Raw genomic sequence first — 56533 nt, 5'->3', positions numbered from 1 at the left:
GATAGACCGGTGCGCCCGACGCGCGAGCGAGGATCATCGGGTCGAGGAAATCCGGCCCGCACTTGAACACCCGTACCCGCTTGCCTTGTCGGGTGTGCAGGCGTGCGAGCGCGGCGGTGACCGTGGTCTTGCCCTGGCCGGAAGCGGGGGCGGCGATCAGCAGGGCGGGACATTGTCTCCCCTCTCCCGCTGGGAGAGGAGTGAGGGATTTCGCGTCAGGCATGGGTGGCCCTCTCCCCGGCCCTCTCCCTGAAGGGAGAGGGGGTAAAAGCAGCGACGGTGCCCGACATCAGAACTCCACGCCCTTCTGGGCCTTAACGCCGGCCTTGAAGGCGTGCTTGACCAGGCTCATCTCAGTGACGGTGTCGGCGGCGTCGATCAGGCCCTGGGGCGCGCCCCGGCCGGTCGCGACCACGTGCTGGTGTTCAGGACGGGACTCAATGTCGCGCAGCACCTCGTCCAGCTCCAGGTAGCCGTGCTTAAGGGCGATGTTCAGCTCGTCCAGCACCACCAGGCCGATCTGCGGGTCGTCCAGCAGGCTGCGGGCTACGGCCCAGGCGGCACGGGCCTTCTCGATGTCGCGCTGGCGGTCCTGGGTGTCCCAGGTGTAGCCCTCGCCCATCACGTGGTAGCTGACCTCTTCGGGGAAGCGGCGGAAGAAGCTCTCTTCACCGGTGGACATGCCGCCCTTGATGAACTGCACCACCCCCACCTTGAGGCCGTGCCCCAAGGCGCGGGCGACCATGCCAAAGGCCGAGCTGCTCTTGCCCTTGCCGTTGCCGGTATGAACCAGCAGCAGGCCGTATTCGTCCTGGGCCTGGGCGATCTTCTCGTCGACCACGGCCTTCTTGCGTTGCATGCGGGCCTTGTGGCGGACATCGCGATCTGCGGATTCGGTCATGGGTGATCCCCTCAAAGCGCTTGATAGCGAACGGTGAAAAACACTGCCTGCCCCGGCTGGTTGTAGTCCAGAGCGGTTTCATAGTCGGCGTCCAGCAGGTTGGTCACCTTGGCCTGCAGGCGCCATTCCTCGGCCAGCCAGTACTCGCCGCGCAGGTCGACGGTAGCGTAGCCGGCCACGCGTTCGCGGTTGGCCAGGTCGTTGTAGCTGCGACCCTCGGCATGCAGCGTGGCGCCGATGCCGAAGCGGCCGATGCGTCGGTCCAGGTCCAGATTGAACACCTCGCGCGCACGACGCGGCAGATCGTTGCCCGAATTGGCGCCGGACTCGCGATTCTGCGGATCGAGGAAGGTGGCGTTGGCGTTCCAGTCCCAGCCCAGCCACTGGCTACCGAGGACCAGCTCCAGGCCGTCGATGCGCGCCTTGCCGATGTTGTTGGGGCCGCCATAGAGGCCGAGGGTGGAGTCGTAGGCGATCAGGTCGTCCACATGGGTACGGTAGGCGTTGATCGACCAGCGGCCCCAGTCGTGTTGACCGGCAAGGCCAGCTTCGAAGCTTTCCGAGGTTTCCGCGTCCAGGTCGGGGTTGCCGTAGCCCGGGTAGTACAGCTCGTTGAAGCTGGGCGCCTTGAAGGCGGTGCCGTAGCTCAGGCTGAAGCGCACGGCGTCGGTCAGGGCGTAGCCCCAGGCGGCATTGCCGGTGTCGTGGGTGCCGAACTGCTCGTTGTCGTCGCGACGCAGACTGAGTTGCCAGTCCTGGCGCCCGTGCTCGCCCAGATACTGGGCGAACCAGCCTCTGTTCAGTCGTGAGTCTCTGCCAAAAGTCTTAGTGCTGCTGACTTGCTCATGCTGCCAATCCACGCCCGCCGTCAGGACATGACCATCGGCGAGGGTGAAATCGTTCAGCCACGCCGCACTGTCGCGGCGTGTATCGATACGAGTATCAAAGGCCCCATCGCGATAATCCTTGGACTTGTCATCGTTCCGGCCGACTTGAAGCGTGACGGTCCAGGGCTCCAACGGCGAGTACCGGGCACGACCGCCCAGCACGGTCTGTTCCACATCCGAATTGGAGCGAAAACCGACTCTGCGGCCGGTATCCCACTCGTCGTAGATTCCGTCGTAATCGTTGTGCGCCTGGGATCTCAGCGCTGTGCCATCCAGCTCTAGACCGTTATCGAATCGATAGCCCGCGCGTAAATTGCCAGAGTTATTCCGGTACCCATCGCTGTCGGGCTCATAGATGGTGGGATCGAATCTTTCCGGTTTCTTGGCGTTGATGCCGTCGGTGTCCTGGCTGCTAACGCCGAGGCTGTACCAGGCTTTGCCATCGCCACCGGACACGCCAGCGCTGCCTTCATAACTGTCGTGAGTGCCGTAGCCTGCGGAGAACCAAGGCTTGGCCCCTTCCTTGCCGCCTTTGCGGGTGAATATCTGGATCACGCCGCCAATGGCTTCGGAGCCATAAAGACTGGAGCGCGGCCCACGGACGACTTCGATGCGTTCGATCAGCTCGACAGGCAGGTCCTGGAAGGCCGTCAGGCCGGCGCTCACCGAGCCAACCTTGACGCCATTGATCAGCACCAACACGTGATCGGACTCTGTGCCGCGCATGAACAGCGTGGTGTTCTTGCCCGGCCCGCCGTTGTTGCTGAGGGTGACGCCCGGCACCTTGCGCAGCAGGTCGGGGACGGATTGTGCCTGGCTGCGCTCGATCTCTTCGCGGTCGATCACGGTGGTGGCAGCAAGACTGGCGCGCACCGGCTGCTCGCTGCGGGTAGCGGTGACGACCTGCTCATCCAGCGTCAGGGGCGCTGCGGCCAGGAAAGGGGAAACGGACGTACCGCCGAGCAGCGCAAGCGCCGCCGGCCTGATGAAAGGCTTGCGAATCAAGGTTGGATCTCCGTCGTGCCACCCGCGCGACATCTGTAGGGGGTACTGCATGCGGAAGGCTCCGCGATGCCCAGGTTGCGACAGGCCGGTCTCCGGGCTTGCGAGTGGAGCTGAGCTCCTGTGCCGCGCCTTCCCATGCGTTAGCACAGTGGCCGATTGCGACTTCTACTCGCCTACCGTTGCGGGGGCAGCGCCGGATTCTTCATCGGAATGGACCGGCTTCCCTGTTTCACCCCGTAGTTCAGATCCACGGGGCACCTGAGGCAGCGGCGAAGGTTAGAGGGTTGGCGGATGAGCGTCAAACCTGACAGATCAACCAGAGTGGACATCGCCTTTCGTGTCCACCAACCCCTACCCTCGGCTCACGCCATAGCTGCCGCCGAGCGAAAACTCGCAAGACAAGCGGAAGCCAGGGGCGAATTTGCCGTTTGCCACCAGTCTGTATTCGGACTATAAACGGCCCACCCCATTCATTCTCTCTGGGGCGCTTCATCCCGCCGGGATGCCTCGCCCACACCACCTAGGAGTCGCTATGAAAATCCAGACCATCAGTTACCTGAAGCAGCATGCTGCCTCGTTGGACCTCAGCGAGCCCATGGTGATTACCCAGAACGGTGTGCCGGCCTATGTGGTCGAGTCCTACGCCGAGCGCCAGCGCCGTGACGAAGCGTTGGCGCTGATCAAGCTGTTGTCCTTCGCCGACTGCGATGCAGCCGAAGGCCGCTTGATCTCGGGTGACACCCTGTTGGAACGCCTCAAGCAGCGCAGCCCCACTGCCCAGGGAACACCAGGAGATGCCCGGGATGAGCAGGACGATTGAGATCGCCTACGCCTCGACAGCCGAAGAAAGCCTGATTGCCCAGGTCCACCACCTCACGCCCTATCACGGCGTCGACGAAGCCCAGGCGCGGCTGATCGAGCTGGTCAGGCGCGCCGAGAAGCACTTGAAGTCACACCCGTTGGCCGCTCCGGTGTGCGAGCAGGCCGCCCTTCTGGGGATTCGCCACTACCGGGAGCTGCATATCGGCGAGTACCGCATCCTCTATCGCCACCTTGAGCCCGAGGCGCAGGTGGTGGTGGCACTGTTCCTGCGCCAGCGGCAGAGCATCGAGGAGCAACTCATCAATTATTGCCTGATGCGTTGAAGTCAATCGCGAGGCATACCGCAGATTAGTGCAGGCGGCGCTCCGTTAAAGCGGTGCGAAACCCAACGCATCATTGATGGGTTTCGCTTCGGTCAACCGCACCCTACGTCCCGGCCCCGTCTGCAAGCAGACACGTGCCATTCAATGCCTCGGACTGAAGCCGGCGGGTTTGCCCGCCAGCCAGTCGACGAAGGTGCGCAGGCGCTCGTCACCCAACAGGGCCTCCCGGCTGTTGTAGTTCAGGGCCAGCTCCTTTTCGCTGAACAGCTTGTGGATCTGGTTGTGGCAGGGCCTGCACACCCAGAGGGTGGCGGTGATGCGCTCGTTTTTCGCGTAGCGCTTCTGCACGTAGGGCTTGTCGTGCAGGGCCTTGGGAATCAGGTGATGACGGGTGAGCGCGGCAGGCCGGCCACACAACTCGCAGGCATCGGGCTGGGGCGGCAGGCGTATCGGTTCGGGCATGCCCGTCAGCGCTTGCGGCAGAGCGTCAGCCCATCGCCCACGGGCAGCAGCGACAGGTCGATGCGTTCATCAGTCTTCAGGGTCAGGTTCAGGGCCTGAATGGCGCGGGTGTCGTCGTTGTCCGGCTCGGCTTCCAGCACGCGACCGCTCCAGAGCACGTTATCGAAGAGGATCAGCCCGCCCTGGCGCACCAGGCGCAGGGCCTCTTCCAGGTAGGCCGGATAGTTGGCCTTGTCGGCGTCGATGAAGATCAGGTCGAGGCTGCCATCTTCCAGGCTCGCCAGGGTATCCAGTGCCGGCGCCAGGCGCAGCTCGATGCGTTCGGCCAGCCCCGCCTCCCGCCAATAGCGACGGGCGATGGCGTTGTAGTCGCCGGGCAGGTCACAGCAGATCATCCGGCCGTCAGCCGGCAGTTCCGCCGCCATGCACAGGGCGCTGTAGCCGGTGAAGGTGCCCACTTCGAGGATGCGACGAGCGCCGGTGAGCTTGACCAGCAAGGCCATGAACTGGCCCTGCTCCGGGGCGATCTGCCAGCGCGCCATGGGCATGGCGGCGGTTTCGGCGCGCAGCCGCTGCAACAGCGGCGTGTCCCGTAGCGAAACATCGAGGAGGTAGCCGTAGAGGGCGTCGTCGAGGTTCAGCGTGCGGTTGGTCATGACAACCTCAGTGGGATTGGGCCAGGCGTGGATCGAAGATTACGCGCTTGGCGCTGAGATAGCTGCGTTGCCAATAGCTGTTCGACAGGCTGTCCAGACGCACCGTTCCGCCGGTGCGCGGCGCGTGGACGAAACGCCCCTCGCCTACATAGATACCGGCATGGCTGACCTGCCCGCCGCCATTGGTGGCGAAGAACACCAGGTCGCCGCTTTGCAGGGCATTGAGGCTAATGCTGGGTGTACGCATGGAGATCAGTTCGCGCGTCGAGCGCGGCAGGGCGATACCCGCGGCGTCACGGTAGACGTAGCCGATCAGGCCACTGCAGTCGAACCCGCTGTCAGGGGTGTTGCCGCCCCAGCGATAGGGCGTGCCCACCAGGCCCAGGGCACGGAACAACACGTCTTCGGCTACGGGCGAGAACGAGTGGGCAGGGCTGGTGACAGCGGGAGGGGAATAAGGCGGCGGTGACTTGCCCGCACAAGCGGTGAGCAGCGCAGCCAGGGTGATGATGGCGAGGCGGTTCAGTGCGAGCATGGCAAGTCAGTCCTGACTTGAGGAATGCACGCTAATTTGCTGATCTCACAGTGATATTGCAAGCGAAAGCTGCACGACCGGGCAGAAAAAAGCCGAGGCGGCCACTTAGGGCCGCCTCGGCTTGTCGTCTCGCGCCGGCTGGATCAGCGATGCAGCAGGTGGCGAGTCGGGGTATTCATGGCCAGGACGCGCTTGGCTTCCATGTAGCTGGCCTTCCAGTAGCGGTCGTCGAGGCTGTCGACGCGCACACCACCGCTGCGGCTGCTGCTGGAGTGGATGAAGCGATCATCGCCGATATAGATGCCGGCGTGACTGACGCGGCCGCGGCCACGATTGTTGAAGAACACGATGTCGCCGGGCTTCAGCTCGCTACGAGCGATCACCGGAGCATCCAGGTTGATCATTTCGCGAGTGGAACGCGGCAGCTGGATACCAGCCTCTTCCTTGAACAGGTAACCGACGAAACCGCTGCAATCGAAGCCGGTCTTCATGGAACGGCCACCGAAGCGATATGGAGTACCCACCAGCTCGAAACCGCGCTCCAGCAGGCCATCGGCCAGGGACGGCATCTGGTAGGGCTCATCGTCGGTGAGGTTGGCAAGATCCAGGGCGGTGGGCCCACGATCCGCCAGCAGCGAATCGGGTGCGCCGTCGGCTACGGGAGCCTGGGCCTGGGATTGCGGTTGCTGCTGCACATTGCCTGCGCAAGCGGCGAGAAACAGAGCGAAGGTGAGAGGCACGAGGGGTGCGAAGCGCTTCAGCATGGGCACGACCGTGTCGAATGGTTTCTGATGAAGGCGCGACTATGCCCGCTATCAAATCCATTTGCAAATTTAATCGCCCGAAATGTGACTCAGCAGTCCTTGCAAAACATCTAAGGCCTTTCCTCTGAGGTGAACATCGACGACGGGGCTGAGGTCGGTGAGCGCCGGATTGATTTCCACGGTGAAACCGCCTGCTTGGCGGGTGCGGATGACGGGCTCGATGATGTAAGGAAAGCTCGCCGTGGTTCCCACCGAGATCACCGCATCGAATCCCTTGCGTAGCTCGGCGTAGAGGCTGTCGATGGCCTGCTCTGGGAGCATTTCTTCGAACAGCACCACGGGTGGGCGGAGAATACCACCACATTCATGGCATTTGGGAGGCATTTCTCCTGCCAGATGTCGGGCAAGGTCAGAACTTTCCGCCCCGCAGGACTGGCAGTAGAGCGGCGACAACTCGCCATGGATCTCGATCAGCCGCTCCGGCGGCGAGCCCGCCTGGCGGTGGTAGCCATCGATGTTCTGGGTCAGCACCCAACATTCGGGCTTGAGCCGCTGCAGCTGGGCGATTGCTTCATGACCGGCGTTCGGCCGGGCGCCCAGACAGGCGCGGCCGAGTTGGGCGAGGTACTTCCAGCAGAGCGTCGGGTTGCGCCGCAGCATCGGCCCGGAGAGTGCCTCTTCTATAGGCAACCCCTCCTCCGTCACGCCGTTGTAGAGCCCACCCAATCCGCGATAGGTGGGCAACCCCGAATCAGCCGACAGCCCGGCCCCGGTGATGACCAGGATTCGCTCGGCCGCCTTGATGGCTGATGCCACGCGCTGGATATCCGACATGCTCCCCTCCTCTGCCGGCCGGCGCCGAGCGCCCGTCGCGGCTCAGTGATTGACGGTATGGGCCAGCATCACGGACAGCTGGCACAGCGGGCGGCCGCTTTCGGCATGCCACTGGTTGAAGGCCGCCTGGACCTGGGCCAGATCTTTCTGGCTGGTGGGCGCCTTGTCGATAATGTCCTGGGCCTTGAGGGCCGCAACCATGTCATCGGTCGGAATGAAGGTGTCCTTGCCGACCATGCGCAGGAAGCGCGGCGCCGACAACCCGCCCAACTGGTTGCCATGCTTGGCCAGGTACTTCCACAGGCCGACGATGTCGGTCACCGGCCAGTCGGCGATCAGCGCGCCGAAGCTGCCTTTCTCCCGGGCCACGTCCAGCACGAACTGCGCATTGCGCGGCACACTCTTGAGCTTGCCCAGGTGGCGGATCAGTCGCGCGTCCTGCATCAGACGCTCCAGATGCTCGGCGCCCATCAGCACCACTTTCTCCGGGTCGAAGCCGAAGAACACCTCTTCGAAGGCGGGCCACTTGGCGTCCACCAGGCTGTGCTTGAGGCCTGCACGGAACACCCGCAAGGCCATCAGCGACAGATAACGGTCGTCACTCAGTGCGCGCAGCTCGGCTTCGCTGCGCGGTTGCGGCAGACGTGCTTCCAGGGCCTCGGCGGAGCCGAAGCGGTTCAGGCAGTACTCGTGGAGCCAACGGTAGTCGCGCATGCAGTGTCCTTTCGATGCGGAAACGATTCCCTTTAGGAGCCAGCTTGCTGGCGAGCCTTCGCGAGCAAGCTCGCTCCTACAAGGGCAGGTCAGATATTGACCACGTCGAGGGTACGCGGCGCCGCGGTTTCGTCGATGCGCAGGTTGGCGAAGTCGAACAGGTTGCGGTCGGCCAGCTGCGAGGGCACCACGTTCTGCAGGGCGCGGAACATGATCTCGGTACGGCCCGGGGACTTTCGCTCCCAGTCGTTGAGCATTTCCTTGACCACCTGGCGCTGCAGGTTTTCCTGGGAGCCGCAGAGGTTGCACGGGATGATCGGGAACTCCTTGAGGATGGAGTACGCCTCGATGTCGGCCTCGTTGCAGTAGGCCAGCGGACGAATCACCACGTTGCGGCCGTCGTCGGCACGCAGCTTCGGGGGCATGGCCTTGAGGGTGCCGCCGTAGAACATGTTGAGGAAGAAGGTTTCCAGGATGTCGTCGCGGTGGTGACCCAGGGCCATCTTGGTCGCGCCGATTTCGTCGGCGAAGGTGTAGAGGGTGCCGCGGCGCAGGCGCGAGCAGAGCGAGCAAGTGGTCTTGCCTTCCGGGATCTTCTCCTTCACCACCGAGTAGGTGTCCTTCTCGATGATGTGGTACGGAACGCCAATGGATTCCAGATAGGCCGGCAGGACGTGTTCCGGGAAGCCGGGCTGCTTCTGGTCCATGTTCACTGCGACGATCTCGAATTTGATCGGCGCAACCTTCTGCAGGTACAGCAGCACGTCCAGCATGGTGTAGCTGTCCTTGCCGCCGGACAGGCAGACCATGACCTTGTCGCCATCCTCGATCATGTTGAAGTCGGCGATGGCTTCGCCGGCCAGGCGGCGGATGCGTTTCTGCAGTTTGTTCTGGTTGACCGAAAGGGTGCCCATGGTGCTCTGAAATCCGGGGGAGATGCGAAAAGCTGGCTATTTTACGCACAAAGCGCGCGCGGCCCCAGCCCCATTATCAGCCTGTGCTAGGCTCCCGCCGATGAGCCACGACCTCGACCCCAACCAAGACCTGAGCGATCAGCTCCACGAACTATTGCGCGGGGCGCCCGAGGGCCTGAGCGAGTATCAACTGATCCAGGCACTCAAGGCTCACCACTCCACCCACATTCCCCATCTGGAACTCACCGACAGGCTGGTGCTGTTCCGCACCCACTTCCTGGTGTTCAACGCCCTCTACCGACTGCGCGACCACCTCAACGCTGCGGGCCAGGCGCAGCTCGCCATCAGCCCCTTGTGCGTGCAGCTACTGCCATACAAGCCCGGCACCACTTCCTCCCTAAGCGAGCTGGACCCGCTGCGCGACTATTACCTGGACCTGAAGAACCTGCGGGACACGACCGAAGAAGACGTGGAACGCCTGCTGGCCAGCTTCTGGACCCGCATGCAGGGCAGCGAGGAGAAGCTCGCGGCGCTGGAATTGTTCGGCCTGCACAACGGCAGCCAGCCCCTCAGCCTGGCCGTGATCAAGCAGCGCTACCGGCAACTGGTGAGCCAGCACCACCCTGATCGCGGTGGCAGCACGTCGCGCCTGCAATCGATCAACAAGGCCATGGAAATACTTCAACGCTATTACAGCTGAGGCTGAATCTTCGATTCGCTCTAAGGCGACGCCGATCAGCCTGCCTATACTGCGACATAAGGTCGCATAGGTCGGCCGGGCACCGGGTGGCGCTGGCTACGCACCCCCGGCGCTTGTCTGGGGGGCGACCTCATAATAATGAGGAGGTGTTCAGCATGATCCACCACGTTTGGGGGCTCTTCACCCATCCCGATCAAGAGTGGCAAGAGATCCGTGGCGAAGAGGAAAGCGTCAGCCACATGTACCTCACCCACGTCCTGATCCTTGCTGCAATTCCCGTGATTTCTGCCTATATCGGCACCACCCAGGTCGGCTGGGTACTGGGCAAGGGCGATCCCGTGATGCTCACCCAGGCCAGCGCGTTGCAGATGTCCATCATGTCCTACCTGGCGATGCTCGCCGGCGTGGCAGTGATGGGCGGATTCATCCACTGGATGGCGCGCACCTACGACGCCAATCCGAGCGTTACCGAGTGCATCGTGTTTGCCGCTTACTGCGCGACCCCGCTGTTCATCGGCGGTCTCGCGGCGCTCTACCCGCACCTCTGGTTCGGCGCAACGGTAGGCACATTAGCCATCTGCTACACGGTCTACCTGCTTTATGTGGGCATACCGACTTTCATGAACATTCCGAAGGACGAAGGTTTCCTGTTCTCCAGCTCGGTGCTGGCAGTGGGCCTGGTGGTGCTGGTGGCGATGATCGCCTCCGCCGTAATCCTCTGGGGCTTCGGCCTGGGGCCGGTGTACACCAGCTGAAAACTCTCGCTGACCAGGAGGCCGCCTGCGGGCGGCCTCTTGTTTTGGCCGGGAATGACCGCTCGGCGTCACCACCTTTGGGCAGCAACCGCTTTGCGGCATAATTCCGCGCCAACGGAGTGCCCTATGCCCGAGCAGCTACTTGCCCGCGTCGAGGCCTGCTACCAACAGGCCGAAGCCTTTTTCAAATGCCGGTTCCCCCGCCCCGAAGTGAGCTTCAAGCTGCGTGGGCAGAAGGCCGGCGTCGCCCATCTGGACGAGAACAAGCTGCGCTTCAACCCGCAGCTCTACCGCGAAAACCAGGAAGACTTCCTGCGCCAGACAGTGGCGCACGAAGTCGCGCACCTGGTGGCCCACCAACTGTTCGGCCCACGCATCCAGCCCCATGGCGAGGAGTGGCAGCTGATCATGCGCGGGGTCTACGAACTGCCGCCCAATCGCTGCCACACCTATGAGGTGAAACGGCGGCAGGTGACACGCTACCTCTACCGCTGCGCCTGTCCCGACGGCCACCCCTTCTCGGCCCAGCGCCACGCCCTGGTCGCACGCGGCCGCCGCTACTACTGCAGGCGTTGCCGGGTAACGCTGGTGTTCAGCGGGGAACAGAGCCGGGTTTAAGAGGGCTGTAGGATGGGTTGAGACACGAAACCCATGCGGCCCGGATCGATGGGTATCGCAAGCTCCACCCATCCTACGAGTCGAGTTTTTTCCTGTGGGAGCGAATTCATTCGCCCCCACAGGACTCCCGCATTCCCTACCCCACCACCTTCGCGGCTTTCAGTGCCTCGATCTGCTCTGCGCTCAACCCCAGCCCAGCTAGCACTTCGGCGGTATGCGACCCCACGGCCCCGCCGGTATGGCGCGGTGCAGGCAGCCCTGCGGAGAATTTGATCGGGCAGGCGATCTGCTTCTGCGGCGCAAGGCCGTCGCGCGGCACCTCCACCACCAGGTTGCGGGCCTTGATCTGCGGGTGCTCCACCGCCTCGGACAGCGGCAGCATCGGCTCAACGCAGGCGTCCAGGGCGGCGAAGACCTCCGCCCACTCGGCAAAGTCGCGCTTCTCGAACTCGATCTCGATGGCCCGTTTCAGTTCGCGCTGGTCTTCGGGCTTGGGTGACAGGCCCTTGGCTGCCAGTTCAGGCTGGCCGATAGCAGCACAGAACTGCTGCATGAACTGCGGTTCCAGGCTGCCCACCGAGAACCAGCGGCCATCTCGGGTGCGGTAGTAGTCGTAGAAACTTCCGCCATTGAGCGCCTGGTTCTCCATGTCCGGCTCCACGCCGGCACCCAGGTAGCCCGCCCCTGCCATGCCGTGCAGGGCGAAGGCGCAGTCGGTCATGCTCACGTCGACGTGCTGCCCTTCCCCTGTCGCCTGGCGATGGATCACCGCTGCCAACAGCCCCATCACCCCATGCAGGGAGCCGCCGCCGATGTCCGCCAATTGCACGCCCAAGGGCAGCGGCCCGCTGTCGCGGCGCCCGGTGTAACTGGCAATGCCGGCCAGGGCCAGGTAGTTGATGTCGTGCCCGGCGCGGTCGCGGTAAGGGCCGGTCTGGCCGTAGCCGGTGATCGATACGTAGATCAGCTTCGGATTGACCGCTTTCAGCGCCTCATAGCCAAGGCCCAAACGTTCCATCACGCCGGGGCGAAACTGCTCCAGCACGATGTCGTAGTCGCTCACCAGCTGCTTGACCAACTCCACCGCCTCGGGCCGCTTCAGGTCCAGGGCGATGCTGCGCTTGTTGCGGTTGAGATACGCATGGCTGGTGGACTGGCCGCCGTCGTGGGGCGGCAGCACGCGCACCAGGTCCATCCGCGTGGGCGACTCCACCCGCAGCACATCAGCCCCCATGTCCGCCAGCAACAACGAGGCGAAGGGCCCTGGCAACAGAGTGGAAAAGTCGAGGATTTTCAGCGAAGACAGCGGGCCTTTCATGGCAACTCCTGATGCGTGTGTTCTGGCGGTCATTCCCAATGCAGCGCCTGGCGCGCATCGAGGCGGTCGACCGCTGGGGCGTAACGAGCTTCCAGCACGTTACGGCGAATCTTCATGGTGGGGGTCATGGAACCGTTATCCACCGTCCAGGGCTCTCGAACCAGCAATAGGTGGCTGACGCGCTCGTGAGGCAATAGTTTGCCGTTGAGCTGCTCGAGGGTGGCCAAGAGGTCAGCCTCGACCTCAGCGCGAGCCTGCCCGCGGGCGGCGGGGCTCAGCTCGATCAATGCCAGGGGTTGATCCAGGCCGCTGCCCATCAGGCACACCTGCTCCACCCAGAGGTTCTTGGCGATCTCGCCTTCGATGGGCGCCGGCGCCACGTACTTGCCCTTGCTGGTCTTGAAGATGTCCTTCACCCGGCCGGTGATACGCAGGTAGCCATCGGCGTCGATCTGCCCCTTGTCACCCGTGTGCAGCCAGCCATCGCGCAGGGTCTCGGCGGTCTTTTCCGGCTCCAGGTAGTAGCCGGTCATCAATGACGGGCTGCGGTAGAGAATCTCGCCATCCTCGGCCAGGCGCAGTTCGTTGTCCGGCATCACCCGGCCCACCGTGCCGAAACGCACCTGCCCCGGCCGGTTGAAGTTGCCGTAGGCGAAGTTCTCGGTCATGCCGTAACCCTCGCAGATGGTCAGACCGATGCGCCGGTACCATTCCAGAAGCGCCACGGGAATGGGCGCGGCGCCGCTCACCAGCACCCGCGCGCGGTCGAGCCCCAAGCCTCGGCGTATTTTCCGCGCCACCAGGGCGCCCAGCAGCGGAACCGCCAGGAGGCGGTCGAGTCGACGCTGCGGCAGCTTCTCCAGAACCCCCTGCTGGAAGCGCGTCCACAAACGCGGCACGGAGAAGAACTGGGTCGGGCGGATTTCCCGCAGGTCTTCGGCGAAGGTCTCCAGAGACTCGGCGAAGCCGATGCCGCACCCACAATAGAGGCTGTTGGTTTCCACCAGGAAGCGCTCGGCGGCATGGGACAGCGGCAGGTACGAGAAGAATTGGTCGCCTTCTCCCAGCCCCATCTCCCTCACCGAGCGGCTGGAGGCGAAGGCGAACGCTCGCGCCGTCTGCATCACGCCCTTGGGCTGGCCGGTGGTCCCGGAGGTATAGAGGATGCTGAGCAGGTCGTCCGAGCGCTGCTCGTGGACCTCACGCAGGGGCGCATGCCGAGCCAACAGTTCGCCCCAGGTGTAGTCGGCGTGCAAGGTTGGATAGGGCATCGCGATACGCACCACATCAGCCGGGATACCCGGCTCCAGGCGCTCGGCGTCGTCCAGCTTGCCGAGGATGATCACCTTGCAGGCGGAATGGCGCAGGACGTATTCGATGCTCTCGGCCGATTGCAGCGGATAGAGCGGCACGCTGACCAGCCCGGCGAGCATGATCGCCAGGTCACTCACTATCCATTCGGCGCAGTTCTTCGCCAGGATCGCTACCCGGTCTCCCGGCTCGCAGCCCAGGGCCCGCAGCGCACCGGCCAGCCGCCGCGCGCGGTCATCGGCCTCGCGCCAGGTGATGGGATGCCACGTCCGCGCCACCGGCTGACGCAGCCAGACGCGATCCGGCGTGGTCGCCACCCAGTGGGAGAAACGTTGCAACGGCAGTGCTTCGCTCATCCTGCAGCCCTCTTATTGTTGTTATCGGCTCATTGCCCGATGGACCATCACTCTAGAGCTTGAACACCCTCCGCGCATTCCCATACAGAAACTTCGCTTGCACGTCCTCCGACAGCCCCATCTCGGCCACCTGCTCCATGCGGATCAGCCGAAAGAGCGCACGGCTCAGAGCTTCATACCGCGGCTGATAATCTCTTTCATGATCTCCGAGGTGCCGGCGAAGATGCGTTGGATGCGCGCGTTCGCGTACATCTTGCAGATCGGGTATTCCCACATGTAGCCCCAGCCACCGTGCAGTTGCACGCCTTCGTCTACCACCTTGCACAACAGCTCAGTGGTGAACAGCTTGGCCTCGGCGGCGACTTCCGGGGTGAGTTTCTTCTGGTTGTGGTCCATCACGCAGCGGTCGGTGAACACCTGGGCCACGTCGATCTGCGTCCGCATCTCGGCCAGCTTGAAGCGCGTGTTCTGGAAGTGCGCGATCGGCCGGTCAAAAGCCTTGCGCTCCTTCACGTAGTCGATGGTGGTGAGCAGCGCAGCCTCGGCGCCGGCCACCGCGCCGCAGGCATTGGTCAGGCGCTCCTGGGCGAGCATGTTCATCAGGTAGAAGAAGCCGCCCTTGGCATCGCCCAGCAGGTTTTCCTTCGGCACCTTGACGTTGTTGAAAAACAGCTCGGCGGTGTCCTGGCTCTTCATGCCCAGCTTCTCAAGGTTGCGTCCGCGCTCGAAGCCTTCCATGCCCCGCTCCACCAGGAACAGGCCCATGGCGTGCTTGTTCGAAGGATCAGTCTTGGCGGCGACGATCACCACGTCGGCCAGCAGGCCGTTGGAGATGAACACCTTGGAACCGTTGAGCAGGTAGTGGTCGCCCTTGTCCACGGCGGTGGTGCGCATGCCGGCAAGATCCGAGCCGGCGCTGGGCTCAGTCATCGCCACGGCGAGAATGGTTTCGCCACGGATGATTCCCGGCAGGAAGCGGGCTTTCTGCTCAGCGTTGCCGTACTCGGCGATGTAGGGACCGCAAAGGGCCGAGTGCAGAGGAATCATGAAACCCGGCTCGTTGATGTAGGCGAGCTCCTCACACATGATCTGCTCGTAGCGGAAGTCCTTCAGCCCCGCGCCGCCGTACTCCTCGTCCGCCCAGGGCAGCAGGAAGCCCATCTCGCCAGCCTTCTTCCAGACACTGCGGTCGACCACACCGGCAGCCTCCCACTCGTCCTGGTGCGGCACCACCTCCTTCTGCAGGAAGCTGCGGAAGGCCTCGCGGAACAAGTTGTGCTCAGTCTCGAAATGAATGCGTTGCATGGCGTTGCCTCCCTGGGCCGAAGTCGTGCCGCAGGTTAGGCGCCAGCAGCGGGCGCCCTCAATGACGCAAGCGCTCAGTGCGAATTGACTCAATCGTTCAGGGGCGCGCGGCGGCCTTTGAGGGAGCCAGCAGAATGGGTGGAACGGCGCGACAAGCATGGTTGGCAGGATCTGATGGGTATCACGGCTCTACCCATCCTACGGTCGCGCGGCTCCTTTGGAGCCATCCCCCAGGCAAAAAAAGCCCGGCTACGGGGGCCGGGCTTGAGAAAGTCTCCTCACCAGGAGGAGAACGCTGTAGCAGTTGTCGATCAGGCAGCAGTCTGCGGGGCGGTCGCCACTTCGGGCTTACCACCGGCAGCCAGTTCGTTCTGCAGGGTGTTCTCGTCCAGTTGCTTGCACCACTTGGCGACGACGATGGTGGCCACGCCGTTGCCGATCAGGTTGGTCAGCGCGCGGGCTTCAGACATGAAGCGGTCGATGCCGAGGATCAGCGCCAGGCCGGCGACCGGCAGGTGGCCGACAGCGGACAGGGTGGCGGCCAGCACGATGAAGCCGGAACCGGTGACGCCAGCGGCGCCCTTGGAGGCAACCAGCAGCACGGCCAGCAGGGTCAGCTGGTGCGTGATGTCCATCGGAGTGTCAGTGGCCTGGGCAATGAACACGGCGGCCATGGTCAGGTAGATGGAGGTGCCATCCAGGTTGAAGGAGTAGCCGGTGGGGATCACCAGGCCGACGACCGACTTGTTCGCACCCAGCTTTTCCATCTTGTTCAGCATGCGCGGCAGGGCCGATTCGGAAGACGAGGTGCCGAGCACGATCAGCAGCTCTTCGCGGATGTAACGGACGAAGCGAATGATGCTGAAGCCATGGGCACGAGCGATCCCGCCCAGCACCACCAGGATGAAGAACACGCAGGTGATGTAGAAGCACAGCATCAGTTGGCCAAGCTGCACCAGCGAGCCCACGCCGTACTGGCCGATGGTGAAGGCCATGGCGCCGAAGGCACCGATGGGGGCGACCTTCATGATCATGTTGATGATGCCGAACATCACATGGGCGATGCGGTCGATGAACTCCAGCACCGGCTTGCCATAGTCACCCATGCGCTGCAGGGCGAAGGCGAAGATCACCGAGAAGAACAGCACCTGCAGGATGTCGCCGCTGGCGAATGCGCCAACGATCGTGCTGGGAATCACGTTGAGGAGGAACGCGATGGTGCTCTGCTGCTCGCCGGCTGCGGCGAATGCGGCAATGCCCTTGGTGTCCAGGGTGGCCGGATCGATATGCATGCCGACGCCCGGCTGGACGATGTTGACCACGACCAGGCCGATGATCAGCGCAATGGTGGAAACGATTTCGAAGTACAGCAGCGCGTAGCCGCCGGTCTTGCCCACTGCCTTCATGTCCTGCATGCCGGCGATGCCGCTGACCACGGTGCAGAAGATGATGGGCGCGATGGCCATCTTGATCAGTTTGACGAAGCCGTCGCCCAGGGGTTTGAGCGCAACACCGGTCTCCGGATAGAAGTGGCCCAGGAGAATGCCGATGGCGATAGCGACGATGACCTGGACGTACAGGCTCTTGTAGAACGGTTGGCGGGACATGGCAGTGTTCCTTTCAAGTGATCCCGACCCGTTCCGTAAGGCCTGGCGTCACCGTGATCGACACATCTCCCTGTCTGGGAGACTTTTGTTGTTGTGCGGTCCAGTCGAATGGACGGCGATGTCCCTATTGCAGCCGCTGTGCCAATTTCAATAATTTATTAAAACCCTTATATTTCAATAACTTAACAAACACCCTTTCACCTTCAGCAAACCCTTCAGGCGGGTTTCCGCCAAGCCCCCGGGGGGATTTCCGCCACGTGCGCCCTTGTGGCCGCGCTCGACCGCGACCTACCATCGGCCTCCCCGACCACGGAACAGCCCCTATGCGCGAGCGCACCATCGCCAGCCACTTCGTTCGTGCCGCCCTGCGCGGTGCCCTGCGTCATGGTGTGGATTGCGCCCCCCTTTTGAGCGCCGCCGGCATCCAGCCGGCACTGCTGGACGAACCCCGGGCGCGGGTGGCACCCGAGCAGTTCGCACGACTCATGCAATTGCTCTGGGAAGCGCTGGACGACGAGTACATGGGCTTTGGCCGGCAACCAAGCAAACGCGGCACCTTCGCCATGATGTGCCACGCCATCATCCACTGCCGCACCCTGGAAAAGGCCCTGGGCCGGGGCACCCTCTTCTATGGGCTGTTCCCCGATGCTCCGCACATCCGGCTGGAACGAGAGGGCGAGTTCGCCGTCCTGACGGTGGACGACTCGACGCTCCAGGACCCGGATCACTTCCTGGTGGAAAGCCTGCTGGTGATCTGGCACCGCCTGGGCAGTTGGCTGATCGGCCAACGCATTCGCCTGGAAGAGGCCACCTTCAGCTACGCAGAACCGGCCCACGCCAGCGAATACGAACTGCTCTTCCCCACCAACCGGCGCTTCGGGGCGCCGTGCATCAGCCTGCGTTTCCACGCCCGCTACCTGGCCATGCCGCTGCTGCAGGACGAGCGCACCCTCAAGCACTTCCTCGAGCATTCCCCGGCCGACCTGCTGGCCCGCCCGGACGGCGGCGACAGCCTGACGAGCCAGATCCGCCGCCTGCTCGGCAGAGACTGCCGCACCTGGCCCGACCTGGAAGCGGTGGCCCAGCACCTGCACATCAGCCCGCAGACCCTGCGCCGGCACCTGCGGGAGGAAGGCTCGAGCTTTCAGGAATTGAAGGACCACCTGCGCCGCGACCTGGCCATCTACCACCTGGGCCGGGACGAGCTGTCGATCCAGGACATCGCCGAGCAGCTCGGATTCTCCGAGCCGTCGGCGTTCCATCGGGCGTTCAAGAAATGGACGGGACTGACGCCAGGGGCGTATCGAGCGCAAGAGGCTTGAGCCGCGCTTTTCCTGTGGGGGCGAATGGCAAACCTGCAGTCTGCGTTACGTGTTGTAGGCAGCTCCTACAATGAACTCGCCACCACAGAAAAGCGGCCGACTCGCTCAAAGCAACGGAAAGCGAATCCTGAACTCCGCCCCGCCCAGGGGGGACTCTTCAAGGAACAGCTCGCCGTCGTAGCTTTCGATGATGTCCTTGACCACGGCGGTGCCAATGCCCTGCCCGGGATGCTGGGCATCCAGGCGTTCGCCCCGCTTGAGAATGCGATCACGCTGATCCTCCGGTACGCCGGGGCCGTCGTCTTCCACTTTGAGTTCGCAGTAGCCATCGCGCACACGGGCGCTGACGCGGACTTCGCCCAGACAGAGGCGGAAGGCGTTCTCCAGCAGGTTGCCAAGCAACTCCAGCAAAGCGCCCTGCTCCATGGGAATCATCAGTCCCTCGTCGAGATCCCGCGTCACCCGCACGCGCTTTTCCCGATAGACCTTGTCCAGGGCATCGCAAAGCGTGTCCAGCAGCGGCGCCAGCTGTACCCGGTGACGCACCAGGCCGCTCTTGCGCAAGGAAGCCCGCTGTAACTGGTAGCTGATCTGCTGGCTCATGCGTTCGATCTGGCTCTGCAGCACCCGCGCCTGATCGCGATCATCTGGCCTGACAGCAATGTTCTCGCTGACGCCCTGCAGCACCGAGAGCGGTGTCTTCAGGCTGTGCGCCAGGTCATCCAGGGAGTTGCGGTAGCGTTCGCGCTGGCGGCGCTCGCTGTCCAGCAGGCGGTTGAGGGATTGGGTCAGGCGCAACAGCTCCCGAGGGTGTTCATCACTCAGGCTGTCGCGGTTGCCGGACTCCACCTCATCCAGTTCGGCGCTGAGCCCACGCAGGCTGCGGAAGCCCCAGGTCAGGCCGAACCAGAGCAACCCCAGCAACACCAACAGGGCACCGCCGAGCCAGAGATAGAGCTGCTCGACGAAACCGTCGTACATGGACTGGTAGTCGCTCACCGGCTGCATGGTGACGACGCTGTAGGCGGCCTTTTGTCCGCGCAGCAGATCGACCTCGACGTCATATACGAAGAACTCGCGCCCCCCGCCATCGGCGACCCGAAGAAACTCGTGCCCCAGGCCGTCGTAGCGCGGGCGGTAGTCCACTCGCTCATCTCGCGACGAACGGGACTGCCAGACCAGCCCACCCTCGCTGTCGTAGATGTAGCCCAGTTGGCTGGCTTCGAGGTTGTCGAACTCCTCGTCCGGCAGTTTGTCTGGCATTTGCAGGTGGCCGTTATTCACCCTGGCCGCCGCGATCAGCGCGCTGGCATCCGCAGCCAGACGCTGCTGGATGGACTGGTCCAGGGCGATCACGAAGGCCCCGCGCAGCGCGGGCAGCAGGGCCAGCATGAACAGAACCGCCATCACCGCGGCGCCGAGCATCAGCCGCAGGCGCAGTGACGACGCCGTGGAACGGTAGAACCCGCGCCAGCCATTGGTCATCGGCAGCGCTCGGTGAACAGGTAGCCCTGGCCGCGAATCGTTTCGATCGGCTTGAAGCCGTTGTCGCCCTCCAGCTTGCGACGCAGGCGGCCGACCAGCACTTCGATCACGTTGGGATCACGCTCTTCGTCATTGGGATACAGCTGCTCCATCAGCCGGTCCTTGGCCACCACTTGCTGGTGATGACGCATGAGGTATTCGAGGATGCGGTATTCGTAGGCAGTAAGCGCCACCGTTTCGCCCTCGAGCTGTGCCTGCTTGCGATTGAGGTCTAACAGAAGCGGGCCGGCCTCGATGGTGGACTGGACGAAGCCCGAGGAGCGCCGCAGCAACGCATTGAGCCGCGCCTCCAACTCTTCGAACTGGAACGGTTTGACCACATAGTCGTCGGCACCGGCAGCCAGGCCTTCGACCTTGTCCTGCCAGTTGCCACGGGCGGTGAGAATGAGGATGGGGAAGCTCTTGCCCTGATTGCGCAGCTGGCGGATCAGATCCAGCCCGCTGATGCCGGGCAGGCCAAGGTCGATAACGGCCAGGTCATGGTGGTACTCCGCAGCGCGATAGAGCGCTTCCTCGGCGTTGGGCACAGCGTCTACCACGTGGCCCTGCTCGCCCAGGCGGGTGTAGAGATGGTGGCGCAGCAACGCCTCGTCTTCCACAACCAGCAGTTTCATGGGCTGTTCCCCCTATCAATAAGGCGGCCGGGCAATTGCCCGGCCTGCTGTTAAGAACGACTCAGAACTTGTAGTTGGCGCCGAGGTAAGCCTGGCCGCTGCTGTGCAGGTCCAGGGAGCCCAGGCGGGGACCGCCGTGCTCGCCCATGTCGGTACTGACATTGGTGCGCAGGTAACGGTAGCCGGCTTCGATCGAGGCGCTCTTGCTCAGGTCCTGCAGGATACCGGCCTGCAGGCCAGCCGCGTAGTTGATATTGCTGTCGCGACTCATGCCCTTGCTTTCCTGCTCCAGCTTGACCAGGCCGAGGGTCGCACCGCCGAACAGCTTGGTGTTGTAGTCACCCACCGGCACGAACACATCGTAGCTGCCGAGCAGATTCTGCTGGCGCAGCTTGTAGCCGCTGTCGCTATCGGAGAAGTTCTCGTAGGTCATGTAGTAACGGCCGCTGTCGTGCTGCTGGCCGGCACGTACGCCCCAGGTATCGGTCTTGTGGATGACCTTGTCCAGACTGGGGTTGTTCAGGTTCGCGTTCAGCGAATCGGACTTCTGGATATTGTTGTTGGTCTGACCCCAGGTCAGGCCAACGAAGTTGTCTGCGGCCTGGGCACCAACAGCAGCAAAGGCCAGGGCGGAAGCGAGGGCGATACGGCTCAGAGTGTGGTTCATGGGATGTTCCTCTTCGAGTGATCGAGTGATTGGCTGAACTCGGGGCTAGATTGCCCGCCGACCACTGAACCGCTCCTGAACCCTCCTTGAACCTAAGCTGAACGAAATGTCCTACATCGTCTTAAGACATTTTTGTAGGGTTGGCTTCAGCCCGCTCGCCATCTGCACCTGAAATACAGGCAAAAAAAACGGGAGCCCATCCGGGCTCCCGCACTCAATTCAGAGAAAATGTCCGAAACCGGCATTGCCAAGGTTCCAGACTACAACCTCACCTGCGTTCCAGAAGAAACGCCGGGCTAGTCTGGCAAAAAGCACGGTCCGGGTTCCGTTTCGCTTTGTTTGCCATTTGCAAACATATGTAAACGGCCGCGCCGCTGGCCGATTCCACCGACGCCGGGCAGAATGCCGCGATGACTTCGAACCACCCCGCCTGCTGCAGCCCCTTCGACTCCACCTGGCCCTTCGCTGAAGCCCTGCCCGGCGTGGTCATGCGCTCTTGCCACTTCGATCCGGCCCTGCTCGTCGCCGAAGACTTCTCTCGCAGTGCCATTCCCGCGCCAGCCAACATCCAGCGCTCGGTGGCCAAGCGGCAGGCGGAGTACCTTGCCGGCCGCCTCTGTGCCCGCACCGCCCTCCTCGCCCTCACCGGCCGCGCCGACGTGCCCGCCCTGGGTGAAGATCGCGCACCGGTCTGGCCGGCCGGCGTCAGCGGCTCCATCAGCCACAGCCACGGGCTGGCCACTGCCCTGGTTGCGGATAGCAGGCAGTGGCGCGGCCTCGGCCTGGACCTGGAAGAACCCTTGGCCAGAGACCGGGCGTTGCGCCTGGCGGAAGAAATCCTCACCCCGGCAGAACTGCAACGGCTGGATGGCCTCACGCCCGAACAGCAGGCTGAACGCATCACCCTGACCTTCTCCATCAAGGAGAGCCTGTTCAAGGCGCTCTATCCGCTGGTGCGCAAGCGTTTCTATTTCCATGACGCGGAGCTGCTGGACTGCAACGGCGCACAAGCGCGCCTGCGGCTGTTGATCGACCTGTCGGCGGAATGGACGGCGGGGAGTGAACTGGCGGGTTGGTACTGCGAATTCCAGGGGCGGGTGCTGAGCCTTGTAGCAATCGCTGCCTGAAGCAGATTGAAATCCCTGGGCAGCGCAGCTGGCGCAATCATCTGTGGGAAAAACGTTAGGTTTGCTAAGCGAATGAATTCGCCCCCACAGAAAAGCAATCCCCCGACGAACCTACAGCGTTTCCGCCTCGCTCTGCCGACGCGGCCAGACCAGACTGAAACGTGCACCGCCCAGCGTTTCGCTGCGGCCGATCTGCGCGCGGCCGGCGTGCCAATAGATGATCCGCCGCACGATGGACAAGCCAAGGCCATGACCACCGGAAGCGCGGGTACGACTGTCGTCCAGGCGCATGAAGGGCTTGAAGATCTTCTCCCACTGACTCTCCGGCACACCGGGGCCGTCATCTTCGACATCGATGCGGCAGCGCTTGTGGCCGATCTGATAGTTCAACTGCACCCGTGACTCCGCATGGCGCATGGCGTTACTCACCAGGTTTTGCAGGGCGCGGTGCAGGTAGCGCGGCTCGGCCTCCACCCAGGCGCCGTCGCTGCCGACGTTCAGGCACAGACCGCGCTCGATGCGTACGGTGGCGCGCAACGGAGAAAGCTCGGCGATCACCTGGTCGAACAGCGCATCCAGGTCCACGCGCTGGAAATGCAGGGCCGGCGCCCCCTGTTCCAGGCGCGCGTAAGTCAGCATCTCGTCCACCAGCTTGTCCAGTTCCTGGATGTCGCCGTCCATGCCGTCCATGTACTTGCGCCGGGCACTCTCGCTTTCAGCGTCGGCAATCATTTCCAGGCCGAAGCGCAGTCGCGCCACCGGGGTACGCAACTCATGGGATACAGCGCGGATCAGCTCACGCTGCAGCATCAACAGCCGCTGCAACTGCTCGGCCATGCCATTGAAGGCCGCAGCCAGGCGTCCCACCGAGTCAGCCCCCTTGGCCGGTACGCGCGCGTCCAGCTTGCCCTGGGCAATGCTGGTGGCGGCACTTTCCAGCCCCATCAGCCGGTGCTCCAGCTGGCGCACCAGGAAGTAGACGGTGAGGCCGATCAGGGTCAGACCAAGGAAGCCGATCAGCACCAGCATCTGCGGTGGATAAGGGTTCATCTGGTGCAGCGGGCCCATTTCCAGTACCCAGGGCGTGTCCACCATGCCAGCGAACACGCGGATGGAGTCGCCATCCTTGCCCAGCGCCATCACGGTATCGCCCTCGTCCACTCGCCGACGTTGATCGGCGTCGAGGTCCGCCTCCCTCAGCGGGATCAGCCGCAGGTCGAAGCCGAACTGCTTGTTGTCCTTGATGGACGCCAGACGTTGCGGCTGCTCGTTCACCGGGAAGCGCACCAGCTCATCCATCAACAGGTAAACCGTGGCCCGCGCCAGCTGTTCGCTGATCTGCTCGACCTCGCCGGTCAGCATCAGCCGCTCGCTCACGCTGACCAGGCCGAACACCCGCGCGGCATGGGGCCCGGTCTCCTCCACCAGCACCTGGCCACGAATCAGCCGGTTGCGGGCGCTGTTGTCCAGCTTCGAGCCCTCCATGGGCTGCAGCTCCAGGGGTATGCCCAACAGCCGCCCCCAGAGCACCACGGCACGGCGGCGCTCCACTTCGTTCATAGGCTGGAGGTTATCGGCCATCAGGCGAAACGTGCCGCGCGCCAGACTCTCGCGGTACTGGTCGGCACGCACCTGGTTGACCTGGTGAATGGTGAAGACGCCAAGCAGCGCCACCAGCACCAAGGTGACCAGCATGCCGCCATAGATGCGCAGAAAGATCGAATTCATGGACTGTTGCCCGGAAGCTGTGGACCGTCAGCCGGTCCGTCAGAGGCCCACGGCGGCCTCTCTTACGAATAGATAGCCCTTGCTGCGTACCGTCTTGATCAGACGCGGGTGCATGGGGTCATCACCAATCTTCGGGCGGATTCGCGAAATGCGGACGTCGATGGAACGGTCCTGACCGTCGTACTCGATGCCGCGCAGGGAGTTGAAGATCTCCTCGCGGGAGAGGATGCGTCCCGAATTCACCGCCAGCAGCCACAGCAGGTCGAACTCGGCGCTGGTCAGCTCGATGCTGCGCTCGTTCAGCCAGGCTTCGCGCATGGCGTTGTCGATCACCAGCGGGCCGAACTCCAGGCGGCGCTGGTTTTCCACCACTGGCGCTTCTGCCACCGCTTCGCTGCGCCGCAACAGGGCGCGGATGCGCGCCAACAGCACACGCGGGCGCACCGGCTTGCAGACGTAGTCATCGGCGCCCAGTTCCAGGCCAAGGATCTGGTCCATGTCGTCGGTGCGGGCCGTGAGCATCAGGATCGGCCCCTCGTACTGGCCGCGCAGCTTGCGGCAAATGGACAGGCCATCCTCGCCCGGCAGCATCAGGTCCAGCACCACCAGGTCCGGGCGCTCCCTGAGAATGCGCGCCACAGCCTGGCCACCATCGGACTCGATGGCCACCTGCAGGCCGTTGCCTTCCAGGTATTCGCGCGTCAGATCGGCCAGTCGCTGATCGTCTTCGACTATGAGGATTCGCCAGGCTTCTTGCTCCACCACACACTCCCGCAGACAGCGTCAGGACCATCGAAAAAGGGCTCGCATTGTAGCAATGCCGGCTCGATAGCACAGCGCATGCCAAATGAAGGCTAAAACACAAGATATTGTGTTAGCTTGCGACACCGTCTACAGCACCGCTGCCGCCGAAAAACACACCATTTGGCGGCGACGAACGGCAGAGCCTAGAGCCACCGGGCCTTTGCCTCCGTTACTCCGCAGTCACCCACAAATCACCCACAGTTTATCCACAGGCTAGATGTAGTGGGTCGCCTTGCAATGCCCCCAATAGCGCATTATCTTGTACCCCCATCGAGCCCAGCCCCTACATATTGGGGTGAGGGCGTACCACCGGACACAACTAGAATCAAGCGCCAAAGGCTTTTTCAGAGCCTGACCACCGGTGTGTCAATTGCGGTATTTCACCCACCATCCGCCCCAGGCGAGTGGTGTCGGCCCAGGACACAAAGAACGTGACTGGGGGCCGGAAGCCGGTGCGGCGCGAACAGTGCCCACCACTAGGTATTGTGTTGTCACGGCGGTTTAACACCGTGACGTTTGACTTGTAGGGCCAGGAAGGCACTTGAGTCCTGTCCTTCTGCCTCGTAGCACCACGTTTTGCGCTCGGCACCTCGCCGTGCGTATCGCGTTGTGAAAAGGAATGAAGGCGACTCGGGCGCCCTTACATAAATACAGAACATGGAGAACCCCATGCAGACCGACACCACTCGCGAGAACCCGCAGGCCGCAGCGCCGCAGGCAGCAGATTCCAACCAGGATCTGGCCGCCACTGCGCCCGGCCAGCTGCGCGTGATCAAACGCAACGGCACTGTCGTCCCGTACACCGACGACAAGATCACCGTTGCCATCACCAAAGCGTTCCTCGCCGTGGAAGGCGGTACTGCCGCTGCTTCTTCGCGTATCCATGAAACCGTCGCGCGCCTGACCGAGCAGGTCACCGCGACCTTCAAGCGCCGCATGCCTTCCGGTGGCACCATCCACATCGAAGAAATCCAGGACCAGGTCGAACTGGCCCTGATGCGCGCCGGCGAGCAGAAAGTCGCCCGCGACTACGTGATCTACCGCGAATCCCGCGCCCAGGAGCGCTCCAAGCGCAGCGCCGCCAGCGACGTCGCCCAGCCGCACCCGAGCATTCGCATCACCCGCGCCGACGGCAGCCAGCAGCCGCTGGACATGGGCCGCCTGAACACCATCATCAGCGAAGCCTGCGAAGCCCTGGCCGAAGTCGACGGCTCGCTGATCGAGCGTGAAACCCTGAAGAACCTCTACGACGGCGTAGCCGAGAAGGACGTCAACACCGCCCTGGTGATGACTGCCCGTACCCTGGTAGAGCGCGAGCCGAACTACTCCTACGTCACCGCCCGCCTGCTGATGGACACCCTGCGCGCCGAAGCCCTGGGCTTCCTCGGCGTTGCCGAGAGCGCCACCCATCACGAGATGGCCGACCTCTACGCCAAGGCCCTGCCGGCCTACGTGGAAAAAGGCGTCGAGTTCGAGCTGCTCGATCCGCAACTGAAAACCTTCGACCTGGAAAAACTGGGCAAGGCCATCAACCACGAGCGTGACCAGCAGTTCACCTACCTCGGCCTGCAGACCCTGTACGACCGTTACTTCATCCACAAGGACGGCATCCGCTTCGAACTGCCGCAGGTCTTCTTCATGCGCGTGGCCATGGGCCTGGCCATCGAAGAGAAGCAGAAAGAAGAACGCGCCATCGAGTTCTACGACCTGCTGTCGTCCTTCGACTACATGTCGTCGACCCCGACCCTGTTCAACGCCGGCACCCTGCGTCCGCAGCTGTCCTCCTGCTACCTGACCACCGTGCCGGACGACCTGTCGGGCATCTACAACGCGATCCACGACAACGCCATGCTGTCGAAATTCGCTGGCGGCCTGGGCAACGACTGGACGCCGGTACGTGCGCTGGGCTCCTACATCAAGGGCACCAACGGCAAGTCCCAGGGCGTGGTTCCGTTCCTGAAAGTCGTGAACGACACCGCGGTAGCCGTGAACCAGGGTGGCAAGCGCAAGGGCGCCGTCTGCGCGTACCTCGAAACCTGGCACATGGACATCGAAGAGTTCATCGAGCTGCGCAAGAACACCGGTGACGACCGTCGCCGTACCCACGACATGAACACCGCGAACTGGATTCCGGACCTGTTCATGAAGCGCGTGTTCGACGATGGCCAGTGGACCCTGTTCTCGCCGTCCGAAGTGCCGGACCTGCACGACCTGACCGGCAAGGCCTTCGAAGAACGCTACGAGTACTACGAAGCCCTGACCCAGTACGGCAAGATCAAGCTGTTCAAGACCATTCAGGCCAAAGACCTGTGGCGCAAGATGCTCTCGATGCTTTTCGAGACCGGCCACCCGTGGCTGACCTTCAAAGACCCGTGCAACCTGCGCAGCCCGCAGCAGCACGTGGGCGTGGTCCACAGCTCCAACCTGTGCACCGAGATCACCCTGAACACCAACAAGGACGAGATCGCGGTCTGCAACCTGGGCTCGATCAACCTGGTCAACCACATCGTTGATGGCAAGCTGGACACCGCCAAGCTCGAGAAGACCGTCAAGACCGCAGTGCGCATGCTCGATAACGTTATCGACATCAACTACTACTCGGTCCCGCAGGCGCGCAACTCGAACCTCAAGCACCGTCCGGTTGGCCTCGGCATCATGGGCTTCCAGGACGCGCTGTACCTGCAGCACATCGCCTACGGCTCCGACGCGGCCATCGAGTTCGCCGACAAGTCCATGGAAGCGGTGAGCTACTTCGCCATCCAGGCGTCCTGCGACCTGGCCGACGAGCGTGGCGCCTACGAGACCTTCGACGGCTCCCTGTGGTCCAAGGGCATCCTGCCGCTGGACTCCCAGCAGATCCTCATCGAAGCCCGTGGCCAGAAATACATCGACGTCGACCTGACCGAGTCCCTGGACTGGGCCCCGGTTCGCGAGCGCGTCAAGAAAGGTATTCGTAACTCGAACATCATGGCCATTGCGCCGACCGCGACCATCGCCAACATCACCGGCGTATCGCAGTCCATCGAGCCGACCTACCAGAACCTCTACGTGAAATCGAACCTCTCCGGCGAATTCACTGTGATCAACCCCTACCTGGTACACGACCTCAAAGCCCGTGGCCTGTGGGACCCGGTCATGGTCAACGACCTGAAGTACTACGACGGTTCCGTGCAGCAGATCGAGCGCATCCCGCAAGACCTGAAAGACCTGTACGCCACCGCCTTCGAAGTCGAGACCAAGTGGATCGTCGACGCCGCCAGCCGCCGCCAGAAGTGGATCGATCAGGCCCAGTCCCTGAACCTCTACATCGCCGGCGCCTCCGGCAAGAAGCTGGACGTGACCTACCGCATGGCTTGGTACCGTGGCCTGAAAACCACCTACTACCTCCGCGCCCTGGCCGCCACCAGCACCGAGAAGTCGACCATCAACACCGGCAAGCTGAACGCCGTATCCGCAGGTGGCAGCGAAACCCTGCAAGCCGCTCCTGCTGCAGCGCCGGCACCGGCTCCGGTGCCCAGCGCGTGCTCCATCGATAACCCCGACTGCGAAGCGTGCCAATAAGGCATCGCACGGGGCCGCTCCCTCCCCTCTCCCTCTGGGAGAGGGGCCGGGGGTGAGGGAAAACTCATCCAGCACCGATATCCGAACAGCCACACCCACAAACCGGGTGTGCACAAGCCAGGGCAATTCACCGCCCGGCCATGAACCACCGCTTTAGCGTGCACCGTCATTCACGCATCCAGATACCAGGAGAGGAACCATGCTCAGCTGGGACGAATTCGACAAAGAAGACCCCACCGAAGCCAAGGCAGCCCCCGCTGTTGCCCAGGCCGCCGCCAAGAACATCGACAAGCTCGACGACGAAGCCGCCGGCTCCGTTGAAGACGCCCGCGCCGTATCGGCCGACGACTCCGACGCCGTCGCCCGCGCCAAGAAGGCCCTGGACGCCCTCGACATCCAGGAAGGCCTGGACGACCTCGAAGGCTCCGCCGCGCGCGTACAGGTTGGCGACAAGCAGATGATCAACGCCCGCGCCGACCTCAACCAACTCGTACCCTTCAAGTACGACTGGGCCTGGCAGAAGTATCTGGATGGTTGCGCCAACCACTGGATGCCGCAAGAAGTGAACATGAACGCCGACATTGCCCTGTGGAAGAGCAAGGACGGCCTCTCCGAAGACGAGCGCCGCATCGTGATGCGCAACCTCGGCTTCTTCTCCACCGCCGACTCCCTGGTTGCCAACAACCTGGTGCTGGCCGTGTACCGCCTGATCACCAACCCCGAATGCCGCCAGTACATCCTGCGCCAGGCCTTCGAAGAAGCGATCCACACCCACGCCTACCAGTACTGCATCGAGTCGCTGGGCATGGATGAAGGCGAGATCTTCAACATGTACCACGAGATTCCCAGCGTCGCGAAGAAAGCGTCCTGGGGCCTCAAGTACACCCGCTCGATCTCCGACCCCGAGTTCAAGACCGGCACCCCGGAGACCGACCGCCAGTTCCTGCGCAACCTGATCGCCTACTACTGCGTACTGGAAGGCATCTTCTTCTACTGCGGCTTCACCCAGATTCTCTCCATGGGCCGCCGCAACAAGATGACCGGCACCGCTGAGCAGTTCCAGTACATCCTGCGCGACGAATCCATGCACCTGAACTTCGGCATCGACGTGATCAACCAGATCAAGATCGAGAACCCGCACCTGTGGGATGCCCAGATGAAGGACGAAGCCACCCAGATGATCCTGCAGGGCACCCAGCTGGAGATCGAATACGCTCGCGACACCATGCCGCGCGGCGTACTGGGCATGAACGCCGCGATGATGGAGGACTACCTCAAATTCATCGCCAACCGCCGCCTGACCCAGATCGGCCTGAAAGAGGAATACCCGGGCGCGACCAACCCGTTCCCGTGGATGTCCGAAATCATGGACCTGAAGAAAGAAAAGAACTTCTTCGAGACGCGCGTCATTGAATACCAAACGGGTGGCGCACTGAGCTGGGATTGAGTCCGGGTCACGTAGTTTTTCAACAAACACTGAAACTTTTTCACTGAATGTTGAAACGAATGCACCGAGACGGTGCAGAGCCGCTGCCTGGGGAGGCAGCGGTGCCAGCCATCCAAGGGTGGCTTTGGTAACAGGGCAAGGCCATTAGCCCCAAAGGAACTGGGGTAGAAAGGAGTAAGAGAAAGGGCCGGTGAGCGTTGCTCACTGGCCCTTTTCTTTGGATGGAATATCCGCTATCGGCCGATTCTGTTGAAAAAATCCCTCTGCGATTTCGGCCAATCAAAGAGCCCTTGATCAGTCGGTCAATCTGTTACAACAGCTCCAAGGCCTTTTACGCGGACAGGCCGAACAAAGCCGAAGGCATGTAGAGCAGGTCGCTCTCGTCCATCGGCGGGAGAAACTCCCCACCCAGCTGCAAAATCGCCAGAACGTGGCCAGGAAAGCCTACAGGGATACCACTAGGTTTGTCGTCGAATGTCGCAGAACGGCATCCAGGGCCGGGAGATTGCAGGTTGCACCAAGCATTGGTCGATACGCTATTTGACCGACATATCCTCTTCGCATCGGTCATGTACTCAGAGGGGCGTCGGCCTGATCGACGCGCTCTCTGAAATTTCCCTTGGTGGCACCTGGATTGGCATGCACCTTGGAACAGGTCCGCCACGTGAAAGGCGGGGCCTGCCTCATTCAGCGCTCATGCAAGTAGCAACGATCTTGTGCCCATCGAGATCACGCACGTACGCCGCATAGACATTGGGGCCGAAATCACGAAGACCGGGGGCACCCGCGTCGCTGCCCCCAGCCTGCAACGCCAGCCTGTGAAACTCATCCACCGCCACCCGGCTTTTTGCCACGAAGCCGATTGTCACGCCATTACCCATGGTGGCGACGTTACCATCGGCGGGTTTCAGGACCACAAAACGCTGCCCCGCCCCGCCCCAGACGGAGGCATTGTCCTTGTTGGCCATATTCCCGTAGCCCAGCGCAGGCAGCACCGCATTGTAGAAATCGCGGGCCTTCTCCAGGTCGTTGGTGCCCAGGGTCACATGCGTAAACATGACTACAGCTCTCCAGTGATAGCGATTATTTTTTGCTCGGTAATCCCCGCGAGCGGTCAGCCTGAAGAGCGCGCAAGCGGCTTCCTGGCGGATGGCTCAGGTTATCCAGGCGGGCTGTTTCCCTGGCGTCTCCCCTCGCCATCGAGGGTGCGTACGGTTTTCGCCAGGTAAAGCGCCACTGCATTCGGTGCCCAGTTTCCAGCCGGTTCAAGCAGGCGCCGCCGCACGAAACGATAGTCCCGGAGTGGAGCCTTCAGTGCCTGCGCAATGCCACCGTCGCGCTCGGCCACTTCGGCGAAGCGTTGCTCGATGTCAGTATCCAGTGCAGTAAGCGCCTGCTCGTCGAGAATCCAGATATCGCCCCCGAAGTTCGGGAAGGAGGCCATCTGGTATGACAGCAGTATCCGTCCGATATCGTGGCTGAGCACATGCAGCCCGCTTTGCGCCTGCGCCACCTCGGGCGCAGCGTCGTAGCGTTCGGATAGCGATTTTTCCAGGTGAACATGTGCCTCTATGAGGCCCGGCAACCAGCGTGCGTAGGCGGGCCATACCGAACGCGAGTCTGCGACGCTCTGCGGCAAGTGCTTGAGGTCGGCAACCGCATCGTCGAGCCGGCGGACTTGTTCGGAGAGCGAGGCATCGTCGGCTTGCCCGGACAACTCGCGCAGCCGATTTAGGTTTTGGTTAAAGGCCTCTAGGTTCTCGGTCTCGTAGGGAATGCCGTTGAGGTTGTAGTAGAGAAGGACGTTGACCGTCGCCATCGTCGCCATCGTGCGCATCTCCTGAAGCGCCTGACGGTCCGGTGCCCCCAGCGCCTCGCCCCTGGCGCAAGCCAGCAGCATCAGTATCAGCAAGTAGTTCAGCAAACGGCTTTTATCGTTGTTGTCGCGTTTCAAGACGCCCTTCCTTCACAAACTATGTCGGCACCTACCCCGTGATCGACGACTCAAATCCTTACTCAGGCTTGAAGGCAATATCGTCGAGCTACCCTGGGCATTAGCTGAAATCCCCATCGGTCAATACCGACCAATCGCGCCACTCTTCAATCTCCCGAGCCACTGCCGCAAGCTTTCCTGTTACCACTTGCAGGGCGTCGGAACCTGCTAGATAGCGCAATGGTGGATTTTCTTCAGCAGCCAACCGAACCAGAACCGCTCCCAGCTTGGCCGGGTCGCCTTTCTGCCGATGGTTATTGGCCTCCGACGAAGCCTTGATCTTCCTGCTGAACTCGGCGTAGTCCTCCAGCCTCTTTCCGCCCAAGACAGCCGAGGTGCCGTCGAGGAAATCGGTGCGGAACGCCCCCGGCTCGACGATAGTGACGCGGATGCCGAACTGCGCCACCTCCTGCGCGAGCGCTTCGGAGAAGCCCTCCACGGCAAACTTCGCCGAGCAGTACAACGCAGCGCCGCCCATGCCAGCCATGCCGGCGATCGACGAGACATTGAAGATGTGCCCAGCCCGCTGCCGACGCATCACCGGCAAAACAGCGCGGCACACGTGGAATATTCCGAAGACGTTGGTTGCGAACTGCCGCCCGGCCGCCTCATCGTCGTTCTCCTCGAACGGCCCCAACTGACCGTAGCCGGCGTTGTTCACCACCACATCGACACGCCCGAAATGCCGCACAGCCTCCTCAACCACCGCAGCAGCTTGGCCTTCGTCAGTCACGTCTAATTGCAGCGGCAGCACACGGCCTCCGTAGGGTGCGTACAGCACCTCGAGTCGGGCGAGATTGCGTCCCGTCGCCACTACGTTGGCTCCGGCCTCCAGCGCCGCCTTGGCGATTTCTGCGCCGATGCCACGGGAAGCCCCCGTGACGAACCATGTCTTGTTCATTGTTGTTCTCCAGGTTCGGTGGACTACGCAACCTGCCGTCACCCACTTCGTACCGGCAGATTCCTGCAAATCATATGAACAAATTTTTTAATTATGTTCAAATAGTATTCACAAGAATCTGGTGCAAAAGTCGATGCCACCGCCTTGCAACCCACCCTTGAGGAGTACGCCGTGCTGATCGATATCCATGCCCACCTCGTGACGAAGGGAATGCTGAATCGCCATGAGTTCTGGGGCCCCTTCATGAAAACCACCGGCTTCACTGTCGGGCACTTCTCCCTGGGCACCAAGCAGCCGTCCAAGGCGCTGAACGACGCTGAAGCCGAGGCCAACTTGCTGGCACGTATGACCCACGAAAGCCGTCGCCGGCTGATGGCCGAGCGCGGCGTGGACAAGCTGGTGGTATCCGCGCCCTCGCATGCTTTCATGTACTGGGCCGGAGAATTCGGAACCGAGTACGCTCGCATCTGCAACGACGAGATGTCCGCCTATTGCCGCCAGGACCCACAGCACTTCGACTTCTGGTGCCATGCCAACCTGGCCGAGCCGGATGCGGCGGTGCGGGAAATTGAACGCGCCGTTACCCAACTGGGCGCCAAGGGCGTCTGCGTCGGCGGCACTAACTTCAACGGCATCGAGACCCATGACGAACGCCTGTTCCCGGTCTGGGAGAAGATCGAGCAACTGGACGTGCCAATCATGGTGCACGGCTTCAACCAGTCCATTTACTGGGGCGAAAAGCACACCGACGACAAGTTCGAGACCACGTCGATCATTGGCGACTGCGTCGACGAAACGCTGTTTTTCTGGTACCTGATCTGCGGCGGTGCGCTGGACGCATTCCCCAATCTCAAGGCTTACATCACCCATGCCGGAGGCATGGCGGTATTCCAGCTCGGCCGACTATGCGAATTGAACAACGCCATGGCGCCGGACGCGCGCAACCGAAGGCCGTTGATGGAGTACTTGCCGAACTTCTACTTTGATCTCGATGTACATGCGCCCGGCTTACGCCGCGGCGTAGTCGAAGTGGTCGGAGTGGACCGTCTGGTCTATGGGACAAACTTCGGGGGTGCCTATGCGCATGGCGATCTCACCGCGAACCTGGATCTGTCCGATGAAGACCGGGAGAAGATTCGCAGCGGCAATGCCATCCAACTGCTCAAACTTGATGTACCTGGCGCAAACTGATTCCGACCAGTAAAAGCTTCGGCCCGCGATGTCGTGGGCCACGCTTCCTTAGGCATCGAGGCGCTGAATCACCAGCTCTACTCAATCACGGTTCGGAGCGGTCTTGGGCGCTCCTTGCACAACCGCGACTCCAATCAAAATCAACCCGCCGCCATGTGGCAGACGCCTACGTCCAGGGGGTGGCAGGTAACTGCCATCCCTACAGCCACCCTTAGGTGGACGTTCGCGCAAATTCCGCGCAGAAACATAAGTTTTTGGCGTAAACGATTTCGCTCAAACCGCCATATTGTCGATCAGGCGAGTGCTACCTAGCCACGCCGCAACCATGAGGCGGGCAGGAGATAGCAGAGTATCAACTGGCTCGAGGGTAGATGCATCACGAAGGTCTAGATAGTCAATTGGAGAAAAACCAGCCTGTTCCAACCGAGTCTTGGCTGTGAGAAGAGTTTGGGAGACTGGTTCTCCCATCCTAAGTGACTCGGCCGCTGCACCTAAGACTCTGGGGATTGTCGCTGCGTTAATGCGTTGATCGGGGCTGAGATAGGCGTTGCGTGAAGAAAGCGCTAGACCATCCTCCGCGCGATCAGTTGGGCAGCCTACGACTTCAACGCCTGTGTCCAGGTCATGGGCCAAGCGTCGAACCATTGCGAGTTGCTGGAAGTCTTTTTCTCCAAAAATCGCCACATCTGGACGAACCTGGTTGAAGAGCTTAAGTACTACGGTTGCGACTCCCTCAAAATGCCCCGGTCTTGTGGCACCGTCTAAGTCGCGAGTAATGCCTGATACTAAAACGCTGGTTGAGTAACCCGCCGGGTACATCGTTTCGACATTCGGCGCCCAAACCAAGCTAACACCGGCCTCTGCAAGCAGCCTTAAATCGGTCTGTTCCTGCCGTGGGTAGTCCGCATAATCCTCATTGGGACCAAACTGACGGGGGTTCACAAAAATAGACACAACGACGTGCTCTGCTCGAATGGTGGCCGCGTTTACCAATGCCAGGTGGCCGTCATGCAATGCACCCATGGTCGGCACCAAAGCCACGCGACCACCTGTGCGACGAAGATCTGCAATTGCTGCTCTCAAGCAAGCAACAGTACGAGCGATTTGCATCTGACCGATGAGTCCTTCTGCGCTGAGTAATTGTGATGCTGATACTGCCGCAACAATATGGGATTAAAAACCATCCTGCTCTGGAGCGCACCCAACGGGCGGTTCGCGATCAATCATGAGTCTGGCCTGCTGTAATCATGAAGGGTGTGTTGACCGGACGCTTGCAATGGAACCAACGGCAAGGCGGTTGACTACAGTGCATCCCGCCCAAATCAACGCGGCAAGAATGGGAAGCGAAAGGATCATCAGAGGCTCACCCCGTCGCAATCACGCCATCAGCAAGACAGGCGCAGATTGGCCAAACGCCGCCCCTGCCCCCTTAGGTGGACGGGCCCAGATAGTACCCAACCGCAACGGCGTACTTGCCTACCTTGCGTAGCAGAGTGCTCTTCTGTTCGATGCGGCCGTTCGCGGGATTACGCCATGTGTAAGCAACCTCGCCCACCTCGTTGCTCTTCAGTATGTCCAGCATCTGCATACCAATAGGCTGCTGGTCGGCAGACTGCAGAGCGCGGAAATCAGTACCCGCGAGGCGCAAGTTGAAGCCGTGGGCACTGAACTTCTGCGTATCCAGATCAACGACAAATACATAGAGATCGTCGCGGATGAAATCAGCATCCAAGGCATTGATACGCTCGATGGTTTTCTGTGCGTCGGCAGCGATCGCCGCGGCGGCACGCCCCAGAAGGTCGACTGCCGCAGACTTACTGGAACGAGGCATGTAGTAACCCGCAGCGAATATTTGTTCGCCGACGCGCTGATAGAACACCCTCTTGCGCTCCGTCTTGCCATCGCTCCAGTTCAGCCAGCGATACTCGGCACTACGCACCTTCCCATCCTCCGGAACAGACAGGGCGTCCTTGAAGGCCCTATGTAACTCACCGTCGAGAACACTGCTGACGTTCCGCCCGACCAAAATGACCGAAGGCCCTCCGCTGGCCAACATCACCCCATTGGTATCCACGACATAGACATACATCTCACCGTCGACGAACCCGCCTTGACGACTGAAGTCAACCCACGCGGCCGGCCCTTTGATTCTGTACAAAGCAACGGCCTTGTTCAGGAGCCGAGTCGCGCGTTCAGTTTCTTGCGCATAGTCTTCGTCGATCTGCGCAAATGCGCTGGACAAGGAAGCCAGCCCAAACAGCACTAGCAAGACGTCACGGAAGATTGACCACATGTGTGTCCCCACTCTTCAACTGCGGTTCTTCGACAATGGGAGCTTGTTTGCTCAAAGGTTACGGCCAATGATCTCCTTCATGATCTCAGACGTACCTCCATAGATACGTGCGACACGAGCATCGACCCAAGCCCGACTGATCTTGTACTCGCTCATGAAGCCGTAGCCGCCGTGCAACTGGAGGAACTCGTCGAGTAACTTGCCCTGCATCTCCGAGCCGAGCAGCTTAGCCATGGCGGCGACATCCGCCGGCAGTTCGCCGCACATCACTTTGGCCAGGCAATCGTCGACGAACACTCGCAGCATGGTTGCCTGCGCCTTGGCCTCGGCCAGCTTGAAGCGGGTGTTCTGGAAGTCCAGCACCGGTTTACCGAACACCTTGCGTTCGCGGGTGTACTCAATGGTTTCCTCGAGCAGGGTATGGATCGACTGCGCAGCACGGATAGCGATGATCAGGCGCTCCCAAGCCAGCTGATGAGTCAGGTACTTAAAGCCCTGTCCCTCCTCACCCAGACGGTTGCTGGCCGGCACACGCACCTCGTCGAAGAACAGCTCAGCAGTGTCCTGACCTTTGAGGCCGATCTTCTCCAACAGACGCCCCTTGGAGAAACCCTTTCGCTCCTCTTCGATGCAGATCAGCGTCAGCTCCTTGGCCGCCGGATCGAGCTTGGTAGCGGTGACCATCAACCCGGCGTTGCCGCCATTGGTGATGAAGGTCTTCTGCCCGGAAACGATGTAATCTTCGCCATCGCGGCGCGCCAGGGTGCGCATCGAGCGCAGGTCGCTGCCAATGCCCGGCTCGCTCATGGCGATCACGCCGATCAGCTCGCCGCTGACCATGCGCGGCAGCCACTTCTGCTTCTGCTCCTCGGAGCCATAGGCGACGATGTAGGGCGCTACGATCTCCGAGTGGGTGGTGAAACCCACGGCGGTGGCATTGGCCCGCGCCAGCTCCTCGATCATCACAGCGGAGTGGCCGAAATCACCGCCGGAACCGCCATATTCCTCCGGCACAGTGGAACACAGCAGGCCAAGCTCGCCAGCCTTCAGCCAGACGTCCTTGGGCACGATGCCGTTCTTTTCCCACTCATGCAGGTGGGGCGCGATCTCACGGTCGACGAAACGTCGTGCCAGCTCGCGGAACATATTGTGGTCTTCACGGAAAACGCCACGCATTGCACTCACTCCAATTCAGTCGGTTTCTCAACGATCCAGATATTCCGGCTTGCGCTTGTCCATGAAGGCGGCGACCGCCTCCTGGTGATCTTCCGTGTGATGGGCCAGGGACTGGTAGGCGGCGGACAGCTCCAGCAGAGAATCGAGGCGCATGTGCTGGCCTTCACGCAGCAGACGTTTGCACAGGCGTAGGGCATGGCCCGGGTTGCTGGCGATACGCTGAGCCAGGGAGTGCGCTTCGGCCTGCAGGGTTTCATGTGTGCAAACCTGCTCCACCAACCCCCACTCCAGCGCCTTGGCGGCGTTGATGGTGTCACCGGTGAAAGCCATCAGGCTGGCCTTGGGGATGCCGATGACGCGCGGCAGCAGCCAGGCGCCACCATCGCCGGGAACTATGCCTAGGCGCACGAAGCTTTCGGCGAACAGCGCCGAACTGGAAGCCAGGCGGATGTCGCACATGCAGGCCAGGTCTAGGCCGGCGCCAATCGCCGGACCATTGACTGCGGCGATCACCGGGATGTCCAGCTCGTACAACGCCAATGGGATCCGCTGGATGCCGTCACGATAGGTATTGCGCAGCTCAAAGGGCGAGCCGGCGAAGATACCCTCGCGGCTACGCATGTCCTTGACGTTGCCACCGGCGCAGAAGGCGCTGCCGTTGCCGGTCAGCACCATGACCCGTGCCGAGCGGTCCCTGCGCAGTTCAGCGCAAAGGTCGACGAACTCCTGGATCTGCTCCGGTGAGGTCAGCGCATTACGGGTTTCCGGATGATTCATGCGCACAGTGACGATGCCGCCATCCCGCTCAATCTGCAGAAATGGATTCATGGCGTAGGCCCCTCGAGTTCTGGTAGAGGTTGTTTCGCATGCTCTGTGAGCAACGGCCAGTAGCCATTGCCACCACTGGCGCAGACCAGTTGGCCGATGCGTTGGCTCCACAGGCTGGCCGAGCCGAACTCGCTGCGCCAGGCCCACAGACGCCGTGACAGCAGGTGCAGCGAGTATTCCTGGGTGAAGCCTATGGCGCCGTGAACCGAATGGGCGATGCCGGCAGCGCTACTGGCCGCCTCGGCGGTGCTGACCTTGGCGACGGCGATCGTTAGAGAGGCCAGGTTTGTGTCCGACTCGACGAAAGCCGCTTCCGCAGAGATGCCGGCCGCGGCCGCCTGCTCGGCGAACACTGCAAGCTGCTGCTGGATGGCCTGAAAAGCGCCGATCGGGCGACCAAACTGAGAGCGCTCGCCGGCATAAGTGGAAGTCATCTCCAGCAGCGCCTGCGAGGCGCCGGCGATCTGCGCGGAACGCAGCAATGCACCACACAGCAGCAGGACGTCAGCCGGGACTCCCGGCGGCAAAGGCGCGCTGGCGCGCACCGGGGCCGCACTGAAGCGCAGGCCGTCCCGCGGCTCGCCAGCCACGTTCAGGCCCTCGCTCTGCTCGGCCGCCTCGGCGCGTGCAAGCAGCACCACGCAGGGCGTGCCGGCGTCATCGGCAATGGCCACCACGGCTTCGGCGTGCCGCCCCCAGGGCACGTCATGCACGGCGCCATCCACCTTGCCATCACACAGGCCGAGCTGGGCATCGGCGGCAAAGCTTAGGGCGCCGCTCTGCCCTTCGAGTCCAGCCTGACCGAGCAGCCAATTGGCCACCAGCGCCTCGCCCAAAGGGATAGGCGCGGCAAACCGCCCGACGGCGCGTACCAGCACATAGAGTTCGGCCCAACCCGCCTCGGCGCCCCCCAGGACCTCCGGTACGCCGGCCATGGTAAACCCAGACTCTTCCACGGCGGTCCACAGTTTGGCGGCCCATACGCCGTCTTCGCAGCCGAGCACGTATTCCGGCGTGGCCAGGTCGCCGAGCAGACGCTCGATGGTCGATTCGAATAGTTCTCGCATGATTATCGCAACCCCAGACCGCGCGCGATGATGCCGCGCAGGATTTCGCGGGTGCCTCCGCGCAGTGAGAAGGAGGGCGCCATCTGCATCAGATAGGCCAGGACCCGGGCATGCTCGCTGCCGCCACTCAGGCGCGGCTCGGCCTCGACCAGCAATTGAGCGACCTCGGGAATCTCCTGCTCGAACAGGTTGCCCAGGTCCTTGACGCAGGAAGCGGCCCAAGTAGGGTGCTCGCCGGCGGCCAATTGCGCGGTGACCGCCAGCGACATGTTGCGCAGGGTCACCAGCTTCGCCGTGAGGCGGCCGATTTCGCGGCGTTGAAGGGCGTCGGGGGTACTACCCAGGGTGTCGACAAGTGTTTTCAGCAACGCCATGCAGCTCAGGAAACGCTCCGGACCGCTGCGCTCGAAAGCCAATTCGGCGGTCACCTGCTCCCAGCCCTTGCCCTCGGCCCCAATCAGCGCATCGGCGGACAGCTGGACGTTGTCGAAGAACACCTCGTTGAAATGCTCGCCGCCGGCCAGGTCGCGGATCGGGCGGATGATGATCCCCGGCAGGCTGAGGTCGACGATAAACTGTGACATCCCTTCATGGCGTGCCGCCTGCTTCTCGCCGGTACGCACCAGGGCGATCATGAAATGCGAGTGCTGGGCGTTGGTGGTCCACACCTTTTGCCCATTGAGCAGCCAGCCGGCCTCGTTGCGCTGGGCCGAAGTCTTGATCGAGGCCAAGTCGGAGCCGGAGTTCGGCTCGCTCATACCGATGCAGAAGTAGCTTTCACCACGGCAGATAGGCGGCAGATAGCGGTCTTTCTGCGCTTCGCTGCCGAAGCGGTTGATCAGCGGCCCACTCTGCCGGTCGGCGATCCAGTGCGCCGACACCGGCGCACCCGCGGCAAGCAGCTCCTCGATGACCACGTAGCGCGAGAAGGGCCCGGCCTCGCTGCCGCCATACTGCTTCGGCAATGCCATGCCGACCCAGCCCCGACTACCGAGCTTGCGACTGAAGTCCGCATCGAAGCCCATCCAGGACTGCGCCCTGGAGGTCGCAGGGTACTCGGCGAGATTGTCCTTGAGGAATTCCCGTACTTCGCTGCGAAGCGACTCCGCCTCGGGAGGAATCCTGCTGTAGGTAAATTGAGCAATAGACATGCGTACTCTCGAAAACTGGCAGGCGATCGAACCTGTACGCCCTCTCCCGTCACAGCGGGAGAGAGCACGTCAGGAACCCCTCAGAGAGCGGTACCGGCGTCCGCCTTGGCGAACATCGCATTGATGTCGCCGGAGGTGACCGGCTTGCCGTCCGCACGCCCATGATCGGCGCCGCCGAGGCCGAGAGCCGGCTCGGTCTTCACATGGGCGGCCTTGGCACGCAGGGCGCCAACGGTGCAGTTCTCCCGGCCGAGGATGGCGAACGGATCGTAGGAGAACTCGCGCATGGCGTTGAGGTGGGTGACCTTGTCGATGGTTTCCTTAGGCAAGTGCTGCAGGCCGACCCAGGCGCTTTCTGGCGAGTGCGGCCAGGTGCAGTCGGAGTGCGGGTAGTCGCTTTCCCAGGTGACCATGTCTTCGTTCATGAACTTCAGGTTCTGCAGACCGAAGTTGTCTTCGATGAAGCAGGTGATGAAGTGCTTGTGGAAGATGTCGCTGGGCAGCTTGCCGCCGAAGTTCGAGTTGGTCCAGGCGTTGTGGTGGCGATGGGTGAAGTCGGCACGCTCCAGCAGGTAGGGGATCCAGCCAATGCTTCCCTCGGACAGGGCCATGCGCAGGTTGGGGAACTTCTTCCACATCGGCGCCCAGATCCAGTCGGCCGCCGAGTTAGCAATGGAGATCGGCATGGAGGTGATCCAGGCGTCAATTGGCGACAGGTCGGAGGCGTGGTTGGCCTTAACCCCGGTGCCGATGTGGCAGCAGATCACCACGTTGTTGTCGGCACAGGCCTTCCACAGCGGGTCCCAGTAATCGCTGTGGATCGACGGGAAGCCGTGCATCGCCGGGTTGTCGGACAGCGACACGGCATGCACACCCTGCTTGGCCAGGCGCTCGACTTCGGCGGCGGCGGCCTGCATGTCCCACCAGGGCACCAACATCAGCGGGATGAAACGGCCCGGCGCGGCATTGCACCAGTCATGCAGGTGCCAGTCGTTGTAGGCCTGGATCGCCGCCAGGGATACCTCACGGTCGGCATGCACCTGGAAACGCTGGCCGGCAAAGCCGGGGAAAGTCGGAAAGCACAGCGAACCGAGCACGCCATTGGCGTTCATGTCATCGACACGGTCGCTGATGTTCCAGGTGCCACGGCGCATCTGGTCGTAGCCCAGCGGCTCCATGCCGTACTCCTCCTTGGGACGGCCAACCACCGAGTTGAGGCCCATGTAACCGGTAGCCTGCTCCTCGAAAACCCATACATCACGCTCTCCGCGCTTGACGACATGCGGCTCGCGTCCCTTGAAGCGGGCAGGCATGTGGCGAGCAAAGGCATTTGGCGGCTCGATTGCGTGATCATCGACGCTGACGAGAATCAGATCTTCAACCTTCATTGTTGTTTTCCCCTTCGCTTAATGGGTTCTTGAAGTGCCTTTGATCATAGAGCACGCTAGAAAAAAACTAAACACTTTTTTTAAATATGTTCAATTAGTCGGCATTCCGATCGTCTCTCTCCTGCGCCACCAAGCTCCCCACGGAAGGCACCGCGCGAACGGGACACGTATTGCCGCCCCTGCCGCGCCCGGCAATGCCACTCAGTCCCAGATCACGTGTACGTGATGAGGACCGCGCAACTGCGCCCCGATGATCTCCGGAGCCGGCTTGTCCGGATCGAGGCGGATGTTCGGCATCAGGTCGAGGATGGCGTTGAGCGCACAGTTGATCTCCGTCTTGGCGACGAACTGGCCAATACACATATGCGGGCCGAAGCCGAAGCCAAATGACGGTTTAGCGCGGCGGTCGATGTTGAACGTATCGGCATTCTCGAATGCGTCCTCGTCGCGGTTGGCCGAGGTGACGATGCACGAGACCATGGCTCCCTGGGGAATAGCCACACCACGGATCTCCACGTCCTTGGCCGCCTGGCGCACCTTGAAGGTGGCCACCGGCTCGTAGCGCACGGCTTCGTCGATGGCCTTGGGTACCAGGCTGCGGTCCTCGCGGATGCGCGCCAACAACTCCGGTCTCTCCAGCAGCAATGTCATCAGCGTGCCGAATGTACGCGTGGTCGTTTCGCTGGCCGCGGGCAGCAGCGAGCGGACGAAGGTGGTGATTTCGTGATCGTCCAGCGAACGGCCTTCGTACTCGGCACGGATCAGCCGGCTGATCAGGTCGTCGCCTGTGGCGCCCTGGGAGCGGCGCTGCGCCACCACCACCTTGACCACGTCGTAGAGTGCCTGCGCGGCCTCCATCGCCGCACCGCGCGCGGCCACGGCTTTCTCGGGGTCGACCTGCGGGCCAGCCAGAATGGCCAGGGCCCAGGCGGCGTACTGTTCGATTTCCTCGGGGCGGTCCTCGGGGAAGCCGATTAGCGAGTAGATCACGCGAATGGGGAAGTACAGGGCGAACTCCATGATGTCCGCACCCTTGCTGGCCACCATGGGCTGCAAGTATTCCTCGCGGATGACCCGGTCTATCTTGGTTTCCTTCCAGCGATTGACCGTCTCAGGCATGAACACCGGCTGCAGCAGGCTGCGGATGTTCTTGTGCGCCTCACCGTCCATCGCCGTGAGGATCAGGCCATCGAAGAACGAACCAAGCCCCTCGGCGATGAAACCGCTGGTGAAGTTGGTCGCATCACGCATCACCGCCATGACGTCGTCGTACTTGAACAGGGTGAAAGCGGGGCGGTCAGGATCTAGCCCGGCAATCGACGGTACGCCCAGGCGCGCCATGAAGTTCTCCGGGAGAACGGGGGATTTCTCGCGCATTTCGCGATACACCGCGTGCAGATCGATGTCGGCGCCACGGTAATTGCTCGCGACATTGGCGAAGACCTGCTCCAAATTGCTTTGGGACGAGGCGGACATGGACGTCTCCTTTCTTATTGTGCACTATCGGAATGCATGGCCTCACGAGGCCATGCCTTACCCGGCATCTTAGGCATTCACTGTCTATATTTGAACGATTTTTTACATTATGACTAACTATCCAAGAGACCCCACGAGACCAAGTGGCGACAAGCAACTAGCTCAATAGGCCTGCTGGACATAAGTCATACGACCACCAGCCAGCATCAGGGCGCAGAACATGTTAATTTCTGCCACCTGCGCCGGGCTGAAGAACTCCTCCATCCGCGCATAGTGCCCGTCGTCGATGGCCATGTAGTCGCCGGCGAACAGTTCGGCAAAACGCAGGGCCGCCCGCTCGGCGGGCGTGAAGCGCTCGCTGTCCGTCGCCAGGCAGGCGATGTCCTCTTCGCTGACCGCGTCGGATTTGCGCGCCAGCTGGCAGGCGTGGCAGGTGGTGATGCTGGCGATCTTCAGTCGCAGCAGTTCGCGCAGCCGCTCGTCGAGCAGACTGTCCCGGTAGAAGCCGGTCATCAACTCCAGCCAGGCCTGCGCCAGGGCTGGGCGGTGTGCCCAGACCTGGACCGGCCTGCTGGAACTGAGCATGCGATTTGCCCGCCCCTGGGCGATGGCATCGCGCAGCGCGGCCGGCATCTCGTCCAGCGGTACCATGGGAATCCGCGACGTGCTCAATCGAGGCGCTCGATGACGGTCGCGGTGCCCATGCCGCCGGCGCAGCAGATCGCCTGCAAGCCATAGCGGGCGCCACGCCGCTCCAGTTCGTTGAGCAGCGTGGTCATTAGCCGCGCACCACTGGCGCCGAGCGGATGGCCCAGGGCGATGGCACCGCCATTGACGTTGAGCCGTTCGTGCGACACACCGGTTTCGCGCATCCAGGCCAGCGGCACCGAGGCGAAGGCCTCGTTGACTTCGAACAGGTCGATGTCGTCGATGCGCAGGCCGGCCTTTTCCAGCACCTTATAGGTGGCGGCGATCGGTCCGGTGAGCATCAGCGTAGGGTCGGCGCCCACGGTGGTGAAGGCGCGGATTCGCGCACGCGGCCTGAGCCCAAGTCGCTGCGCCATTTCAGCTGACATCAGCAGCAACGCCGCCGCGCCGTCGGAAATCTGCGAGGAGTTGCCGGCAGTGATGCGCCCGCCCTCCGGGCGGAAGCTGGTTTTCAGGGTCGACAGCTTCTCCCGAGAGGTGTCGCGGCGAATAGTTTCATCGGCACGCAACGCCGCCGCGGGCTCGCTAAGGCCCCGCTCACGCAGGGCCTCGACCGGCACCTCGACGATCTCGTTGGCGAAACGCCCGGCATCCGCCGCGGCCGCCGCACGGCTGTGACTGGCGAAGGCATAGTCGTCGAGCTCGTCACGGCTGAGCGACCACTTGTCGGCTATGCGTTCGGCAGCCTCGCCCTGGCTGGTCAGTTCGTAGCGCTCGGCCGCCATCCAACCGAAAGCCTCGCCATGGATCTCACGGTTGCTGCCCATGGGCACCCGGCTCATGTTCTCCGCCCCGCCGGCGACCACAATGTCAGCGGCGTCGGTGGCGATGGCGCCGGCGGCAAGATGCACCGCCACCTCGCCAGAACCGCATTTGCGGTCAACGGTCAGGCCGGGAATGGTCACTGGCCAGCCGGCGCCGAGCAGCGCGGTGCGGGCGATGTTGGCCGACTGCTCGCCGATCTGGGTGACACAGCCGAAGATCACGTCATCGACTTGCGCGGGCGACAGATCGACACGCTCCAGCAACTTGCCGATCACCAGCGCACCCAGATGGTCGGCACGCACACCGGCCAGGCCGCCCCGGAAACGGCCGATCGGCGTACGCACCGCATCAACGATCACGATGCCTTTCATAGTGCACTCGCCTTGAGCCCGGAACCCGGCACCCGCTTGCCCTCTTCATAGCGATAGACGCCATGTCCGGTCTTGCGCCCCAAGCGGCCGGCGGCAACCATCTTGATGATCAGCGGGCAGGGACGGAATTTCTCACCCAGGGTTTGGTGCAGGTAGCGCAGTACCGACAAGCGGGTATCCCAGCCGGTCAGGTCACCCAGTTCCAGGGCCCCCATGGGGTGGTTGAAACCCAGGCGCAGAGCTGTGTCGATGTCCTCGGCACTGGCCGTGCCTTCTTGCAGCATGTACATGGCCTCGTTGCCGAGCAGCGCGGACATGCGGCTGGTGGTCAAGCCGGGGGATTCGTTGACCACGATCGAAGTCTTGCCCATGGCGTCGCACAGAGCGCGTGTGCGCACCAAGGCCTCGTCGCTGGTCGCCAGGCCGCGCACCAGCTCCACCAGCTTCATCTTGTGTACCGGATTGAAGAAGTGCATGCCGATGACCCGTTCGGGTGCGGTCAGCGAAGCGGCGATCTCGGTTACGCTCAGCGCCGAAGTGTTGGTGGCGATGATCGCGCCGGGCGCCAGCAGGGGCTCGGCCTGGGCAACCACCGCCTTCTTCACTTCCAGCTTCTCGGAGACCGTTTCCACCAACCAGTCAGCGCCCCGTGCCGCCTCGCTCAGGTCGCCACTGGTTGCCAGGCGCGCCAGGGAGGCCTGCGCCGATTCGGCTGAAACCTTGCCGAGGCTCACACCGTCGCTAAGGATCTTGCCGATATTGTCCCTGGCACGGGCCAGCGACTCCGGATTGGTGTCCACCAGCACGGTGGGATAGCCGGAACTGGCGAAGCCATGCGCAATGCCGGTCCCCATCAGGCCGGCACCTACCACTACGATTTTTTCTTCTTTATCAATGCTCATGTTTCGCTCTCGATTTAGACGCGGGACTTCTCACTCACCACGTTGCGCAATGTGCCTATGCCTTCGATGGTCGCCTCGACTACATCCCCCGGATTGAGGAACAATCCCGTTCCCATTCCGACGCCGGCCGGCGAACCGGTGAACAACACGTCGCCACAGGCAAAGCTGGAGCGTTGCTGGACGAAACGGATCAACTGGCCGACATCCCAGGTCATTTCGGCAGTCGAGCCGTCCTGGCGGGTCTCGCCATTCACCTTGAGGATCAGGCGCAGCTTGGGCGAGCCGACCTGGAACTCGTCCTTGGTGACGATCCAGGGACCCAGGCCGGTGGTGCGGTCCTGACTCTTTGCTGCAAACAGGTCCATGCCGATACCTGCCGGCCCGCTGCGCTGCAGGTCGCGCGCACTGACGTCGTTGCCGACTGTGTAGCCCAACACGCAGGCCAGGGGGTCTTCCAGATCTACTTCGGCATTGCCGATCACCGCCACCAGCTCGACCTCATGGTCGAGCTCTTTCGTCAAAGGTGGATAGCGAATGGGATCATGGGCACCGATCAGAGCCCCGTAAGCCTTCAAGAAGGCTACCGGCTGGGCCGGACTGGAAAGGCCGAAGTCCTCGGCCAGATGCTTGGCGTAGTTGGCCCCCGCCACCACCACCCGGTTAACCGGTTCGATCGGCGGTAGCAAGCGCACCTTGGATAACGGCAACGCCGCCCCGGAAAGACGCAGCGCGCTGATTCCAGCCCCTTTGGCAACAGCGGGTGCCCAAGAAGAAAACTCACCGGAGATGGCGTGTACTTCGTCCCGCTCAGGATCGACCAGCGCCCAGAAAGGACCGGTCTCAAAATAGGAGCAACGTGCCAGTTTCATCAGACGCCTACCTTGCCCAATTTTGTCGGATCGATATGCAGCAGCTCACAGGCATTCTTCCAACGGATTTTCTGCAGATCCTCGTCCGACAGGCGCAGCCCTTCGGTCAGGTCATGGCGCACAGCATCGCTGCCACCGAAATTGGAACCGTAGAGAATCCGGTCTGCACCGATAATGTCGACCAGGGCCTGGCGCATGGGTACCTCATGCAGCTCCACGTCGAAGTAGAAGTTGGACAGATAGTCCAGGAAAGGCTTCTTGTTGTGATAGACGTCGAGATTCGGATTGGTCTGCGCCAGACGCCCCAGTTGATAGGGAGCAAAGCCTCCGCCGTGGGTGATGTAGACCTTCAGGTTCGGGAAGCGATCCAGCACGCCACCATTGATCAGGTACCAGAGGCACTTGGTTTCGTCGTAGTTCATTCCGACGATGGCGGTGGTTTCGAAACGGTCAGTGTTGGCTCGGCTGCCCCAGGTCACAGACTGGTTGTAGCCATGCACGAAGATCGGTAGATCGAGATCGCACAACGCCTCCCAGACCGGATACAACTCGGGTGAATCAAACTCCATGCCGCCGAAGTTGGAACCGCCAGCCACAAGCCCCTTGGCCCCCAGCTCGGTACAGGCGCGGCGGATCTCCTTGGCAGCCTCATGTGGTACGTTCAATGGCGCATGAGCCCAGAACATCAGGCGATTGGGCGCAGCCGAGCAGTAACCGGCCAGCACGTCGTTGACCTTGCGGGCGAAGGGCACAGCGAACTCGGCCTCAGCCCAGTACATGTAGCAATGGCTCGGCACTGACAGAACCTGGGCGGTCTGGCCGGCCGCGTCCATTGCGGCAAGGCGGTGGCTCGGGTCGCGCCACTTGGCCATGTACTCCGCGACATTCAGCGTTTCACCGCGGGCATGTGCCTCGCGCAGCGCCTTCTTACGCTCCGGTGCCCCCAGGGTCAGGATCCAATCGCCCACACGCAGCTTGATATCGCCATCGGGCTGAGACTCGAAAGCAGGCCCCCAATAGGGATGCTGGTCGTAGTAGTCGGGATGGGGCGCATGAGCGTGAAGATCGATAAGCATAGTCCGGTACCTCTAAGGTGACATTTTTTGTGGTTGTGTAACGTGGCTCTCGCAGCGCGGCCGTCCAGCCGGAAATGCACGCAAGAGATGCACATCGGCCTGCTTTCAAAGCAGAGAATAAATTTAAAATGATCATAAATCAAAAAACTGTTCATATTATTTTTTGATTTAGACGAAGAGGCCCGTGCCAGAGCCTCGCCGCAGACGTGCAAGGACCCCGGCGAGGCAACCAGCCGGATAGGAATTCAGGTGAAGAGAGGGGAGTGAGCGTGACGTGGAGATAAAAGAAGAGCGGCCGCCCTTATCCACAAGGCGGCCGGGAACACAGGGGGATCAGCGGCGGGAGCGGGAAGTGGAACCGATGGTCAGAGCAGCAACGAGTTTTCTCACACGGACCGGGAGGAGGCGCCGACCGCTGCCCTCCGGCACAAGAATCTCGCTCAGCACGTAGCGGATGACCATTTCGCAAACCAGCTCACGATCGAGCTTGACCCCGAGCCGGGCATCCCACTCGTCGAAGACGATGCCCAGCAGGTCCTGAAAGCGCACGATGGAGTCATGGAAAATACGCCGGAAGAAACCCAACGCATACTCAGGCGCCACGACCAGCAGACGTCGCGCGCGACTCTCCTCGAGATAGGTATCGAGGTAGGCGATCAGCGCATTCAGGCGTGCGTCGGGATCGGCTATATCCTCCAGGGCTTGGGACAGGGAGACATGGAAACTGTCTCGCTTGTGCCGGGAGAAGGTGTCCAGAAGGTCTTCCTGGGATGAAAAATAGCGGTAAAAGGTGCCCCGCGACACCCCCGCCACCTGGCAGACATCCAGGATCGAAATCCTATCCGCCCCCGAGCGCAGCACCACCTCTTCGGTGGCGGCGAGGATATTGCCAATGGTCTCCTCGGAGCGCCGATTGGGCTTTACCTTGGTTCCGGCTACCGATGACGCACGGCCATTTTTCTGAACAGCCTGTTTAACCTCCGCAGGCGGCTTCTCTGCGGCGGCAGGCTTCCTCCTGGCAGGAGCAGCAAGTGCTGTTTTGCTGGGTTTCGTAGCGTTCCTTGACATTGATAGGAATTCTCAGCTGATAAATTTTCGTCACATTAGCACAGGATATAGGCAGTATTACATGGATTTGTTCAAATCTTAGCTGGAGACAATCGACAAATTTGAATTTAGAATGGCATTCTCCCACCAAAATAAAATCTGCCATCCCACAGCGGGGAAGGCCTCCAAAGGAGATGAGCTATGAGTGGCATTGGTCATCCGGACACGTGGTCCGTAGGCGAGAGAGACACCGTCATCGCAGCACTCGATCGAGCGGTTGCAAGGCATCCAGACAGGGTCCTGCTGGATTTCAGTGGAAACCTATACACATATGCGGAAGTTGACTCTCTATCCACCCGCATGGCTCACGCCCTAGCCACCCTTGGTGTGCAACCGGGCGAGACCGTGCTGACCATGCTGGACAACAATATCGACGCGGTCGTCTGCTGGCTGGCCATCAACAAGCTCCGCGCGGTCAGCGTGCCGATCAACACCGCGCTCAAGGGCGAATTCCTGCGCCACCAGATCGCCGACACGAGGACCCACCTGGTCATCTGCGAAGCCGACTACCTGCCGCGCATCCTCCCGCTCGCTGAGCAGCTCAGCGAGGTCAGCCAAATCCTCTACCGTGGCGACCTGGCCGAACCCGCCGAATGCAAGATTCCGGTTGCCGCCCTGGGTGAGTTCCGTGGCGAGGACGACACGCCTTTCACCAGCAAGCCCCAGCCTTCCGACCTTGCCTGCCTGATCTACACCTCCGGCACCACCGGCCCGTCGAAAGGCTGCATGATCAGCTACAACTTCATGTGCAATCTGGCCCGCCTGCAGTTGCGTGCCGGCCCGGCCGACGAGAACGACGTGACCATCACACCGCTGCCGCTGTTCCACATGAACGCCCTGTGCGTCAGCATCATCGCCAGCATCCTGGTCGGCGCGCGTGCCGCCATTCTGCCGCGCTTCTCGGTCTCCAATTTCTGGCAGGAAGTCGAACGCTCCGGAGCGACCATCGCCTCCATCCTAGGCGGCATGGGCGGCCTGCTCGCCCAGGCGCCGGACAACGATGCGATGAGGCGCTGTTACGGCCAGATCCACACGGCGCGTGGCAACCCCTACACAGAGGAAACCAAGAAGATCTGGCGCGAGCGCTTCGGCACCAAGTTGGTCGGCGGTAATGGTTACGGTCTCACCGAAGCTTGCGTGGTCACCTCCCTGGCGGCCGGTGAATACTCGGCGCCCGGCTCATCCGGCAAGCGAATCCCGGACTTCGACGTGCGCATCGTCGACGACAACGACCAGGAACTGCCGGCCAACATACCCGGCGAGATCGTGGTTCGTCCGCTGCGCCCGGACATCATGTTCCAGGGCTACTGGAACCGCCCGGAGGACACCCTGAAGCTGATGCGCAACATGTGGTTCCACACCGGTGACATCGGCAAGTTCGACGACGACGGCTTCTTCTATTTCGTCGACCGCAAAAAGGACTACCTGCGGCGCCGTGGCGAGAACATCTCCAGCTTCGAAATGGAAGCAGCATTCGCCGTACACCCGGGCCTCGCCGAGGTTGCGGTGCATGCCGTGCCATCCGACAAGGGTGAGGATGACGTCAAGGTGACCGCCGTGCTGCACCAGGGGGCCCGATTGACACCGGAAGAGCTGTTCCACTGGGCGACCGATTCGGTGCCCTACTACGCCCTGCCGCGATACATCGAGTTCCGCCGCAGCCTGCCGAAGAATCCCCAGGGCCGCGTGCTGAAGTACCAGTTGCGCGACGAGGGCAAGACGGCCGATACCTGGGATCTGGAAGACACAGACATCAAAGTCTCAAAAAAATGACCCGCACGCCAGGCTGGCATCCCCAGCCTGGCACACCACCCCAAGGAACAAAGGCACGGCGGCGCCCGCACCGATCGCCTTGTCAATATTCGCGAACCGGAACGTCCGCCGGACGGGAGTTATAGCCGGGCAGGTGCAGCCCACCATCGACGTGGATTGTTTCGCCAGTGACGAAGCGCGACATTTGCGACGCCAGGAACACCACCACCGGTCCGATGTCATCCTCCGGCTCGCCGCAGCGCCCCAGCGGTCGCATGGCCGCGGAGCGCTCGGCGAAGCCCGGGTTCTCCGCAGCCAACTTGTGGAAGGTCGCGCCCATGGCAGTTGGCGCGATGGCGTTCACGCGAATGTTGAAACGCCCCCACTCCGAGGCGGCACTGCGGGTCAGGCCGACGACGCCCGACTTGGCCGCGTTGTAGTCGCCATGCAACCAGGCCCCGACCTCGGTGTCGATGGAATAGAAGTTGATGATTTTGCCACCTCCTCGCGCGCGCATATGCGGCAGGGCGGCCTTCATCGACCACCAGGCGGCCCACAGGGTGGAATCCAGGGTGCGGGCCAGCATCTCGTCGGTCTTATCCTCCAGCAACACGTTGGGTGTGGGAGCGAAGGCATTGTTGACCAGGATGTCCAGGCCGCCGAACCGCTCGACGGCCACCTGGATGGCCGCCTCGACATCCACCTTGCGGGTAACGTCGGTCTTGACGAACAGGGCCCGGGCTCCCAGTGCCTGCAACTCCTGCTCCACCGCCCTGCCGCTGATCTCGTCGAGCTCGGCGACCAGCACTGCGGCACCGGCCTTAGCAAAACTCAGCGCCACCCCTCGCCCGATTCCACCGCCTGCGCCGGTAATCAGCGCCACTTGCTCTTGCAACAGCTTCATAGCGAATTCCTTCTTGTTTTTTGGTGAACAATTTTACGTATAGTGTTCAAATATACTGCAATCCTTAGCGACAAGCACCTGCGAAAACAGCACAAGGAAACCACGATGAGCAGCATGTTCCGACGCCGGGTGGAAATAGCTTCGACGATACAGGACGCCACTAGAGAGGTGCGCGCGAGCCTGGAGGACGACTTCCACCACTTCCGCGTCTGGCTGCGCCACCGCGACGGCATCGTGAGCGAGATCGGGGGCGAGGCCGTACGCTACCCCTACTCCGCCTGCCCGCAGGCCACCGGACAACTGGAGCGGCTGATCGGCATGCCGCTCAGCCAGATCGCCCACTCAGTGACCCGGCAGACAGATGCCCAGCACCAATGCACGCATCTGCTCGACCTGGCCGGCCTGGCCATCGCCCACGCCGCTCGAGGGGCGACCCGGCGTCGGTACGACATTCAGGTTCCGGACCGCATCGACGAGCGCACCAACCCGGTCCTGCTACGCGACGGCGCCACCCTACTTAGCTGGGACGTGCATGGCTCGACCATCGAGAGTCCACCGCCCTACTGCGGGGTCAACCTGCGTGAAGGAATGGCTCGCTGGGCGCTCAACAATCTGTCCGAAGAGGAAGCGGAAGCCGCACTGCTGCTACGCCGCTGCATACAGATCTCGCTGGGCCGCATGAACAACCTGGATGCTCAGGTGCATGCCTCCAGCACTGGCCGCTGCTACAGCCAGCAACCAGCACGGGCCACACAAGCGCTGCGGATCAAGGGCTCCACCTGGGACTTCAGCGAAGCGGCGTCGGCGCTGTGCATGGATGACCAGAACTGGCTGTCCGGGAAAGAGGAGGCCCGCCCCTCCTGACGAGGGGCAGGCCAAGGCCATCAGAGGAACACGGCGAGGTTCGGCGTCCCCAGCACGGCCTGGTCGAGGATGACCTCGCGGCGCGCCAGCTTGAAACCATCTTCGGTCAGGCGCAGCACATCCCGGCGCTCACCGCTGATGATGTCAACATGGTGATCCTTGAAGCGGTTACGGGTCAGCAACAGGTAACTGGTCACCACGAACTCGTCACCTTTTTCCGTCTCTTCCACGAACACGTTGGTTACCAGCCGACGGGTACGGGAGGGCGGGTCTTCCGCCCAGGCGCTCTTGCCGGACAGACGCAGGATCCGTCCCATGATCGAGCGGTAGTCGTCGTGGTAATGCTGCACGCTGCGCACGATAGTAGTGGACAGCTCGGACTGCAGGCGGGTGTGCCGCAACGGCACGGTGTAGACCAGGTCGGTGGCCAGGCGCGCAGCCCATTCCTGCAGGCGAATCTGGTCCAGCAACGTCGCCTCCTCGTAAAGGAAGGTCACTACCTGGTTATAGATCTCGGAACCGACCGGGACACGCTTGATGCCAACCGGCGATCCAGGCTGAATCTGGTCGGCGCCACGTTCTTGTACTTGGGCCATGAGTAACTCCTGAAATTGTTGTTGTGCCTGGAGCGACGATCAGTCTTCCGCCGTCATCAGCTCGTGCCAGTACTGCCACCAATGCCACTGGGTGTCGTCCTTGGTGAAACCCTCGTTGACGATACCCGGCCCCGGCCAACCCTCGGGAGCGCCGGTCTCGTAACATGCCTGGTACTTCAAGGTCATCTGGCGGCCCATCGCTCCCTTGGCGGCCAGCGTCATATGCGGCCAGGTATCGGAGTCGTCCTGCTCGACCATGCCGGAGGTGCCGAACAGTTGGATGGTCTGCTTCAGCATCTTCTCGCGCAACTCGGCCGGCGCATCCTTCTCGGCGAAGATCCAGTTGACGAACTCGAGCTTGTCCGGCCCCTGGGGCACGTAGGCGTGCATGGTCATGGAGCCGACCACCGAACCATCGGACTGTGGAATATAAACAAAACCGAAAAGAATGTTCGGGAACATTCCACCCACTTGCGGCGGCATGCTGGTCAGCACCTTGAGCTGGTCCTCGCTCAGGTTGCGAGACAGCTGCTCGACCATGTCGCGGGTCATTCCAGCCGGCGGCAGCGCGTTCAGTTTCTCCTTCACGGACAGCTCCGCCGGATCGAGGCCGGTCAGACGCTTGATCTTGCGCGCGAGGTCGATGCAGCGCAGGGCGTGACCATGCGGCGAGCTGATCTCCACGCCGATCATCTCGGGACTGAGATCGGCCCCCTCGCCTTCCCCCTCGCCTTTCTTCGCGTAGTTGCCCACTTCGCCCAACCAACGGTGCAGTGTCAGGGTGTGGAAACCATCAGCAGCCGACTGCTCGCCGGCAGTTTTCCAGTTGGCGTTGACGATGAAGCGCTGTGGTGGACCGAGCACTTCCATCCCCTTGTCGGAGCGGCAGAACAGCATGTCGTAGTACCACTTGGCATCGCCGAGGAACTCCTCGAACGACGGGCCATCGACGTTCCAGGTAGCGAAGACCAGACCGCCGTAGAGCGTCACCCGGGCTTTTTTCAGGCCCAGTTCTTCTTTCGACAGCATCTTGCCGTGCATGCATTCGCGTTCGACCGGCGAGCCGATGAAGTCGCCGTTAGGACGGAAGGCCCAGCCGTGGTAGATGCACTTGTGGATCTGCGTGTTGCCACAGTCGGCCGTGCTGATACGCATACCGCGGTGCGGGCAGACGTTGAGGCTCACGTAGACTGCCCCGTCCTTGCCCCGGGCTACGATCACCGAATCGGAGCCCATGTCGCGGACCATGAAGTCTCCGGAATTGGGAATCTCGGACTCGTGTCCGAGGAAGACCCAGATCTTGCCGAAGATTTTTTCCATCTCCAACTCGTAGATCTCACGGTCCGACAACACACGCATCTGCACTTCACGGGTATCGGGGTAGATGAGATCGGAAACCTTGGTTCCGTCGGACAATACTGGGCTTGTTCTTGTTAGCATGATTGCCTCCTGTTCAGGGCGCTACGGCGAATTTAAGTCGGGACAGAATATAAGACACTTTTTATAAAAATGTACATAGAAATCACCACTCGAAAAGTGGGTGAATCTTCCCTCCCGCCCCGGGTATACCCGCAACCGCTGGTTTCCCACGCCCAGGACAGGTGATTCGGGAATATCAGGTAACAACTTGCACGGCGCTGCCGACACGCGTACGCAGCACTCCAATGCCATCCACCTCCAGTTCGACCAGGTCACCCGGCCGCAAATAGCGGAGCTGCTCCAGACCACAACCGTTGCCCACCGTGCCGGAACCGAGGAATTCGCCGGGATAGAGAGTTTCCGAACGCGAGATGTGGGTAATCACGTCCTCGAATGACCAACGCATGTCGCGGGTGTTGCCCCGCCCCCACTCCTCGCCATTGACCCGCGCGACCATGTTCAGGTCATAGGGATCGCCCAGTTCGTCGGCCGTCACCAGGCACGGCCCCATGATGTTCGCCGTGTCGAAGTCCTTGCTCTTGGCCGGGCCGAGCATGCCGGGCATCTCCGCCGCCTGAGCATCGCGCGCGCTCATGTCGTTGAAGATGGTGTAGCCGACGATGTGCGAACGGGCAGCATCGCGGCTTATGTCCTTGCCGCGTCTGCCGATGTAGCAGCCGAATTCCAGCTCGAAGTCCAGCGCTTTGCTGAAGCTAGGCCACTGGAACTCGTCGTCGATTCCGATGACCGCGAAGCGGTTGCACTTGTAGTAGATGGGCTGCCGGTTGAAGGTATCGATGACACGCTCGTCGGCGCGCGTATTCATCGCCTTGAGGGTCGCCTCCGGGTCCGGCGTGCGCAGCGCCCGGGCACGACGTGCGGCGGCGAAGCTCTGTCGCAGGTGCAGTTCGAAGCAGGAGCAGTCGCGCATTTGCGGCGGCGGCTGGATCGGTGCACGCAGCTTCACCAGGGCGCGCTCGCGCACCGCCAATGCGGGCGCCCGCTCCACCAGAGAGCGGGCCAGCGCCAGACCGTCCTCGCCCGCCTCGACTAGCGCCAGCACGCAGCTCAGCTCCGGACATTCGCGCCCCTGCACCACCCGATAGGCCGCCTGCAGGTCGAGAACGACCTGATCGTTCTCCAGAAGCGCCCCAGCACGCTCGAAGCCGCTGCCATCAGTAAAGGTCACCAGTCTCATCGTTCTTGTACTCCCGTCGAGTGCCAGCGGTTGAAAGTGGGCGTCATACCCGGCCACTCACGGGCAGGCAGGCGCCGGTGATGGGCGTGGCGTCGTCCGAAAGCAGGAAGGCGATCACCCGGGCCAGGGCCTCCGGCGTGACCCAACGGCTGGCATCGGCATCCGGCATATCGGCTCGGTTTGCCGGGGTATCAATAATGCTCGGCAGCACGGCGTTGACGGTGACGCCACGGTCCTTCAGTTCCTCAGCCAAGGCTTCGGTCAGGCGAGCCACGCCGGACTTCGAGGCGGCATAAGCGCCCATGCCCAGCCCTGCCTTCAGCGAGGCCAGCGCGCCGACGTTGACGATTCGCCCCGCCGGCGCTTCGAGCAAATGGCCCAGAACCGCTTGGCTGCTAACCAGCGCGGTGCGTAGGTTGATCTGGTACAGGCGGTCCCAGGTTTCCAGGCTGCCGCCCTCCAGGGTCTCCCAGGCGAAGCCGCCAGCCACGTTGACCAGCCCGTCGATCCGCCCGAAATGCCCGACCACCTTGGCCACGGCCGCCTGCGCCGACTCGGCGGAGGTCAGGTCGACACCTCCCAACGGAAGCAACCCTGGGGCCTCGCCTAGGCTGGCGGACGCTTCGGCGCGGTCGAGCAGGGCAATCTGCGCGCCGCGCTCCAGCAGCAGGCGGCCCAAGGCGCTACCCAGAGCGCCGGAACCGCCGGTGACTATGATTGTCTTGTCTTGCAAAGGCCGGGACATGGCAAATGGATCCTCTTGTTGTTTACCGCGAGCCTGATTGGGCGTGCTCGTATCGCCACCCAATATATGACACTTTTCAAAAATATGTACAATTGTTAAAGTCGTCAGCATCCCAAGCCAGCGCACCCGCAGGTTCCGCGAATGCCCAGAAAACTGCCCGCTCTTAACGCCGACAATCGTGCCTTCTGGCA

At 62.2% G+C, this 56533-nt stretch carries 54 protein-coding genes and 1 riboswitch (2 of these 55 only partly in view); of the genes, 13 read left to right on the top strand and 41 right to left on the bottom strand.

Translation table 11 applies throughout. From position 1 onward, the window contains the following. The 3 genes from G559_RS0114810 to btuB form a co-directional block, all read right to left on the bottom strand. Positions 1 to 223, bottom strand: partial view of a cobyrinate a,c-diamide synthase gene (locus tag G559_RS0114810; RefSeq protein ID WP_051246678.1) — the 5' end (the start) only. It extends 1106 nt beyond the left edge of the window; the window shows 223 of its 1329 coding nt (coding positions 1–223); it begins with the start codon at positions 221 to 223; the stop codon falls past the left edge of the window. Between the two features lie 66 nt (positions 224 to 289). Beyond that, positions 290 to 901 (bottom strand): cob(I)yrinic acid a,c-diamide adenosyltransferase, encoded by a 612-nt coding sequence (gene cobO, locus G559_RS0114805; protein ID WP_028628976.1) that lies wholly within the window; start codon positions 899 to 901, stop codon positions 290 to 292. Between the two features lie 11 nt (positions 902 to 912). After that, a complete protein-coding gene (gene btuB, locus G559_RS0114800; protein ID WP_028628975.1) occupies positions 913 to 2790 on the bottom strand; it encodes a TonB-dependent vitamin B12 receptor in 1878 nt (625 codons plus the stop codon). Between the two features lie 69 nt (positions 2791 to 2859). Beyond that, positions 2860 to 3070, bottom strand: a riboswitch (cobalamin riboswitch). Positions 3071 to 3325: 255 nt separating this feature from the next. On the opposite strand from btuB, the gene G559_RS0114795 reads away from it, so the two are divergent. Both G559_RS0114795 and G559_RS0114790 read left to right on the top strand, forming a co-directional pair. Next, positions 3326 to 3613: a type II toxin-antitoxin system Phd/YefM family antitoxin gene (locus G559_RS0114795; protein WP_028628974.1), complete on the top strand. Its 288-nt coding sequence runs from the start codon at positions 3326 to 3328 to the stop codon at positions 3611 to 3613. Beyond that, entirely contained in the window at positions 3597 to 3938 is a 342-nt protein-coding gene (locus G559_RS0114790; protein WP_028628973.1) for a type II toxin-antitoxin system RelE/ParE family toxin, read from the top strand. Before G559_RS0114795 ends, G559_RS0114790 begins: the two co-directional genes overlap by 17 nt. Before the next feature lie 141 nt (positions 3939 to 4079). On the opposite strand, the gene G559_RS0114785 is transcribed toward G559_RS0114790, so the two are convergent. The 7 genes from G559_RS0114785 to ttcA all read right to left on the bottom strand — a co-directional run bounded on the left by G559_RS0114785 (position 4080) and on the right by ttcA (position 8817). Further along, positions 4080 to 4400 (bottom strand): hypothetical protein, encoded by a 321-nt coding sequence (locus tag G559_RS0114785; protein ID WP_028628972.1) that lies wholly within the window; start codon positions 4398 to 4400, stop codon positions 4080 to 4082. A gap of 5 nt (positions 4401 to 4405) precedes the next feature. Further along, positions 4406 to 5056: an O-methyltransferase gene (locus tag G559_RS0114780; RefSeq protein WP_028628971.1), complete on the bottom strand. Its 651-nt coding sequence runs from the start codon at positions 5054 to 5056 to the stop codon at positions 4406 to 4408. Between the two features lie 7 nt (positions 5057 to 5063). Further along, complete coding sequence (locus G559_RS0114775) at positions 5064 to 5591, bottom strand: C40 family peptidase (RefSeq protein ID WP_028628970.1); 528 nt, start codon at positions 5589 to 5591, stop codon at positions 5064 to 5066. A 143-nt stretch (positions 5592 to 5734) separates the two neighbouring features. After that, on the bottom strand, positions 5735 to 6355 hold the full coding sequence (locus tag G559_RS0114770) for a C40 family peptidase (RefSeq protein ID WP_028628969.1): 621 nt from the start codon (positions 6353 to 6355) through the stop codon (positions 5735 to 5737). A gap of 69 nt (positions 6356 to 6424) precedes the next feature. After that, positions 6425 to 7189: an NAD-dependent deacylase gene (locus G559_RS0114765; RefSeq protein ID WP_028628968.1), complete on the bottom strand. Its 765-nt coding sequence runs from the start codon at positions 7187 to 7189 to the stop codon at positions 6425 to 6427. 42 nt (positions 7190 to 7231) lie between these two features. Then, positions 7232 to 7903 carry a DNA-3-methyladenine glycosylase I gene (locus G559_RS0114760; protein WP_028628967.1) on the bottom strand — a complete coding sequence of 224 codons (672 nt, stop codon included), beginning with the start codon at positions 7901 to 7903 and terminating at the stop codon, positions 7232 to 7234. A gap of 89 nt (positions 7904 to 7992) precedes the next feature. After that, the gene (ttcA, locus tag G559_RS0114755; protein WP_028628966.1) at positions 7993 to 8817 is read right to left on the bottom strand and encodes a tRNA 2-thiocytidine(32) synthetase TtcA; all 825 of its coding nucleotides are present in this window, start codon (positions 8815 to 8817) and stop codon (positions 7993 to 7995) included. A 100-nt stretch (positions 8818 to 8917) separates the two neighbouring features. Between ttcA and G559_RS0114750 the strand changes: the two genes are divergently transcribed. The 3 genes from G559_RS0114750 to G559_RS0114740 all read left to right on the top strand — a co-directional run bounded on the left by G559_RS0114750 (position 8918) and on the right by G559_RS0114740 (position 10890). Continuing rightward, positions 8918 to 9517 carry a DNA-J related domain-containing protein gene (locus G559_RS0114750; protein WP_028628965.1) on the top strand — a complete coding sequence of 200 codons (600 nt, stop codon included), beginning with the start codon at positions 8918 to 8920 and terminating at the stop codon, positions 9515 to 9517. A gap of 155 nt (positions 9518 to 9672) precedes the next feature. Then, positions 9673 to 10272 (top strand): Yip1 family protein, encoded by a 600-nt coding sequence (locus tag G559_RS0114745; protein ID WP_028628964.1) that lies wholly within the window; start codon positions 9673 to 9675, stop codon positions 10270 to 10272. A gap of 126 nt (positions 10273 to 10398) precedes the next feature. Further along, positions 10399 to 10890: a SprT family zinc-dependent metalloprotease gene (locus tag G559_RS0114740; protein ID WP_028628963.1), complete on the top strand. Its 492-nt coding sequence runs from the start codon at positions 10399 to 10401 to the stop codon at positions 10888 to 10890. 136 nt (positions 10891 to 11026) lie between these two features. On the opposite strand, the gene G559_RS0114735 is transcribed toward G559_RS0114740, so the two are convergent. From G559_RS0114735 to G559_RS0114715, 4 genes are all read right to left on the bottom strand, one after another. Continuing rightward, the gene (locus G559_RS0114735; protein ID WP_028628962.1) at positions 11027 to 12208 is read right to left on the bottom strand and encodes a CaiB/BaiF CoA transferase family protein; all 1182 of its coding nucleotides are present in this window, start codon (positions 12206 to 12208) and stop codon (positions 11027 to 11029) included. A 29-nt stretch (positions 12209 to 12237) separates the two neighbouring features. Further along, positions 12238 to 13875 (bottom strand): AMP-binding protein, encoded by a 1638-nt coding sequence (locus G559_RS0114730; protein ID WP_028628961.1) that lies wholly within the window; start codon positions 13873 to 13875, stop codon positions 12238 to 12240. 165 nt (positions 13876 to 14040) lie between these two features. After that, positions 14041 to 15180 carry an acyl-CoA dehydrogenase family protein gene (locus tag G559_RS0114720; protein WP_028628960.1) on the bottom strand — a complete coding sequence of 380 codons (1140 nt, stop codon included), beginning with the start codon at positions 15178 to 15180 and terminating at the stop codon, positions 14041 to 14043. Positions 15181 to 15491: 311 nt separating this feature from the next. Continuing rightward, positions 15492 to 16787 (bottom strand): dicarboxylate/amino acid:cation symporter, encoded by a 1296-nt coding sequence (locus G559_RS0114715; protein ID WP_028628959.1) that lies wholly within the window; start codon positions 16785 to 16787, stop codon positions 15492 to 15494. Between the two features lie 323 nt (positions 16788 to 17110). Between G559_RS0114715 and G559_RS0114710 the strand changes: the two genes are divergently transcribed. After that, positions 17111 to 18109 (top strand): AraC family transcriptional regulator, encoded by a 999-nt coding sequence (locus tag G559_RS0114710; RefSeq protein WP_028628958.1) that lies wholly within the window; start codon positions 17111 to 17113, stop codon positions 18107 to 18109. A 105-nt stretch (positions 18110 to 18214) separates the two neighbouring features. Here the strand turns inward: G559_RS0114710 and G559_RS0114705 are convergent, their stop codons facing one another. From G559_RS0114705 to G559_RS0114695, 3 genes are all read right to left on the bottom strand, one after another. Next, positions 18215 to 19594 carry an ATP-binding protein gene (locus G559_RS0114705; RefSeq protein WP_036997435.1) on the bottom strand — a complete coding sequence of 460 codons (1380 nt, stop codon included), beginning with the start codon at positions 19592 to 19594 and terminating at the stop codon, positions 18215 to 18217. Beyond that, a complete protein-coding gene (locus G559_RS0114700) occupies positions 19591 to 20268 on the bottom strand; it encodes a response regulator (protein ID WP_028628956.1) in 678 nt (225 codons plus the stop codon). Before G559_RS0114700 ends, G559_RS0114705 begins: the two co-directional genes overlap by 4 nt. 61 nt (positions 20269 to 20329) lie before the next feature. Further along, complete coding sequence (locus G559_RS0114695) at positions 20330 to 20935, bottom strand: outer membrane beta-barrel protein (RefSeq protein ID WP_028628955.1); 606 nt, start codon at positions 20933 to 20935, stop codon at positions 20330 to 20332. 410 nt (positions 20936 to 21345) lie between these two features. Here G559_RS0114695 and G559_RS0114690 point away from each other — a divergent pair, with 410 nt between their 5' ends. Then, entirely contained in the window at positions 21346 to 22062 is a 717-nt protein-coding gene (locus G559_RS0114690; RefSeq protein ID WP_028628954.1) for a 4'-phosphopantetheinyl transferase family protein, read from the top strand. A 111-nt stretch (positions 22063 to 22173) separates the two neighbouring features. On the opposite strand, the gene G559_RS0114685 is transcribed toward G559_RS0114690, so the two are convergent. Both G559_RS0114685 and G559_RS0114680 read right to left on the bottom strand, forming a co-directional pair. Beyond that, entirely contained in the window at positions 22174 to 23790 is a 1617-nt protein-coding gene (locus G559_RS0114685) for an ATP-binding protein (protein WP_028628953.1), read from the bottom strand. A 39-nt stretch (positions 23791 to 23829) separates the two neighbouring features. Then, on the bottom strand, positions 23830 to 24552 hold the full coding sequence (locus G559_RS0114680) for a response regulator (protein ID WP_028628952.1): 723 nt from the start codon (positions 24550 to 24552) through the stop codon (positions 23830 to 23832). 711 nt (positions 24553 to 25263) lie between these two features. Between G559_RS0114680 and G559_RS0114675 the strand changes: the two genes are divergently transcribed. Beyond that, the gene (locus tag G559_RS0114675) at positions 25264 to 28155 is read left to right on the top strand and encodes a ribonucleoside-diphosphate reductase subunit alpha (protein WP_028628951.1); all 2892 of its coding nucleotides are present in this window, start codon (positions 25264 to 25266) and stop codon (positions 28153 to 28155) included. A 199-nt stretch (positions 28156 to 28354) separates the two neighbouring features. Then, positions 28355 to 29602 carry a ribonucleotide-diphosphate reductase subunit beta gene (locus tag G559_RS0114670; protein WP_028628950.1) on the top strand — a complete coding sequence of 416 codons (1248 nt, stop codon included), beginning with the start codon at positions 28355 to 28357 and terminating at the stop codon, positions 29600 to 29602. A 683-nt stretch (positions 29603 to 30285) separates the two neighbouring features. Here the strand turns inward: G559_RS0114670 and G559_RS0114665 are convergent. From G559_RS0114665 to G559_RS0114655, 3 genes are all read right to left on the bottom strand, one after another. After that, on the bottom strand, positions 30286 to 30660 hold the full coding sequence (locus tag G559_RS0114665) for a VOC family protein (protein ID WP_028628949.1): 375 nt from the start codon (positions 30658 to 30660) through the stop codon (positions 30286 to 30288). A 101-nt stretch (positions 30661 to 30761) separates the two neighbouring features. Next, positions 30762 to 31556: a hypothetical protein gene (locus tag G559_RS0114660; protein ID WP_028628948.1), complete on the bottom strand. Its 795-nt coding sequence runs from the start codon at positions 31554 to 31556 to the stop codon at positions 30762 to 30764. Positions 31557 to 31656: 100 nt separating this feature from the next. Continuing rightward, on the bottom strand, positions 31657 to 32496 hold the full coding sequence (locus G559_RS0114655) for an oxidoreductase (protein ID WP_028628947.1): 840 nt from the start codon (positions 32494 to 32496) through the stop codon (positions 31657 to 31659). A 171-nt stretch (positions 32497 to 32667) separates the two neighbouring features. Here G559_RS0114655 and G559_RS0114650 point away from each other — a divergent pair, with 171 nt between their 5' ends. After that, positions 32668 to 33687, top strand: coding sequence for an amidohydrolase family protein (locus tag G559_RS0114650; protein WP_028628946.1), 1020 nt, complete (start codon positions 32668 to 32670; stop codon positions 33685 to 33687). 273 nt (positions 33688 to 33960) lie between these two features. Here the strand turns inward: G559_RS0114650 and panC are convergent, their stop codons facing one another. The 14 genes from panC to G559_RS0114585 all read right to left on the bottom strand — a co-directional run bounded on the left by panC (position 33961) and on the right by G559_RS0114585 (position 48825). Beyond that, entirely contained in the window at positions 33961 to 34797 is an 837-nt protein-coding gene (gene panC / locus G559_RS29915; protein ID WP_081668082.1) for a pantoate--beta-alanine ligase, read from the bottom strand. 319 nt (positions 34798 to 35116) lie between these two features. After that, positions 35117 to 35980, bottom strand: a complete 864-nt coding sequence (locus G559_RS0114645; RefSeq protein ID WP_028628945.1) for a cache domain-containing protein — start codon at positions 35978 to 35980, stop codon at positions 35117 to 35119. 51 nt (positions 35981 to 36031) lie between these two features. Beyond that, a complete protein-coding gene (locus G559_RS0114640) occupies positions 36032 to 37156 on the bottom strand; it encodes an acyl-CoA dehydrogenase family protein (RefSeq protein ID WP_028628944.1) in 1125 nt (374 codons plus the stop codon). A gap of 27 nt (positions 37157 to 37183) precedes the next feature. Continuing rightward, positions 37184 to 37984: a crotonase/enoyl-CoA hydratase family protein gene (locus G559_RS0114635; protein WP_028628943.1), complete on the bottom strand. Its 801-nt coding sequence runs from the start codon at positions 37982 to 37984 to the stop codon at positions 37184 to 37186. Continuing rightward, positions 37981 to 39051 (bottom strand): acyl-CoA dehydrogenase family protein, encoded by a 1071-nt coding sequence (locus G559_RS0114630; RefSeq protein ID WP_028628942.1) that lies wholly within the window; start codon positions 39049 to 39051, stop codon positions 37981 to 37983. Before G559_RS0114630 ends, G559_RS0114635 begins: the two co-directional genes overlap by 4 nt. Before the next feature lie 2 nt (positions 39052 to 39053). Continuing rightward, positions 39054 to 40202 carry an acyl-CoA dehydrogenase family protein gene (locus tag G559_RS0114625; RefSeq protein WP_028628941.1) on the bottom strand — a complete coding sequence of 383 codons (1149 nt, stop codon included), beginning with the start codon at positions 40200 to 40202 and terminating at the stop codon, positions 39054 to 39056. A gap of 80 nt (positions 40203 to 40282) precedes the next feature. Next, positions 40283 to 41590 (bottom strand): amidohydrolase family protein, encoded by a 1308-nt coding sequence (locus G559_RS0114620; protein ID WP_028628940.1) that lies wholly within the window; start codon positions 41588 to 41590, stop codon positions 40283 to 40285. A 201-nt stretch (positions 41591 to 41791) separates the two neighbouring features. Then, entirely contained in the window at positions 41792 to 43066 is a 1275-nt protein-coding gene (locus tag G559_RS0114615) for a cytochrome P450 (RefSeq protein ID WP_028628939.1), read from the bottom strand. Between the two features lie 162 nt (positions 43067 to 43228). Next, on the bottom strand, positions 43229 to 43738 hold the full coding sequence (locus G559_RS0114610) for a carboxymuconolactone decarboxylase family protein (RefSeq protein ID WP_245586507.1): 510 nt from the start codon (positions 43736 to 43738) through the stop codon (positions 43229 to 43231). Continuing rightward, positions 43735 to 44910 (bottom strand): thiolase family protein, encoded by a 1176-nt coding sequence (locus tag G559_RS0114605; RefSeq protein ID WP_028628937.1) that lies wholly within the window; start codon positions 44908 to 44910, stop codon positions 43735 to 43737. Before G559_RS0114605 ends, G559_RS0114610 begins: the two co-directional genes overlap by 4 nt. Continuing rightward, positions 44907 to 45812: a 3-hydroxyacyl-CoA dehydrogenase gene (locus tag G559_RS0114600; protein WP_028628936.1), complete on the bottom strand. Its 906-nt coding sequence runs from the start codon at positions 45810 to 45812 to the stop codon at positions 44907 to 44909. The genes G559_RS0114605 and G559_RS0114600 overlap by 4 nt, the downstream gene beginning before the upstream one ends. 14 nt (positions 45813 to 45826) lie before the next feature. Further along, the gene (locus tag G559_RS0114595; protein ID WP_028628935.1) at positions 45827 to 46681 is read right to left on the bottom strand and encodes a fumarylacetoacetate hydrolase family protein; all 855 of its coding nucleotides are present in this window, start codon (positions 46679 to 46681) and stop codon (positions 45827 to 45829) included. Further along, on the bottom strand, positions 46681 to 47757 hold the full coding sequence (locus tag G559_RS0114590) for an amidohydrolase family protein (protein ID WP_028628934.1): 1077 nt from the start codon (positions 47755 to 47757) through the stop codon (positions 46681 to 46683). Before G559_RS0114590 ends, G559_RS0114595 begins: the two co-directional genes overlap by 1 nt. Positions 47758 to 48090: 333 nt before the next feature. Continuing rightward, positions 48091 to 48825 (bottom strand): TetR/AcrR family transcriptional regulator, encoded by a 735-nt coding sequence (locus G559_RS0114585; protein ID WP_028628933.1) that lies wholly within the window; start codon positions 48823 to 48825, stop codon positions 48091 to 48093. A 180-nt stretch (positions 48826 to 49005) separates the two neighbouring features. Between G559_RS0114585 and G559_RS0114580 the strand changes: the two genes are divergently transcribed. Continuing rightward, a complete protein-coding gene (locus tag G559_RS0114580) occupies positions 49006 to 50637 on the top strand; it encodes an ATP-dependent acyl-CoA ligase (protein ID WP_028628932.1) in 1632 nt (543 codons plus the stop codon). A gap of 82 nt (positions 50638 to 50719) precedes the next feature. On the opposite strand, the gene G559_RS0114575 is transcribed toward G559_RS0114580, so the two are convergent. Further along, a complete protein-coding gene (locus G559_RS0114575) occupies positions 50720 to 51520 on the bottom strand; it encodes an SDR family NAD(P)-dependent oxidoreductase (protein WP_028628931.1) in 801 nt (266 codons plus the stop codon). 105 nt (positions 51521 to 51625) lie between these two features. Between G559_RS0114575 and G559_RS0114570 the strand changes: the two genes are divergently transcribed. Further along, positions 51626 to 52384, top strand: coding sequence for a DUF2889 domain-containing protein (locus G559_RS0114570; protein ID WP_028628930.1), 759 nt, complete (start codon positions 51626 to 51628; stop codon positions 52382 to 52384). Between the two features lie 20 nt (positions 52385 to 52404). Here the strand turns inward: G559_RS0114570 and G559_RS0114565 are convergent, their stop codons facing one another. From G559_RS0114565 to G559_RS0114550, 4 genes are all read right to left on the bottom strand, one after another. Further along, a complete protein-coding gene (locus tag G559_RS0114565) occupies positions 52405 to 52980 on the bottom strand; it encodes an aromatic-ring-hydroxylating dioxygenase subunit beta (RefSeq protein WP_028628929.1) in 576 nt (191 codons plus the stop codon). Between the two features lie 39 nt (positions 52981 to 53019). Further along, complete coding sequence (locus G559_RS0114560) at positions 53020 to 54420, bottom strand: Rieske 2Fe-2S domain-containing protein (RefSeq protein ID WP_028628928.1); 1401 nt, start codon at positions 54418 to 54420, stop codon at positions 53020 to 53022. 175 nt (positions 54421 to 54595) lie between these two features. Then, positions 54596 to 55597, bottom strand: a complete 1002-nt coding sequence (locus G559_RS0114555) for a fumarylacetoacetate hydrolase family protein (RefSeq protein WP_028628927.1) — start codon at positions 55595 to 55597, stop codon at positions 54596 to 54598. Positions 55598 to 55640: 43 nt separating this feature from the next. Then, on the bottom strand, positions 55641 to 56342 hold the full coding sequence (locus tag G559_RS0114550; RefSeq protein ID WP_028628926.1) for an SDR family NAD(P)-dependent oxidoreductase: 702 nt from the start codon (positions 56340 to 56342) through the stop codon (positions 55641 to 55643). A gap of 141 nt (positions 56343 to 56483) precedes the next feature. Here G559_RS0114550 and G559_RS0114545 point away from each other — a divergent pair, with 141 nt between their 5' ends. Then, positions 56484 to 56533 carry the 5' portion of a Zn-ribbon domain-containing OB-fold protein gene (locus G559_RS0114545; protein ID WP_028628925.1) on the top strand. It continues 349 nt past the right edge of the window, so only the first 50 of its 399 coding nucleotides appear in the window; it begins with the start codon at positions 56484 to 56486; its stop codon lies off the right edge, out of view.

This window comes from Metapseudomonas resinovorans DSM 21078, from assembly GCF_000423545.1.
GTDB lineage: Bacteria > Pseudomonadota > Gammaproteobacteria > Pseudomonadales > Pseudomonadaceae > Metapseudomonas > Metapseudomonas resinovorans.
The sequence above is the reverse complement of the archived record's forward strand: the minus strand, read 5'-3'. Positions and strand labels throughout refer to the sequence as shown.

Bases quoted from the DNA above. Each gene is read 5' to 3' on its own strand.
- G559_RS0114720 (WP_028628960.1), bottom strand. From the start codon at position 15,180: ATGCAACGCATTCATTTCGAGACTGAGCACAACTTGTTCCGCGAGGCC.
- G559_RS0114560 (WP_028628928.1), bottom strand. From the start codon at position 54,420: ATGCTAACAAGAACAAGCCCAGTATTGTCCGACGGAACCAAGGTTTCC.
- G559_RS0114585 (WP_028628933.1), bottom strand. From the start codon at position 48,825: ATGTCAAGGAACGCTACGAAACCCAGCAAAACAGCACTTGCTGCTCCT.
- G559_RS0114735 (WP_028628962.1), bottom strand. From the start codon at position 12,208: ATGAAAGGCCCGCTGTCTTCGCTGAAAATCCTCGACTTTTCCACTCTG.
- G559_RS0114745 (WP_028628964.1), top strand. From the start codon at position 9,673: ATGATCCACCACGTTTGGGGGCTCTTCACCCATCCCGATCAAGAGTGG.
- G559_RS0114580 (WP_028628932.1), top strand. From the start codon at position 49,006: ATGAGTGGCATTGGTCATCCGGACACGTGGTCCGTAGGCGAGAGAGAC.
- G559_RS0114795 (WP_028628974.1), top strand. From the start codon at position 3,326: ATGAAAATCCAGACCATCAGTTACCTGAAGCAGCATGCTGCCTCGTTG.
- G559_RS0114790 (WP_028628973.1), top strand. From the start codon at position 3,597: ATGAGCAGGACGATTGAGATCGCCTACGCCTCGACAGCCGAAGAAAGC.
- G559_RS0114565 (WP_028628929.1), bottom strand. From the start codon at position 52,980: ATGGCCCAAGTACAAGAACGTGGCGCCGACCAGATTCAGCCTGGATCG.
- G559_RS0114635 (WP_028628943.1), bottom strand. From the start codon at position 37,984: ATGAATCCATTTCTGCAGATTGAGCGGGATGGCGGCATCGTCACTGTG.
- G559_RS0114780 (WP_028628971.1), bottom strand. From the start codon at position 5,056: ATGACCAACCGCACGCTGAACCTCGACGACGCCCTCTACGGCTACCTC.
- G559_RS0114550 (WP_028628926.1), bottom strand. From the start codon at position 56,342: ATGTCCCGGCCTTTGCAAGACAAGACAATCATAGTCACCGGCGGTTCC.
- G559_RS0114640 (WP_028628944.1), bottom strand. From the start codon at position 37,156: ATGCGTGGCGTTTTCCGTGAAGACCACAATATGTTCCGCGAGCTGGCA.
- G559_RS0114740 (WP_028628963.1), top strand. From the start codon at position 10,399: ATGCCCGAGCAGCTACTTGCCCGCGTCGAGGCCTGCTACCAACAGGCC.
- G559_RS0114665 (WP_028628949.1), bottom strand. From the start codon at position 30,660: ATGTTTACGCATGTGACCCTGGGCACCAACGACCTGGAGAAGGCCCGC.
- G559_RS0114705 (WP_036997435.1), bottom strand. From the start codon at position 19,594: ATGACCAATGGCTGGCGCGGGTTCTACCGTTCCACGGCGTCGTCACTG.
- G559_RS0114785 (WP_028628972.1), bottom strand. From the start codon at position 4,400: ATGCCCGAACCGATACGCCTGCCGCCCCAGCCCGATGCCTGCGAGTTG.
- G559_RS0114645 (WP_028628945.1), bottom strand. From the start codon at position 35,980: ATGTGGTCAATCTTCCGTGACGTCTTGCTAGTGCTGTTTGGGCTGGCT.
- G559_RS0114730 (WP_028628961.1), bottom strand. From the start codon at position 13,875: ATGAGCGAAGCACTGCCGTTGCAACGTTTCTCCCACTGGGTGGCGACC.
- G559_RS0114605 (WP_028628937.1), bottom strand. From the start codon at position 44,910: ATGAAAGGCATCGTGATCGTTGATGCGGTGCGTACGCCGATCGGCCGT.
- panC (WP_081668082.1), bottom strand. From the start codon at position 34,797: ATGCAAATCGCTCGTACTGTTGCTTGCTTGAGAGCAGCAATTGCAGAT.
- G559_RS0114615 (WP_028628939.1), bottom strand. From the start codon at position 43,066: ATGTCCGCCTCGTCCCAAAGCAATTTGGAGCAGGTCTTCGCCAATGTC.
- G559_RS0114655 (WP_028628947.1), bottom strand. From the start codon at position 32,496: ATGAACAAGACATGGTTCGTCACGGGGGCTTCCCGTGGCATCGGCGCA.
- G559_RS0114750 (WP_028628965.1), top strand. From the start codon at position 8,918: ATGAGCCACGACCTCGACCCCAACCAAGACCTGAGCGATCAGCTCCAC.
- G559_RS0114575 (WP_028628931.1), bottom strand. From the start codon at position 51,520: ATGAAGCTGTTGCAAGAGCAAGTGGCGCTGATTACCGGCGCAGGCGGT.
- G559_RS0114775 (WP_028628970.1), bottom strand. From the start codon at position 5,591: ATGCTCGCACTGAACCGCCTCGCCATCATCACCCTGGCTGCGCTGCTC.
- G559_RS0114700 (WP_028628956.1), bottom strand. From the start codon at position 20,268: ATGAAACTGCTGGTTGTGGAAGACGAGGCGTTGCTGCGCCACCATCTC.
- G559_RS0114695 (WP_028628955.1), bottom strand. From the start codon at position 20,935: ATGAACCACACTCTGAGCCGTATCGCCCTCGCTTCCGCCCTGGCCTTT.
- G559_RS0114715 (WP_028628959.1), bottom strand. From the start codon at position 16,787: ATGTCCCGCCAACCGTTCTACAAGAGCCTGTACGTCCAGGTCATCGTC.
- G559_RS0114625 (WP_028628941.1), bottom strand. From the start codon at position 40,202: ATGTCTATTGCTCAATTTACCTACAGCAGGATTCCTCCCGAGGCGGAG.
- G559_RS0114600 (WP_028628936.1), bottom strand. From the start codon at position 45,812: ATGAGCATTGATAAAGAAGAAAAAATCGTAGTGGTAGGTGCCGGCCTG.
- G559_RS0114675 (WP_028628951.1), top strand. From the start codon at position 25,264: ATGCAGACCGACACCACTCGCGAGAACCCGCAGGCCGCAGCGCCGCAG.
- G559_RS0114555 (WP_028628927.1), bottom strand. From the start codon at position 55,597: ATGAGACTGGTGACCTTTACTGATGGCAGCGGCTTCGAGCGTGCTGGG.
- G559_RS0114685 (WP_028628953.1), bottom strand. From the start codon at position 23,790: ATGAATTCGATCTTTCTGCGCATCTATGGCGGCATGCTGGTCACCTTG.
- G559_RS0114570 (WP_028628930.1), top strand. From the start codon at position 51,626: ATGAGCAGCATGTTCCGACGCCGGGTGGAAATAGCTTCGACGATACAG.
- G559_RS0114630 (WP_028628942.1), bottom strand. From the start codon at position 39,051: ATGCGAGAACTATTCGAATCGACCATCGAGCGTCTGCTCGGCGACCTG.
- G559_RS0114765 (WP_028628968.1), bottom strand. From the start codon at position 7,189: ATGTCGGATATCCAGCGCGTGGCATCAGCCATCAAGGCGGCCGAGCGA.
- ttcA (WP_028628966.1), bottom strand. From the start codon at position 8,817: ATGGGCACCCTTTCGGTCAACCAGAACAAACTGCAGAAACGCATCCGC.
- G559_RS0114770 (WP_028628969.1), bottom strand. From the start codon at position 6,355: ATGCTGAAGCGCTTCGCACCCCTCGTGCCTCTCACCTTCGCTCTGTTT.
- G559_RS0114670 (WP_028628950.1), top strand. From the start codon at position 28,355: ATGCTCAGCTGGGACGAATTCGACAAAGAAGACCCCACCGAAGCCAAG.
- G559_RS0114595 (WP_028628935.1), bottom strand. From the start codon at position 46,681: ATGAAACTGGCACGTTGCTCCTATTTTGAGACCGGTCCTTTCTGGGCG.
- G559_RS0114620 (WP_028628940.1), bottom strand. From the start codon at position 41,590: ATGAAGGTTGAAGATCTGATTCTCGTCAGCGTCGATGATCACGCAATC.
- G559_RS0114710 (WP_028628958.1), top strand. From the start codon at position 17,111: ATGCGCGAGCGCACCATCGCCAGCCACTTCGTTCGTGCCGCCCTGCGC.
- G559_RS0114690 (WP_028628954.1), top strand. From the start codon at position 21,346: ATGACTTCGAACCACCCCGCCTGCTGCAGCCCCTTCGACTCCACCTGG.
- G559_RS0114760 (WP_028628967.1), bottom strand. From the start codon at position 7,903: ATGCGCGACTACCGTTGGCTCCACGAGTACTGCCTGAACCGCTTCGGC.
- cobO (WP_028628976.1), bottom strand. From the start codon at position 901: ATGACCGAATCCGCAGATCGCGATGTCCGCCACAAGGCCCGCATGCAA.
- G559_RS0114590 (WP_028628934.1), bottom strand. From the start codon at position 47,757: ATGCTTATCGATCTTCACGCTCATGCGCCCCATCCCGACTACTACGAC.